Annotated in this window: 48 protein-coding genes and 1 tRNA gene (1 of these 49 cut by a window edge); 18 read left to right on the plus strand and 31 right to left on the minus strand. The window is 71.4% G+C overall.

Annotated features, from left to right (window positions below; translation table 11 throughout):
• Positions 1-191 precede the first annotated feature (191 nt).
• Positions 192-1,226, plus strand: a complete 1,035-nt coding sequence (locus tag AC5020_RS10790) for a BadF/BadG/BcrA/BcrD ATPase family protein (protein ID WP_464988281.1) — start codon at positions 192-194, stop codon at positions 1,224-1,226.
• Between the two features lie 66 nt (positions 1,227-1,292).
• Here the strand turns inward: AC5020_RS10790 and AC5020_RS10795 are convergent, their stop codons facing one another.
• The 3 genes from AC5020_RS10795 to AC5020_RS10805 form a co-directional block, all read right to left on the minus strand.
• Positions 1,293-1,730: a GNAT family N-acetyltransferase gene (locus AC5020_RS10795; protein WP_464988282.1), complete on the minus strand. Its 438-nt coding sequence runs from the start codon at positions 1,728-1,730 to the stop codon at positions 1,293-1,295.
• A 34-nt stretch (positions 1,731-1,764) separates the two neighbouring features.
• The gene (locus AC5020_RS10800) at positions 1,765-2,709 is read right to left on the minus strand and encodes an NADP-dependent oxidoreductase (protein WP_464988283.1); all 945 of its coding nucleotides are present in this window, start codon (positions 2,707-2,709) and stop codon (positions 1,765-1,767) included.
• 162 nt (positions 2,710-2,871) lie between these two features.
• Entirely contained in the window at positions 2,872-4,071 is a 1,200-nt protein-coding gene (locus AC5020_RS10805; RefSeq protein WP_464988284.1) for an ATP-binding protein, read from the minus strand.
• 250 nt (positions 4,072-4,321) lie between these two features.
• On the opposite strand from AC5020_RS10805, the gene larC reads away from it, so the two are divergent.
• Entirely contained in the window at positions 4,322-5,803 is a 1,482-nt protein-coding gene (gene larC, locus AC5020_RS10810) for a nickel pincer cofactor biosynthesis protein LarC (protein WP_464988285.1), read from the plus strand.
• A 41-nt stretch (positions 5,804-5,844) separates the two neighbouring features.
• Complete coding sequence (locus AC5020_RS10815) at positions 5,845-6,303, plus strand: cupin domain-containing protein (RefSeq protein ID WP_464988286.1); 459 nt, start codon at positions 5,845-5,847, stop codon at positions 6,301-6,303.
• Positions 6,304-6,476: 173 nt separating this feature from the next.
• On the opposite strand, the gene AC5020_RS10820 is transcribed toward AC5020_RS10815, so the two are convergent.
• The 7 genes from AC5020_RS10820 to AC5020_RS10850 all read right to left on the minus strand — a co-directional run bounded on the left by AC5020_RS10820 (position 6,477) and on the right by AC5020_RS10850 (position 15,556).
• A complete protein-coding gene (locus tag AC5020_RS10820; RefSeq protein WP_377792358.1) occupies positions 6,477-7,517 on the minus strand; it encodes a hemolysin family protein in 1,041 nt (346 codons plus the stop codon).
• Positions 7,514-8,992 (minus strand): hemolysin family protein, encoded by a 1,479-nt coding sequence (locus AC5020_RS10825; protein ID WP_464988287.1) that lies wholly within the window; start codon positions 8,990-8,992, stop codon positions 7,514-7,516. Before AC5020_RS10825 ends, AC5020_RS10820 begins: the two co-directional genes overlap by 4 nt.
• Positions 8,993-9,201: 209 nt before the next feature.
• Positions 9,202-9,912 (minus strand): alpha/beta hydrolase, encoded by a 711-nt coding sequence (locus AC5020_RS10830; RefSeq protein ID WP_464988288.1) that lies wholly within the window; start codon positions 9,910-9,912, stop codon positions 9,202-9,204.
• Positions 9,913-10,740: 828 nt separating this feature from the next.
• A complete protein-coding gene (locus AC5020_RS10835) occupies positions 10,741-12,198 on the minus strand; it encodes a mechanosensitive ion channel (protein ID WP_464988289.1) in 1,458 nt (485 codons plus the stop codon).
• A 183-nt stretch (positions 12,199-12,381) separates the two neighbouring features.
• Positions 12,382-12,975 carry an MSCRAMM family adhesin gene (locus AC5020_RS10840; protein ID WP_464988290.1) on the minus strand — a complete coding sequence of 198 codons (594 nt, stop codon included), beginning with the start codon at positions 12,973-12,975 and terminating at the stop codon, positions 12,382-12,384.
• 208 nt (positions 12,976-13,183) lie between these two features.
• Positions 13,184-13,738, minus strand: a complete 555-nt coding sequence (locus AC5020_RS10845; RefSeq protein WP_377017842.1) for a type 1 glutamine amidotransferase domain-containing protein — start codon at positions 13,736-13,738, stop codon at positions 13,184-13,186.
• A gap of 297 nt (positions 13,739-14,035) precedes the next feature.
• Entirely contained in the window at positions 14,036-15,556 is a 1,521-nt protein-coding gene (locus AC5020_RS10850) for a protein adenylyltransferase SelO (RefSeq protein ID WP_464988291.1), read from the minus strand.
• Positions 15,557-15,753: 197 nt separating this feature from the next.
• On the opposite strand from AC5020_RS10850, the gene AC5020_RS10855 reads away from it, so the two are divergent.
• The 4 genes from AC5020_RS10855 to fdhA all read left to right on the plus strand — a co-directional run bounded on the left by AC5020_RS10855 (position 15,754) and on the right by fdhA (position 20,417).
• The gene (locus AC5020_RS10855; RefSeq protein ID WP_464988292.1) at positions 15,754-16,953 is read left to right on the plus strand and encodes an ROK family transcriptional regulator; all 1,200 of its coding nucleotides are present in this window, start codon (positions 15,754-15,756) and stop codon (positions 16,951-16,953) included.
• A 4-nt stretch (positions 16,954-16,957) separates the two neighbouring features.
• Positions 16,958-17,857 (plus strand): sugar phosphate isomerase/epimerase family protein, encoded by a 900-nt coding sequence (locus tag AC5020_RS10860; protein WP_464988293.1) that lies wholly within the window; start codon positions 16,958-16,960, stop codon positions 17,855-17,857.
• Positions 17,858-17,910: 53 nt separating this feature from the next.
• Positions 17,911-18,972, plus strand: coding sequence for a Gfo/Idh/MocA family protein (locus tag AC5020_RS10865; protein ID WP_377017851.1), 1,062 nt, complete (start codon positions 17,911-17,913; stop codon positions 18,970-18,972).
• 218 nt (positions 18,973-19,190) lie between these two features.
• The gene (gene fdhA / locus AC5020_RS10870; protein WP_377017853.1) at positions 19,191-20,417 is read left to right on the plus strand and encodes a formaldehyde dehydrogenase, glutathione-independent; all 1,227 of its coding nucleotides are present in this window, start codon (positions 19,191-19,193) and stop codon (positions 20,415-20,417) included.
• A 97-nt stretch (positions 20,418-20,514) separates the two neighbouring features.
• Here the strand turns inward: fdhA and AC5020_RS10875 are convergent, their stop codons facing one another.
• On the minus strand, positions 20,515-20,766 hold the full coding sequence (locus AC5020_RS10875; RefSeq protein WP_464988294.1) for a hypothetical protein: 252 nt from the start codon (positions 20,764-20,766) through the stop codon (positions 20,515-20,517).
• On the opposite strand from AC5020_RS10875, the gene AC5020_RS10880 reads away from it, so the two are divergent.
• Together AC5020_RS10880 and AC5020_RS10885 are read left to right on the plus strand one after the other, a co-directional pair.
• Positions 20,744-22,942 (plus strand): outer membrane protein assembly factor BamB family protein, encoded by a 2,199-nt coding sequence (locus tag AC5020_RS10880; RefSeq protein WP_464988295.1) that lies wholly within the window; start codon positions 20,744-20,746, stop codon positions 22,940-22,942. The two genes, AC5020_RS10875 and AC5020_RS10880, sit on opposite strands and share 23 nt — an antisense overlap.
• A 42-nt stretch (positions 22,943-22,984) precedes the next feature.
• Positions 22,985-23,533 (plus strand): NYN domain-containing protein, encoded by a 549-nt coding sequence (locus AC5020_RS10885; protein WP_377017857.1) that lies wholly within the window; start codon positions 22,985-22,987, stop codon positions 23,531-23,533.
• A gap of 27 nt (positions 23,534-23,560) precedes the next feature.
• Here AC5020_RS10885 and AC5020_RS10890 read toward each other — a convergent pair whose 3' ends face one another.
• Positions 23,561-24,541 (minus strand): aldo/keto reductase, encoded by a 981-nt coding sequence (locus AC5020_RS10890; protein WP_464988296.1) that lies wholly within the window; start codon positions 24,539-24,541, stop codon positions 23,561-23,563.
• A 54-nt stretch (positions 24,542-24,595) separates the two neighbouring features.
• Here AC5020_RS10890 and AC5020_RS10895 point away from each other — a divergent pair, with 54 nt between their 5' ends.
• Entirely contained in the window at positions 24,596-24,985 is a 390-nt protein-coding gene (locus AC5020_RS10895) for a MerR family transcriptional regulator (RefSeq protein WP_464988297.1), read from the plus strand.
• 12 nt (positions 24,986-24,997) lie between these two features.
• Here the strand turns inward: AC5020_RS10895 and AC5020_RS10900 are convergent, their stop codons facing one another.
• The gene (locus AC5020_RS10900; RefSeq protein ID WP_464988298.1) at positions 24,998-25,927 is read right to left on the minus strand and encodes an SDR family NAD(P)-dependent oxidoreductase; all 930 of its coding nucleotides are present in this window, start codon (positions 25,925-25,927) and stop codon (positions 24,998-25,000) included.
• 83 nt (positions 25,928-26,010) lie between these two features.
• Between AC5020_RS10900 and AC5020_RS10905 the strand changes: the two genes are divergently transcribed.
• Positions 26,011-26,568 (plus strand): TetR/AcrR family transcriptional regulator, encoded by a 558-nt coding sequence (locus tag AC5020_RS10905; RefSeq protein ID WP_464988299.1) that lies wholly within the window; start codon positions 26,011-26,013, stop codon positions 26,566-26,568.
• 333 nt (positions 26,569-26,901) lie between these two features.
• Here the strand turns inward: AC5020_RS10905 and AC5020_RS10910 are convergent.
• The 8 genes from AC5020_RS10910 to AC5020_RS10945 form a co-directional block, all read right to left on the minus strand.
• Positions 26,902-26,985 (minus strand) — tRNA-Leu (locus tag AC5020_RS10910).
• Positions 26,986-27,179: 194 nt separating this feature from the next.
• Entirely contained in the window at positions 27,180-28,538 is a 1,359-nt protein-coding gene (locus tag AC5020_RS10915) for an amino acid permease (RefSeq protein ID WP_377018130.1), read from the minus strand.
• Between the two features lie 186 nt (positions 28,539-28,724).
• Complete coding sequence (locus tag AC5020_RS10920; protein ID WP_464988300.1) at positions 28,725-29,009, minus strand: hypothetical protein; 285 nt, start codon at positions 29,007-29,009, stop codon at positions 28,725-28,727.
• Positions 29,010-29,145: 136 nt separating this feature from the next.
• On the minus strand, positions 29,146-29,616 hold the full coding sequence (gene rplI, locus AC5020_RS10925; RefSeq protein ID WP_377017869.1) for a 50S ribosomal protein L9: 471 nt from the start codon (positions 29,614-29,616) through the stop codon (positions 29,146-29,148).
• Positions 29,617-29,633: 17 nt separating this feature from the next.
• A complete protein-coding gene (rpsR, locus tag AC5020_RS10930; RefSeq protein ID WP_377017871.1) occupies positions 29,634-29,870 on the minus strand; it encodes a 30S ribosomal protein S18 in 237 nt (78 codons plus the stop codon).
• A 117-nt stretch (positions 29,871-29,987) separates the two neighbouring features.
• Positions 29,988-30,536, minus strand: coding sequence for a single-stranded DNA-binding protein (locus AC5020_RS10935; protein ID WP_377017873.1), 549 nt, complete (start codon positions 30,534-30,536; stop codon positions 29,988-29,990).
• Positions 30,537-30,592: 56 nt separating this feature from the next.
• Positions 30,593-30,883 carry a 30S ribosomal protein S6 gene (gene rpsF / locus AC5020_RS10940; protein WP_377017875.1) on the minus strand — a complete coding sequence of 97 codons (291 nt, stop codon included), beginning with the start codon at positions 30,881-30,883 and terminating at the stop codon, positions 30,593-30,595.
• Between the two features lie 421 nt (positions 30,884-31,304).
• Complete coding sequence (locus tag AC5020_RS10945; RefSeq protein ID WP_464988301.1) at positions 31,305-32,336, minus strand: aldo/keto reductase; 1,032 nt, start codon at positions 32,334-32,336, stop codon at positions 31,305-31,307.
• Between the two features lie 132 nt (positions 32,337-32,468).
• Between AC5020_RS10945 and AC5020_RS10950 the strand changes: the two genes are divergently transcribed.
• Positions 32,469-33,074, plus strand: a complete 606-nt coding sequence (locus AC5020_RS10950) for a TetR/AcrR family transcriptional regulator (RefSeq protein ID WP_464988302.1) — start codon at positions 32,469-32,471, stop codon at positions 33,072-33,074.
• A 103-nt stretch (positions 33,075-33,177) separates the two neighbouring features.
• On the opposite strand, the gene AC5020_RS10955 is transcribed toward AC5020_RS10950, so the two are convergent.
• The 4 genes from AC5020_RS10955 to AC5020_RS10970 form a co-directional block, all read right to left on the minus strand.
• Complete coding sequence (locus AC5020_RS10955) at positions 33,178-34,005, minus strand: ABC transporter ATP-binding protein (RefSeq protein ID WP_464988303.1); 828 nt, start codon at positions 34,003-34,005, stop codon at positions 33,178-33,180.
• Positions 34,002-34,961 (minus strand): FecCD family ABC transporter permease, encoded by a 960-nt coding sequence (locus AC5020_RS10960; RefSeq protein WP_464988304.1) that lies wholly within the window; start codon positions 34,959-34,961, stop codon positions 34,002-34,004. The genes AC5020_RS10955 and AC5020_RS10960 overlap by 4 nt, the downstream gene beginning before the upstream one ends.
• A gap of 215 nt (positions 34,962-35,176) precedes the next feature.
• The gene (locus tag AC5020_RS10965; protein ID WP_464988305.1) at positions 35,177-36,247 is read right to left on the minus strand and encodes a FecCD family ABC transporter permease; all 1,071 of its coding nucleotides are present in this window, start codon (positions 36,245-36,247) and stop codon (positions 35,177-35,179) included.
• 16 nt (positions 36,248-36,263) lie between these two features.
• Positions 36,264-37,313: an iron-siderophore ABC transporter substrate-binding protein gene (locus tag AC5020_RS10970; RefSeq protein ID WP_464988306.1), complete on the minus strand. Its 1,050-nt coding sequence runs from the start codon at positions 37,311-37,313 to the stop codon at positions 36,264-36,266.
• 199 nt (positions 37,314-37,512) lie between these two features.
• On the opposite strand from AC5020_RS10970, the gene AC5020_RS10975 reads away from it, so the two are divergent.
• Positions 37,513-38,847, plus strand: coding sequence for an APC family permease (locus tag AC5020_RS10975; protein WP_377792372.1), 1,335 nt, complete (start codon positions 37,513-37,515; stop codon positions 38,845-38,847).
• Between the two features lie 161 nt (positions 38,848-39,008).
• Here AC5020_RS10975 and AC5020_RS10980 read toward each other — a convergent pair whose 3' ends face one another.
• The gene (locus AC5020_RS10980) at positions 39,009-41,228 is read right to left on the minus strand and encodes a catalase (protein WP_464988307.1); all 2,220 of its coding nucleotides are present in this window, start codon (positions 41,226-41,228) and stop codon (positions 39,009-39,011) included.
• 233 nt (positions 41,229-41,461) lie between these two features.
• Between AC5020_RS10980 and AC5020_RS10985 the strand changes: the two genes are divergently transcribed.
• Positions 41,462-42,532 (plus strand): hypothetical protein, encoded by a 1,071-nt coding sequence (locus tag AC5020_RS10985; protein WP_464988308.1) that lies wholly within the window; start codon positions 41,462-41,464, stop codon positions 42,530-42,532.
• A 104-nt stretch (positions 42,533-42,636) separates the two neighbouring features.
• On the opposite strand, the gene AC5020_RS10990 is transcribed toward AC5020_RS10985, so the two are convergent.
• Positions 42,637-44,289, minus strand: a complete 1,653-nt coding sequence (locus tag AC5020_RS10990; protein WP_464988309.1) for an FAD-dependent oxidoreductase — start codon at positions 44,287-44,289, stop codon at positions 42,637-42,639.
• Between the two features lie 642 nt (positions 44,290-44,931).
• Here AC5020_RS10990 and AC5020_RS10995 point away from each other — a divergent pair.
• Both AC5020_RS10995 and AC5020_RS11000 read left to right on the plus strand, forming a co-directional pair.
• On the plus strand, positions 44,932-45,894 hold the full coding sequence (locus AC5020_RS10995; protein WP_464988310.1) for a carbohydrate ABC transporter permease: 963 nt from the start codon (positions 44,932-44,934) through the stop codon (positions 45,892-45,894).
• A 3-nt stretch (positions 45,895-45,897) separates the two neighbouring features.
• Positions 45,898-46,890, plus strand: a complete 993-nt coding sequence (locus AC5020_RS11000; protein ID WP_464988311.1) for a carbohydrate ABC transporter permease — start codon at positions 45,898-45,900, stop codon at positions 46,888-46,890.
• Positions 46,891-46,999: 109 nt separating this feature from the next.
• On the opposite strand, the gene AC5020_RS11005 is transcribed toward AC5020_RS11000, so the two are convergent.
• The 4 genes from AC5020_RS11005 to AC5020_RS11020 form a co-directional block, all read right to left on the minus strand.
• The gene (locus AC5020_RS11005) at positions 47,000-48,370 is read right to left on the minus strand and encodes an ABC transporter substrate-binding protein (protein WP_377017901.1); all 1,371 of its coding nucleotides are present in this window, start codon (positions 48,368-48,370) and stop codon (positions 47,000-47,002) included.
• Positions 48,371-48,562: 192 nt separating this feature from the next.
• On the minus strand, positions 48,563-49,306 hold the full coding sequence (locus AC5020_RS11010) for an MBL fold metallo-hydrolase (RefSeq protein ID WP_377792378.1): 744 nt from the start codon (positions 49,304-49,306) through the stop codon (positions 48,563-48,565).
• Between the two features lie 151 nt (positions 49,307-49,457).
• A complete protein-coding gene (locus tag AC5020_RS11015; protein WP_464988312.1) occupies positions 49,458-52,115 on the minus strand; it encodes a transglycosylase domain-containing protein in 2,658 nt (885 codons plus the stop codon).
• A 227-nt stretch (positions 52,116-52,342) separates the two neighbouring features.
• Positions 52,343-53,875, minus strand: coding sequence for a CCA tRNA nucleotidyltransferase (locus tag AC5020_RS11020; protein ID WP_494564429.1), 1,533 nt, complete (start codon positions 53,873-53,875; stop codon positions 52,343-52,345).
• Positions 53,876-53,958: 83 nt separating this feature from the next.
• Here AC5020_RS11020 and AC5020_RS11025 point away from each other — a divergent pair, with 83 nt between their 5' ends.
• Entirely contained in the window at positions 53,959-56,460 is a 2,502-nt protein-coding gene (locus tag AC5020_RS11025; RefSeq protein WP_464988313.1) for a DUF6049 family protein, read from the plus strand.
• Positions 56,460-57,001, plus strand: the start of a protein-coding gene (murJ, locus tag AC5020_RS11030; protein ID WP_464988314.1) for a murein biosynthesis integral membrane protein MurJ. The gene runs 1,201 nt beyond the window's last position; only the first 542 of its 1,743 coding nucleotides appear in the window; it begins with the start codon at positions 56,460-56,462; the stop codon falls past the right edge of the window. The genes AC5020_RS11025 and murJ overlap by 1 nt, the downstream gene beginning before the upstream one ends.

Here is a 57,001-nt window from a genome sequence, read left to right on the forward strand (position 1 = left end):
CACCGCGCCGCAGCCCCCGGAGCGGCCGGGGGGGGCGGGCGCGGCGCGCGCCCCCCCCCCCCCCCCCCCACCCCCTTGTTGCCCGGCAGGTCCTGTTGCCGCCCGACCTCCTCGCCCGAGGGCCCAGCGCGGCGGCACCGGCGCGCGCGATGTCCGTTGGTGCCTGGATACTCACTGATAGCTTCGCCTGCATGACTCAGGCAAGGGCGCAGGGCGGGTTCGTCGTCGGCATCGATGCAGGCGGGACCCATACCCGGGTGGGATGCTTCGCTCCCGACGGGGCCCTGCTCGGCTTCGCGACCGGCAACGGAGGCAGCCCGGCGCACAACGACGACGCTTTCGAGAACGTCCGCGGCACGATCGCGCGTGCCCTCGGTGCAGGAAACCTGGATGCTGCCGACGCCCTCGCACTCGTCGCCGGGATGGCCGGGCTCGACAGGTACGGGACCGACGGGGAGGCACCCAGCTGGCCCGCCCGCTTCGTCGACATCCCCGCCATGACCTGTCCCCGCGTGACCGTCAACGACGCCGTCATCGCGCACCGAGGCGCACTCGGCGGGGAGGCCGGCATCATCGTGGTCGCAGGAACGGGCTCGATCATCCTCGCGATCACTCCCGACGGCGACGAGGTCGACAGCGGCCACTTCGAGCACTACGCCGGCGCGGCCAGACACCTCGTATACGACGCCATCCAGCGCATCCTGGTCGGCGACGGCGAGCCCGACGATGCGCTCGTCGCCGCTGCTCTGAGCCATTTCGGGGTCGCCGACGTCGATGCCCTGCGGGAGAGGTTCGCCGCCCAGTCCCTCTCGAACCGCAACGAGGCGAAGCGTCAACGTGGCTCCTTCGCGCCGGTGGTCACTGCCCTCGCCTCCCGGTCAGCCCTGGCCGACGCGGCGCTGCACGATCTGGCGGCACGCACGGCCCGCGGGATCCGACTACTCTCCCCATCGGTCAATCCCGTCCCGTCGGCACCGCCGCAATCCTCGGGTGGTGCCGCCCGCGCAGCAGTGGCCTGCACCGGATCACTCGCGACCGACAACGCGTTCCGTGAACGACTTAGAGAGGCTCTGGCCTCTGATCCCCATCGCGCAGCCCGAATCGTGCCCTCCCGGCTGGGGCCGCTGGGCGGAGCGGCGATCATGGCCCTGGAGACCGCCGGGGTGGACCCTGACGACGCCGTGGTCGACCGCCTCGCAGCGCTCCCGGAGTGTGCGGCTGCCTGAGCTGCCGTCCGGGCCGGGAGGAAAGGTCTTCGTGCCCTCAACCGTGATGCTGAGCCGACTGTCTATTCAGCGGAACGCCTTCTTGAAATAGGTCGCCGATTCCTCGTAGCCGATGGACCGGTAGAAACCGCCGGCACGCCGTGTCGCGAGGGCGAGATAGGCGATGTCGAACGTGCCCTGCGCCCAGGACTCGGCAGCGGCCATCAGCTCGCGTCCGCAGCCGGATCCGCGGTGCTCTTCACGGACCATCAGCTCCTCGACCCAGCCGATAGCGCCATCCGCGTGGAAGGCCTCATGGACCAGCGCGTGGACATAGCCGATGACGTCCTCGCCGACGCAAGCCACCAGGATCGCCGCGCGGGGATCGGCGATGATCCCGTGTAGGTTCTCGCCGAATCGCTCGCGCGTCGGCCGGTAGGAGGTGGCCAGCGCGGAGGCCAGAGGCCAGATACCGGGTTCGTCGTCGGGCGTCGCCGGCCGGACGAGCACGTTCGAGCTGTTCATGCCGGCGACGCTACCGGAGCGCCGAAAGCCAGTCTTACCGCGCGAAGTCGAGGACCAGCCGACCGCGCACGCCGCCGGCCTCCAGCCGGCGATGGGCCTCGGCCGCCTCGCCGGCGGGCAGGACGTCGGCGACGCGAAGCGTGAGCACGCCCTGTTCTGCCTGATCACGCAGGGTTTCGAGCTTCTCGCGCTCCTCGGCGACCTCGGCCACCATCACGGGATGAACCCGCAGGTCGCGCTCACCGTTGCCTCGATATCCGCGGAAGGTGGCCACGGAGCCGCCGTCCTTGATGGCGGGCAGAACCTGCTCGTTCTGGATCGCCCCGTCGGCGAGACCGTCGACGCCTTCGGGGTAGAGCTCGCGGATCCGCTCGACGACCTCGTCGCCCCGGGGCACGATGGCGTCGGGCCCGAGGGAGCGCACCAGTTCCTCGTCCTTCTCGGCGGCGTCGGCGATGACGGTCAGTCCGTCGGCCTTGGCGAGCTGGACGAGGTAGCCGCCCAGCGCCCCGGCAGCGCCGGTCACGGCCAGCACCCCGCCGGGCGGGAGGTCGAGCAGGTCCAGCGCGTGGCGCGCCGTCATGCCGTTCATGGGCAGGGTGGCGGCTTCGGCGTCGTTCCCCTCGCGCGGCGCGCGGACGACCGAGCCGACGGGCAGGACGATCTCTTCGCGGTAGGCGCCGTACTCGCCGTGGGGCACGACGATGCCGATGACGCGGTCGCCCTCGGCCAGATCGGTCTCGGTGTCCGGGCCGACCTCGACCACGGAACCAGCGATGTCCATGCCGGGGATGATGCCGGCGATGCCCTGGTCGCTGCCGTCGCGGGGCGGCATGCTGCGCTTGCCGGTGTCGGTGGGGTTGACGGTCGCGGCGGTGACGCGGACCCGCACCTGGCCGGGGCCGAGGTCCTCGGCCGGGACGTCGATCTCGTGGAGGACCTCGGGCCCTCCGTGCTCGGCTACTCCGATGGCTCTCATAAGTCCTGGGTATCACGGGTGCGCGAGGTCGCGCACGGGGCGTGAGGGAAGAGATATCCCGCGGCGACGAGACGGCGCAGGCAACGGGCGGGCGTCACGAGTCAGCGGGCCACGGACCGTCTGGTCCTCGAGCCTGCCCCGTCGGTGCACGAACGGCGTGCCTCAGCTTTCGCCGCGGCGCCCGCTCTGGTGCCGCACCGGCCGGGCGACGCGCGCCGGTCCCGCGGCCCGGCTGGACGTGCCGGTCTCGCGCAGCCGCAGCAGTGCCTCGCGCAGATACGGCATCGCATACTCCACCGCCCCGCGCCCGGCGGGCTGGATCAGCTCTTCCCTGATCAGGCGACTGCGGTGGACGTTCTGGTTGTTCACGTTCAAGCCCATCCGCGCCGCGATCTCCGAGACCTGGGACGGCCCCTCGTCCTCGATCATGGCGTAGAGGTATTCGAGTTTGCGGCCGGTGATGTCGCGCAGCGCCGGGCCGTGGACGTTGTAGATCATCGCGTCGATCGTCGGCTCGCGCGCGCCCTCGACGTCCTCGATCTCGATCACGTCGGCCTCGCCGCTGCGCTGCCACGCGTGCGATCCCACCACCTGCATCAGATAGGGGTAGCCCCGTGAGATCTGCCCGGCGCGCACGGCGGCCTCGGGGGTGATGGACTTCGCGGTGTCCGAGACGGTCAGGCGGATGACTTCGGCCGCGGTTCCCTCGTCCACGCTCCCCACTTCGACCTTGTGGGCACGGCGCAGGAATGTGGTGCGCGGGTGGGCCAGCAGTTCGTCGACCCCGGCGCGGATCCCCGCGGCGACGAAGCCGACGGCGTAGCCGCGTCCGATGAGGTCCTGCATGTGCTGGGCGATCTCGTGGAGCTGGTCGCGGTCGGCGGATTGGACCTCATCAATGCTGACCACGAGCCCGCCACCCTCCTCGGTCAGCAGCTCGGCGAGCCGTTCCAGCAGCCGTCCCAGCGGGACGGCCTCGCCGTCGTAGCGGTCGATGAGCTCGCCACCGGCACCGGCGCGCGCCCCGAAGGCGCCGACGGTCGCGGACGTCGGCCGGATCGACTCGGCCTCGGGATCGATCTCCCGCAACAGGTCCACGGTGCCACCTCGCAGCTCATCGACCATGGACGTCGAGGAGGTGTGCAGGACGATGGTCCGCCAGCCGGCGAGGTCGGCGACGTCGTGCATCTGCGTCAGCAGCACCGTCTTGCCGACGCCCCGGGCGCCCGAGATCAGCACGGAGCGCTCGCCCACCGAGCGGCGGCCGGCGAGGGCCTCACCGAAGTCCTCCAGCGGCGAGCCCTGCATCGCCAGTACGCGCGGGGTGAGCCCGAATCCCGGTGTGAACGGATTGCTGTCCATGCGCGACCTCCCGAATCGTCAAGCGCCACGCTAGCCCATGCGGTTTATGCCCGGTTACACAGTCACGGCTGTTATAAATTGTTATACACGAGTGGCCGGCAGCGATCCGCTTGCCAGAGCCGCAGTCCGTCACCCTCCCCGTCGTCGCCCCTGCCGCGGCGCTCATCGAGGTCGTGGGAGCGACCGCCCCGTCCCCACCCACGCCCGCCTCCAGCAGAGCCTGACAAGCGCGCCAGCATACGATCGTCCCATGGAGCCGACACCTTCCCCCACGCCGTCCTCCGCACCGAGAGCGAGCGCTGCCCCCGCCTCGCCCGGGAGCGAGGGACGCCTCGCCTACATCGACGCCACCGCCGGCATCGCCGGCGACATGCTGCTGGGCGCCTTGGTCGATGCGGGTGCGGACCTCGAGGACGTGCAGCGGGTGCTCGACGCCCTGATCCCGGGTTCGGTGCGTCTGGCGAGCCGCTCCGTGGACCGGGGCGGCCAGCGCGCGGTGAAAGTCGACGTCGACGTGCTGGTCGAGAATCCTCCGCACCGCACGTGGGCGTCGATCCGCGCCCTGCTGGAGGGCGCTCGAGCCCGCGAGGACGTTCCGGGGCGCACGATCGATCTGGCCCTGGATGTGTTCGGGCGCCTGGCCGAGGCCGAGGGGAAGACCCACGGGGTCCCGGCCGACGACGTCCACTTCCACGAGGTCGGCGCCCTGGATTCTCTGGCCGACGTGATCGGCGCCTGTGAGGCGTGGCGGCAGCTGGGCATCACCGAGGGCGCAGGCAGCACGATCGCCGTGGGCAGCGGACGCATCCGTGCAGCGCACGGCGATATCCCGGTGCCGGTGCCGGCCGTGGTGCGGCTCGCGGTGGGGTGGCCGACGGTGGCGGGCGAGATGCTGCCGGCGCGGGGGCACTCCCCCGGGAACGGCCACGATCACGGCCATGGGCACGACCACGAGGGGCATTCCGGGGACTCGCCTGCCGCTCCCCCGGTCCCCGAGCACGTCGCCGGCGGCCCCCACGAGCACGGCGGTCGCCGCGTCCCGCCGGGCGTCGCGCCCGGCATCGGCGAGCTGGCCACCCCCACCGGCGTGGCCCTCGTGCGCGGCCTGGCGTCGACCTCCGGGCCCCAGCCGACGCTGATCAGCGAAGCGGTCGGTATCGGGGCGGGCACGAAGGACACTCCCGGACGTCCCAACGTCGTCCGGGTGCTTGTCGGCAGGCCGGCCTCCGAGCTCCCCGCCCCGGCGACCATCGGCCCCGCAGATGCCCACGACACCCCGACGTCGGCGCTCCAGCTCGAGGCCAACGTCGACGACCTCGATCCGCGGCTGTGGCCCGGCGTGATCGACGACCTGCTCGAGCACGGCGCGCTCGACGCCTGGCTGACCCCCGTCGTCATGAAGCGCGGCCGCCCCGGGGTCACCGTCCATGCCCTGGTCAGGGAGGAAAGCGCCGGGAAGACGGCTGAGCTGATGATGGACCGCACCGGCACGCTCGGGGTGCGCAGACACCGGGTCGAGCGCGTGATCCGCACCCGGGAGTTCACCGAGGTGGAGGTGCGCGGGCAGCGCATCGCGGTGAAGGTCGCCCGCGATGCGGACGGCACCGTGACCCGCCGCGAACCGGAGTTCCGGGACGTCGCCGCGGCCGCTCGGGTGCTGGGGATGAGCGAGCGGGCGATGCTCGATCTGGCACGGGAATCCGCGGCCGGCCTGACGGACGGCGATTCGTGACGGATACTGAGGTGGGACCACCGACGCCCCAGGAGGACACCATGGTTGCCCTGACCGACGTGACCACGAAGGCCATCGACGAAGCGAGGGCGGCCGAGAACGGTCGCCACGCCGAGATTCTCATCAATGACGGTCTGCTCCGCCAGACGGTCATCGCCCTGACCAAGGGCACCGTGCTGCCCGAGCACAACTCCCCGCCGGCCGCGTCCATCCAGGTGCTCGGCGGTGCGCTGCGCGTGACCGGGGACGAGCCGGTGGTTCTGGAGAACGGGATGATCGGGGCGCTCGCGCACCAGCGGCACTCGGTCGAAGCGCTCGAGGACTCGGTGTTCCTGCTGACCGCAGTGGTCAGCGTGCCCGGCACCGACAGCTACGGCGGCCCCGGCTCACGCACCGGCGAGGTGCCCAAGGTCGAGGCCGAACCGCCCAGCGACGCGGAGCAGGCCGCGCAGCTGCGTGAGACTGACCAGCAGACCGGCGGCGGCCGCATCGACGGCTGATCCCTGCCCGCCCGGCACGTCCTGCCCCCGCAGGCCGTACGCGCCTGTACGCCGTACCCGCCCGCACGATCGATCCCGCCGACTACTGGCGCGTCAGCGGGTGCCGTTGCCATATAGCGATCGGCACCCGCCATGTCGCCAGTACCCGGCCACGGTCGCCGGCGCCGGCCGTGTCAGGCGGCCACGCGGGAGTCGTCGCGGATCTGGCCGACCAGCTCCTCGAGCATGTCCTCCAGCGTGACGATGCCGATGACCTCGCCGTTCTCGTCGGTCGCCGCTCCCAGGTGCGCCCCGGAATCCTGCATCACGGTCAGGGCCTGGCGCAGCGGCTCGTCGGCTCCGACGAAGGGCAGGGCGCGGATGCGCTCGGCCGGGATCGGGTCCTCGCGGTGCTCGGCCATCGAGTCGAGCAGGTCCTTGATGTGGACGTAGCCGGTCAGGCGCCCGTCGGCGGACTGCACCGGGAACCGGGAGAAGCCCTCCACAGCGGCGGCCTCGGCGGCCGCCGCGGTGACGCCCTCGGGGAGAGTGGAGACCTTCTCCAGGGGGATGACGAGGTTGACGACGCTACGGGCTTCGAAGGTCAGCGCGCCCAGCAGCAGGGCCTCGTCGTTGTCCTCCAGCAGCCCGCCCTGGCGGGATTCACTGACCATCGCCGCCACCTCGTTGCGCGTGAACACGCTGGTCACCTCCTCCTTCGGGGTGACGCCGAGGATGCGCAGCACCACGTTGCCGATGCCGTTGAGCAGCCACAGGAGAGGCCGCAGCACGGTGACGATGCCCATCAGCAGCGGAGCGAGGATCAGCGCCATCCGCTCCGGGCCGGCCAGGGCGATGTTCTTGGGCACCATCTCGCCGAAGACGACGTGGAGGTAGGTGACCAGGGACAGCGCGATCACGAAGGCGATCGGGTGGGTCAGTGCGCCGGGTACGCCGACCGCCTCGAAGGGCACCTCGAGCAGGTGGGCGATGGCCGGTTCGCTGATGGCGCCGAGAGCCAGGGAGCACACGGTGATGCCCATCTGGGCCCCGGCCATCATCAGCGAAACCTGCTCCATCGCGGAGATGGTGATCCTCGCGGCCCGATTGCCGTCGAGGGCCTTGGGTTCGATCACGGAGCGCCGGGCCGAGATCAGGGCGAACTCGGCGCCGACGAAGAAGGCATTCAGCGCCAGCAGCACGAGGGTGAGGGAGATGCCGAGCCAGGTGCTCATCGGGTCACCTCCTGTGTGCGGTGCCGGGCGACCTTCTCGGGCTCATCGTGCTCCGCGGCTCGGTGTTCCAGGGCGCGGGAATCGACAGCCGGGCCATCCTCGCCCGCGCCGTCGTTCGCCTCGTCGTCCTCGCCCTCGTCCTCGGCAGCCGGTTCGACCTTCACGTGGACCGTCTCGATCCTCAGACCGTCGACCTCGGTGACCTGAATCCGCAGTCGCGCCGGGTCCTCGCCGGGGGCGGGATCGGTGTCCACGACGATCTCGTCGCCGACCTCCGCGAGCCTGCCCAGCTCCAGGGTGACCAGGCCGCCGAGGGTGTCGTAGTCCTCGTGCTCGGGCACCGTGACCCCGAGGCGCTCGGTGGCCTCGTCGGGCCGCATCCGCGCATCGAGATCCCATGAGCCGTCGGGCTCGGGAGTGTCGTCCATCTCCTCGTCGTGCTCGTCGCGCACCTCGCCGACGATCTCCTCGACCAGGTCCTCGAGCGTGATCAGCCCGGCGTAGTCGCCGAACTCATCGACGACCACGGCCATCTGCAGCCCGCCGGAGCGCAGGGTGTCCATGAGGTCGTCCAGCGGGACCGTGTCCGGCACGAACGTCGCGTGGCCCATCACCGCGTCGACGCGGGTGGTGGGGCGTTCATCGAAGGGGACGGCCAGGCCGTGGCGGATGTGCGCCACCCCGACCACCTCGTTCTCGTCGGTCAGCACCGGGAAGCGGGAGTGGCCCGTGGTGCGCGCCAGCTCCAGCAGGTCCACGACGGTGTCGTCGATGTCCAGGGCGTCCATGCGCCCGCGCGGGACCATCGCGTCGTGCGCCCGGCGGTCGCCGAAGGCGAGCGTGCGCTGGACCAGGCTGGCGGTCTCCTCGGCGAGAGCGCCCTCGTCGGCCGATCGCTTGACCAGCACCGAGAGCTCCTCAGCGCTGCGGGCGGAGCCGAGCTCCTCCTGGGGTTCGACGCCGAGCGCCCGGACCACGGCGTTCGCGTTGCCGTTGAACAGCCGGATGGGCAGCGAGAAGATCGTGGTGAACAGGCGCTGGAAGCCGACCACCAGCTTCGCGGTGCGCAGCGGCTCGGCGATCGCGAGGTTCTTGGGGACCAGCTCGCCGAAGATCATGGTCATGCCCGTGGCCAGGACCAGGGCCAGTGCGACCGAGACCGAGCGGGCCCCGACCTCGCTGAGCCCGGCGCCCACCAGGGGCGGGCCGACGAGCTGGGCGATCGCGGGTTCGGCGAGGAAGCCGATCCCGAGGTTGGTGACGGTGATGCCGAGCTGGGCGCCGGAGAGCTGCGTGGAGAGGGTCTTCATCCCCCGCAGAACGCCGACGGCGCGCTTGTCGCCGGCTTCGGCGGCTGCTTCGACGTCGTTGCGGTTGGCGGTGATCAGGGAGAACTCGGCGGCGACGAAACCGCCGCAGGCGATGACGAGCAGCAGCCCGGCGCCGAGCGAGAGGAGAGGACCGATCAGGTCCATCGGCGGATCCCCCCGCGGAAAGTCTGTGTGCTCAGGCCCGAAGGCCTTCGACTGTCACTAGGGGCGTCGCTGGCGGCGCTCATGATCTCCTGGTGCTCCTCGGTTCCGCCCCGGCTCTCGGAGTGGAATGAGGGAATGCTACAACCCGCACGGGCGCGGCGGGAGGGATGTGGAGAGCGAGGTTCGACGCGGAGGGGCGGACGTCGCGCTCACCGGTCGTCGGCCGCGGACCGCGTGCGCTCGTCGGCCCGCTGCCGGACGAAGCTCGCGATCGCTCGCAATTCCACCCCATCGACCGCGTGACCGAGCTGAGGGCGATGCACCTCCTCGAGCCGGGTGTGGGCGCTCATGAACTCCCGTACCTGGTCCACGCGCTGCGGATCGAACAAGGGGTCGAGGCCGCCGTGGCCCCACAGCGCGGGCGGGCGCACCTCGGCGAGCGCGGCATCCCCCGCCATGGGCGCGGGGAACGGCGCTCCGGAGAGCTGGACGATCCAGTCCAGCGCCCGGGGATCGCGGCGCAGCAGCTGCAGGGCGAGCATTGCGCCCTGGGAGAAACCGATGGCACCGACGACGGGGGCGCTCTGCGCGGAGATCCAGGTCTCGACGGCGGCGGCCGACGTCTGCAGCGATTCCGGGCGCTGAGGGTCGATGCTCGCATCCAGCCAGGCGTAGCCCTGGACGTAGCGGTGGATGCCGCGCAGGGAGGCGTAGGTGAACTGGGGCGGCAGGGACGGGGCGAGGCCGGCGAGGTCGTGCTCGTGGCTGCCCAGGCCGTGCAGCAGCAGCACGATCGGGAGGTTCTGCTGCTCGGGCCGCGAGGTGCGCGCCGGCTCAGGAGCGGATGACCACACCACGGCGGAGTCGTCGATGGACTCCGAGATCAGCTCGACCGGAAGGTTCTGCGGCGGGGTGCTCATGCATGCAGGCTAATCACTCGCGCGCTGCGGTCGCGCATGAGGACCGGCTCGAGAGTGGCGTCGGACGGAGAAGTGCCCGAGCGGGTGGCACCGGAGGGATGAGTGCCGAGAGGACGGCACAGGTCTCCGGGCAGGGGCAGACCCGCAGGTTGCGCCTGAGCGCTGGTCGGATGGACGAGGTCCGACCCCTGCGGGTCCGGGCAGCTCGGTGGAATTCGCTGCGGGTCCGTCGATCTGATGTCCCGCCGTGGCGGGTCAGGTCGATGGTCGCCTCAGCGGCGAGCCACCTCACATGTCCGATAAGACTTCATTCTTCGGACCACCTCCTTTCCTGTGTCCACTCAACGTACGACCGCCTCCCTCAGGCACGCAACGGATTATTCGCAGCGCGAAGTCCCTGCGCCGCGGCCCGTCCGAGCCGCGCGTTCTCGGAGGCCGAGGCCCGCGCAGTCCGCCACGATCTGCGGAGCTTCGGCACCTCCGTGAGCCCGGGATCCGCGACCTTGTGGGAATGCCGGATGGTTACCAACAGGTTCACGGATGTCGCGCAGGCCCTCGAAGTCTCGCGCCGCGTCGCTTCGCGTCTGCTACGGCATGTCGGTGGTGAGACCGCTGTGCGGCCGGGTGCTCGGGGGCGGGAACGATACGCGATCGTCGTGCTCGGGGCCGGGAACGGCGGGCGGGCACAGTACGTCATCGTCGCGCTCGGGGGCGGTCGGTGGTGTCGGCGGCTCAAGCGGGTCCTGGGCAGCAGAGAGGGGCGCACCCGGATGGATGCGCCCCGTCTCCGTTCAGGTGTGCTCGCCGATCACGCGAGCGGTGGTGGCCTCAGACCTGCGGGCCGGGCTGCGGCGGAACGCTGGTCCCTGCCGGGCCCGTTCCTGCCGGTCCGCCCTGGCCCGGTCCACCCTGGCCCGGTCCGCCCTGACCCGGTCCACCCTGGCCCGGTCCACCCTGGCCCGGTCCCCCCTGGCCCGGCGCGGGGGAGCCGGCACCGGCGGTGGGCGGGTTCTGCTCGAGCTTCTCGAGCTGGCGAGCGGCGGCGTCGCGGCCGCCGAGGCCGAAGGCGAGCACCGCGGCAGCGGCGGCGCCGATCACCAGGGCACCGAAGGCCATCTCGATGATCGAGTCGGCCACGCCCATGGACTGCAGGCCCATGGCGGTGAACAGGATGATGATCGCCCACTTCACGATGGTCGCGGCCGTGCCCGAGAGCAGCTTCGCCACGATCGTGGCGATGAAGAAGCCGGCGGCGATGATCGCGGCCCCGAACAGGACGCTGCCGCCGAGCTCCAGGATCTCGCTGAGCAGGGCGGTGATCTGCGGGAAGCCCAGCACCTGGGCACCCATCACGGCGAAGAACAGCACCACGGCGATCTCGATGATGCGCAGCACCGCCGGGGTCGCGGAGGTGCCGGGCGAGAGGACCTCGTGCTTCTGCAGCCAGCCGTCGATGCCCGATCCTTCGAGGATCGGACGGAACAGGCCCGTCACGAAGCGGGCGATGAGCACGCCGATTCCCACCAGCGCAGCCGCGGCGATGATGTTCGGGATCGCCGTGAAGACGTCGCTGAGCATCTGCGAGGCCGGATCGGAGATCGAGGCGATCCCGAGGATCTGCAGCGCGGCGATCGACACCACGATCATGATCAGGGCGAACACCACCGAGGCGATGATCTCGGGAACGTTGGCGCCCGAGCTGGGCTGCTGTCCCGGCCGGCCCTGCTGCGGCGGCTGGCCCTGCTGCGGCGGCTGACCCGGCTGGCCTGCCTGTGCGGCGGCGCCCTGGGGCGCGCCCTGCGCCCGGGCCGCGGAGCCGTCGGCGGAGGTGATGCCACCGGTCGCCTTCTGGAAGCCCGCCTGGGCGGTGCCCAGCAGCTTGCCGAAGTCCACGGTGCTCAGTGCCGTCACGATCAGCGCGCGCACGATCTTGGCGATCGTCAGGCCGATGATGAAGACGAAGACCGCGCCGATGATGTCGGGGATGAAGCTGAGGCCCTGCTCCAGCATCGCCGTCACCGGCGAGAGGACCTGGGAGAGCTGGAAGATGCCGAGGATGATGATCAGGCCCAGCAGCCACACGATCATCGAGGCGATCGTGCCCAGGGAATTGCCCAGACCCTCGCCGTTGACACCGGGCCTCCGCAGGGCGGGGATCCTCTGGGTCAGTTTCGCGACGCCGGCCTTGGCCAGCATGGCCAAGATCGCGGTGACGACCAGGATGACGAGGGCGGCAAGGATCTTCAGTCCCAGCCCCGCCCAATCGACGGACGATAAGAAATCCACGGTGTCCTCCGGGAATCGGGATGCAGTAGTGCACATCGACCGCGACCGGCGAGCAGGTCACCGGTCCCGAATCGATCGAAGAATCCTCACGGGCTCTTCACAGGTAGCATGGGGCATCCTGAGAGGTTCGTCCATCATCGCAGGTCACGGCGGCCCCTGCGTGTCGTCCTTCACACCGGGCGTTCAGGCTCCCGGGTCGGTGAACTCCTGATCGAACTCGGTGGTGTCGGGGTCTGACGCCACCGTGTCGGCGTCGGAGCCGGCCAGCTGACTGGTCTCGTCGGGCCCGTCGCCGTCGGTGACCATCTCGTCGCCCTCGCGGTTGCCCTGCTCGGCCGCCGCGTACTCCTCGAGCCCGCGGTCCTGGGTGGCGTCGTAGCGGAAGCCGTCCGTGTTGCGCGAATCCCCGCCCTCGGCGGCGACCCGGTCGGTCTCCAGGGCGTCGTCGATGCTGGGCTCGCCGGGCGCCTCGTCGCCCGCCCGGGCGTATTCGTCCTGGCTCGTCTCGACGGTCTCCTCGAGCTCGAGATCCTCGTCCGGGTCCACAGCGATGTTCTCGGCCGTCTCCTGCCCCGGGTCCAGGGCAGCGTCCTCCGCTGCGTCCTGGGCGGGGTCGACGGGGGCATCGTCCTCGGCCGGGTCCGCCGCGGGTTCCAGAGCGGGATCCTGGGTCGGCCCCAGCGCCGGGTCCTGCTCGGGGTCGACGGCGGGGTCGGGGTCCGGGGCGGTGGCCGGATCCTGCGTCGGGTCGGGGGTGAAGTCACCGGTCTGGGTCATGGGATGCCTCCTGGGCTGTCAGGGCTGACGGGGCCACGATGCTGGGCGGAGCGAGCCGGCCGACCTCGACGGAGCGACCCGGCCGGACTCGATGGGGCGACAGGCTACGTCGAGGCCGCCCGGGAGTGCACCCGAGCGGCCTCGGTCAGGCGGAGCGGACGAGCAGACCGCGCGGTCATGCAGACCCGCGGCCTTCGCGGCGCCCGGCTCAGCTGAGCGCGTCGACGATGGCCTTGTTGAACGCGTCCAGGTCATCCGGCGTGCGGGAGGTGATCAGCCGGAAGCCCTTGGACTCATCGACCACGACCTCCTGGTCGCTCCAGTTGCCGCCGGCGTTGACCAGGTCGGTGCGAATGGTCGGGACCGAGGTGACGTCGCGGCCCTCGACCAGGCCGGTGTCCACCAGCAGCCAGGGGGCGTGGCAGATCGCGGCGACGGGCTTGCCGTCGGAGGCGAACGAGCGCACCAGGGACTGGGCGGTCTCGTCGGTGCGCACGGTGTCGCCGTTGATCGTGCCGCCGGGCAGCACGATCGCGTCGAAGTCGGAGGCGTTGACGGAGTCCGTGGTGGCGTCGACGGGGACCTCCGGGCCGAATTCCTTGTCGGCCTTCATGGTGGTCACGGCGCCCTGCTTCGGCGCGGCCACGGTCACCTCGGCGCCGGCCTCCCGCAGAGCGTCCAGCGGGCGCTGGAGCTCATCGGCCTCGGTACCGAAGTTGCTGGTCAGGATAAGGACCTTACGGCCGTTCAGGGCAGTGCTCATGGTGCTGTCCTTCCCTCGTGCTTCCCGAAATGTCGCGGCGGCGAGGGCCCGGCAACCGGCTCCCTGCGGAGTTCTGCCGCGCCGGGTCCGCCTCGGGATCGACCGTAGCAAAATGCCCCTCCAGCGCCCCGACCGATCGGACGAGCGTGAGGCGCCGCCACGACGGGATGCCGCAGCGCTCAGCCTCTCCGTGCTCTCAGCCTCTCCGTGCTCAGCCTCTCCGTGCTCTGAGGTCCCCCGGCCCTGAGGTGGTCTCAGGTACGCCAGCCCTGAACTGCGGCCCCGGAGCCCGCGACCTCAGGTTCCGCAGAAAGTCATGAAATCCGCGCCGCCGTCGCCGGGGCCTTCCAGCTCCTCGAGGCCCGCGCGACGATCGAAGGGCCGACGGACGGCCTCCAGCAGGGTCCGCACCGGGTCGAGGTCACCCAGGTGCGCGGCACGCAGCGCCGAGTCCAGATGCACGTTGCGGGGGATGTAGACGGGGTTGTGCTGTTCCATCGCCGCGCGGGCGGCATCGGCCGCCTCCCCGCTGCCCCGCAGCTCCAGCAGGCGCCGGTGCCAGTCCTCGAAGGGCGCCCGGTCCTGGAACAGCTCCGCCGCGCGGCCGTCGGTGAGTGCGCGGAAGAAGCCGGTGTGGTCCACGTGCTGCTGCTCGAGCAGCGTGAACAGGTCCGCACCGAGGGCACGGACCACATCGGGCGGGGCCGCAGCCGGGATGCCGAGCTTGGCAGCGAGGCCGCGGGCGTAGGCGTCGAGGTAGTGGGGCTCGAACCGCTCGAGCACGGCGGTGGCGGCCTCGACCGCGGCGTTCGGGTTCTCCGGATCGATGAGCGGGACCAGGGTCTCGGCGAAGCGAGAGAGGTTCCACAGGGCGATGCCGGGCTGATTGGCGTAGGCGTACCGGCCGCCCCGGTCGATCGAGCTGAACACGGCGCCGCGGCGATGCTCGTCGAGGAAGGCGCAGGGGCCGTAGTCGATGCCCTCGCCGGACAGCGCCATGTTGTCGGTGTTCATCACGCCGTGGACGAAGCCGGTCAGCATCCATTGCGCGACCAGCTCGGCCTGGGCCCCTGCCACGTGCTCGAGGAGTGCGAGCACCGGGTTCTCGGCGTCGCGGGCGGCAGGGTGGTGGCGATCGATGGTGTGCTCGGCGAGCGCCCGGCGCACGTCGAGGTCGTGGTGCCAGGTGGCGAACTCGAACGTGCCCACGCGCAGATGGCTCGCGGCCACGCGCACCAGCATCGCCCCCGGCTCGGGGGTGACGCCCTGGCGGGGCGCGATGGACTCTCCGGTGGTGAGCACGGCGAGCGCGCGCGTGGTGGGAAGGCCCAGGGCGTGGAGGGATTCGCCGACGACGGCCTCGCGGAGCATCGGGCCGAGCGGGGCCTTGCCGTCCCCGGCGCGCGCGAAGGGCGTGGGTCCGGAGCCCTTGAGATGGAGGTCCCGGCGCCTGCCCGAAGCATCGAGGACGTCGCCGAGCAGCACGGCGCGGCCGTCTCCCAGCTGCGGGTTCGGGGAGCCGAACTGATGACCGGCGTAGGCCTGGGCGGTGGTGAAGGGATGCTCGGGAGCCGGCGCACCGGCGGGCAGGGGCCTTCCGGCCTCATCGAGCTGCCCGGTCAGCAGCCCGATCCCCGCCTCGCCGCGCAGCCAGGCCGGGTCATAGCCGAGGTCTGCGGCGAGGTCCTCGTTCACCCAGGCGATCTCCGGTGACGGCGGCGCCTGCGCCTGCCACGGGACCGACAGGGCGGGCACCGCGGCGGCATAGGCCTGGTGCAGCTGCGGGCCGCGGGGCTGCACGGGCTCCGTGCTCTCCATGCCATCGCCTCCTCCCGGTCGACGTCCCCGGCCACGCTACCGCTCCCACCCCCGGCCTTGACAGGAGGGTGATCGAGCGGCGAGGCTTGCCGAACCATTCTGAAACCCGGTTTCACAAGCCTCGCCGGGCCCTCGTCGCAGCCCCGCCCTCGCCGGCGTCGGACCGCGGACGGGTCGGATCACCGAAGGGACGCCGCATGGCACATGCCGACCGCGCCGCGCTCGCGGTGCGCCAGGCCAATTCGCGCGAGTGCCTGCTCGCCCTGCGCGAGGCCGCCGCCCCGCTCGCGCTGGCCGATATCGCCTCCCGCACGGGCCTGTCCCGCCCCACGGTCGCCAGCGTCCTGCAGGAGCTCGAGGGCGCGGGGTCCGTGCAGCCGGCTGCCCCGGCCGAGCCCGGCCAGCCCGGCCGGCCCGCGCGCCGCTATGCCTTCCGGCCGGCCGCCGCGACCGCCGCCGCGGTCGACATCGGCTCGCACTCGGTCCGCTGCCTGCTGGCAGACGCCTCCGGTCAGATCCTCATGGAGCGCACGGTGGCCGCCGAGGACGGCTCGCGCCTGCCGGCCGCGGTCGAGGCGATCCGTTCTACCGGCCACCGCCCCAGCTCGGTCGCGGTCGCCGTCCCCGGCATCCTCGCCGCCGACGGCCGCCTCGCGCAGAGCCTCGCCCTGCCCGACCTCGTCGGCATCGACGTCGCCGACGAACTCGAACAGCAGCTGGAGTGCCCGGTGGTGGTCGAGAACGACATCAAGCTCGCCGCGTATGCGGAACGGCATCTCGGCCCGCCGGCGGACAGCATCGCCTTCGTCCAGATCGGGCATCGCATCTCGGTGGCGCTGATCGTCGAGGGAGTGATCCTCCAGGGCAGCCATCGGCTGGCCGGCGAGCTCGGGATCCAGCGGGGCATGCGCTGGACCGAGAGCTCCCGCCGCGGCCGGCTGACCTGGTCCACCGGTGAGGACGCACGGCCCCTGTTCGAGCGCGCCGCGGCGGGAGATGCCGCCGCGGAGCAGGAGATCGACGCCTTCTGCGCCGAGATCGCCCCTCGACTGGTGACCGTTCTGCTCTCGATCGACCCCGAGCTGGTCGTCGTCGGCGGCGGCGTCTCCCGTGCCGGGAACACCCTGCTCGACCCCCTCCGCCGCCACATCCACCACCTGCTCATGGCGCCGGAGCAGCCCGACGTGGTCGCCGCGCGCCTGACCACCGACGGCTCCCTGGTGGGAGCGCTCGGGCGGGCCTTCGAGCACGGCTCGACGCGCCTGGTGGGGGTGCCCGACGTGCCGCCCCCGTGGACCCGCTTCCTCGCCCCAGCTCCTGACACAGCTCTCGCCTCTGCTCCCGCCCCTGCCCCTGCCCCTGCCCCTGCCCCTGTCCCTGTCCCGACAGAAGGATGACTCCGTGACCTCTGATCTCACCCTCGGCTTCAGCTCCTACAGCTTCCACGCGAAACTCAGCACCGGGGAGATGACCCTGCCCCAGGTGATCGACTGGGTCGCCGCGAGCGACGGCGAGCACCTGGAGCTGGCCGCGCTCAGCGACGCCGCAGACTCCCCCATCCCGAGCATCGGGTACGACGGGGCCGCCGTGGATCGGATCCGCTCCACCGCGGACGGCGCGGGCGTGACGCTGTCCACCCTGGCGATCGGCGCCGACTTCGTCACCGAGGATCCGGCCGAGCTCGCCACCCGCGTCGCCCGGGTGAAGGCCTACGTCGACCTCGCCGACCGTCTCGGCATCCGCCAGCTGCGCCACGACGTCGCCCCGCACGCCCCGGTTCCGGGCGACGACACGCCCGTCTTCGAGCGGGCTCTCCCCTCGATCGTGGCCGCGAGCAAGGAGATCGCGCAGTACGCCGCGACCAAGGGCATCACCACCAGCCTCGAGAACCACGGCTTCTTCGTGCAGGCCGCCGACCGGGTGCGCCGGATCATCCACGCCGTCGACGAGCCCAACTTCCGCACCACGCTGGATGTGGGCAACTTCGTGTGCGTCGACGAGGCTCCCGAGGTCTCCGTCGCCCAGAACCTGCCCTACGCGATGGTCGTCCACTTCAAGGACTTCTACATCCGCCCGGCCGATGCCGATCCCGGCGAGGGCTGGTTCCGCAGCCGCGGCGGCAAGCACCTGCGCGGAGCCGTCGTCGGCAACGGCGACCTCGACCTGCCCGCCATCGCGCGCGCCATCAAGGACTCCGACTACCGCGGCTACGCCTCGATCGAGTTCGAGGGCTGGGAGGACTGCCTGCTCGGCGCCTCCCGCGGGCTCGCCACTGCCCGTCGGCTGCTCGAGAACGCCTGACCTCCTCCCACCCCGCACCACTCATCGGCCCCGGCCAGAAGGACCACCCCACCATGACGAAGTTCCGCATCGGCGTGATCGGCGCCGGCAGCATCGCTCGCTTCCATCTCGACGCGTACGCCGCGAACCCGGACGTCGAACTGATCGCGATCAGCGACGTGAACCTCGAACGCGCTCGCTCCGTCGCCGACCGCTACGGCGCCCCGCGCGCCTACGCCGACCCCCACGAGCTCCTGGCCGACGCCGAGATCGACGGCGTGAGCATCTGCACCTGGAACAACTCCCACGCCACCTGGGCCATCGCCGCGATCGAGGCCGGCAAGCACGTGCTGGTGGAGAAGCCCATCGCCCGCACCCTCGCCGAGGCACTGGAGATCCAGAAGGCCGTCGAGGCCTCCGACCGGGTGGTGCAGGTGGGCTTCGTGCGTCGCCACTCCCCCAACTGCCAGGTGCTGAAGTCCTTCATCGACGCCGGCGAACTGGGCGAGATCTACTACGCCAAGGCCAGCTGCATCCGCCGCATGGGCAACCCCGGCGGCTGGTTCGCGGACAAGGAGATCGCAGGCGGCGGCCCGCTGCTGGACATCGGCATCCACGTGCTGGACCTGTGCTGGTACCTCATGGGCAGCCCCAAGGCGGTCTCCGTCAGCGGCAACACCTACGACCACCTGGGCAACCGGGCCAACATCACCACGATGCCGCGCTACCAGGTCTCCGACTACGACCCGACGAAGAACAGCGTCGAGGACATGGCCAACGCCGTGATCCGCTTCGAGAACGGCTCCTCGCTGCTGCTGGACTGCTCCTACTCGCTGCACGCCACCAAGGACTCCCTGGACGTGTCCGTCTACGGCGACAAGGGCGGCGCCGATCTGGAGCCGGATCTGCACATCGCCACCGAGATGCACGACTCGGTGGTCAACATCGCCCCGCAGATCTCCTCGGGCACGTTCGAGATGGGCCCGGGCTTCGCCCACGAGATCGCGAACTTCGTCGATGCCGGCCTGGGCCGCGCCGAGAGCGTCGCCCCCGCGTGGCACGGCGTGGAGATCGTGCGGATCCTGGAGGCGATCTACGAGTCCGCGCAGTCCGGCCGGGAGGTCTCGCTGGTCTGAGCCGGATTCCGTCGGGTCCCGGCGCACCTGAAGGAGGGCGCCGAGCGGCAGCTGCCGCTCGGTGCCCTCTCTCGTGGCCCGTGCGACGCCCCGACCTCATGAGCGGGCCTGCGCCCAGCCGTTGACAATGTGACCTGCGACACGGAACCTGAGGAGGTGCGGCTCGTCCCCGACGTGACGGAGCGTCGGGAGGCCGCCCACCGGCAAGGAGGCCGTTCATGTCCACCAATCGCGCTGTCGCCTACCAGGGACCCGGCAAGGTCGAGGTCATCGACACCGAGTACCCCACCTTCGAGCTGAAGGACGGGCCCGGGGTCAACCCCGACAACGTCGGCCGCCAGCTCCCCCATGCGGCGATCCTCAAAGTCGTCACCACCAATATCTGCGGCTCCGATCAGCACATGGTCCGCGGCCGGACCACCGCCCCGGAAGGCCTGGTGCTGGGCCACGAGATCACCGGTGAGGTCGTCGAGACCGGGCCCGGCGTGGAGTTCATCCAGAAGGGCGACCTGGTCTCGGTCCCCTTCAACATCTCCTGCGGGCGCTGCGTGATGTGCAAGACCCAGCGCACCGAGATCTGCCTGAACGTCAATCCCGACCGGCCCGGCAGCGCCTACGGGTATGTCGACATGGGCGGCTGGGTCGGCGGCCAGGCGGAGTACGCACTGGTTCCCTATGCCGACTGGAACCTGCTGAGGTTCCCCGACAAGGACCAGGCGATGGAGAAGATCCTCGACCTGACGATGCTCTCGGACATCTTCCCCACCGGATACCACGGTGCCGTCACCGCCGGCGTCGGCCCGGGTTCGAGCGTGTACATCGCCGGCGCGGGCCCCGTCGGCACCGCAGCGGCCGTCGGTGCCCAGCTGCTCGGGGCGGCGGTCGTGATCGTCGCCGACATGAACGCGGAGCGCCTGGCCAATGCCGCCTCGTTCGGCTGCGAGACCATCGACGTCTCCTCCGAGGATCCGCGCGAGGGGATCGCCCGCATCCTCGGCCGGGAGGAGGTCGATGCGGGAGTGGACGCCGTGGGATTCGAGGCCCGCGGCCACGGCAAGGACGCCGGCGAGGCCCCGGCGACCGTGCTGAACACACTGATGAATGTGACCCGTGCCGGTGGCAGGCTCGGCATCCCGGGACTGTATGTCACGGGCGACCCCGGCGGCGTGGACGAGGCGGCCCAGGAGGGCTCGCTCTCGCTGCGGCTCGGGCTCGGCTGGGCCAAGGCGCTGTCCTTCACCACCGGCCAGTGCCCGGTGATGAAGTACCACCGTCAGCTCATGGAGGCGATCCTGCACGAGAAGGTGACGATCGCCGACGCCGTCAAGGCCACCGCGATCTCACTGGACGACGCCCCCAAGGGGTACGCCGACTTCGACGCGGGCGCGGCCCGGAAGTACGTCATCGATCCGCACGGGGTCACCGGGAAGGTCGAGTCGATCTGAGGAGTCTTGGGAAGAAGGTCGAGCTGACGTGGGCGGATCGGACTGAAGCGTCGAAAGAGGTTCACCCGCAGTCCACTCGGCGGGGCGACCACGCTCGCTAGCCTCTCGCCATGCCCTCCCCCGAGTCGTACGACGCCCCGCTGCCCTCGTCCCCCGCGTCCTCGTCCCCCGCGTCCTCGTCGGCCCCGTCGTCGAGCGGCCGGTCCTCGCTGGCTCCGTCCTCGCTGCCTCGGTCCTCACGCGCCGGCTCCTCGGCCGTCACGGCGAGGCCGCTCGGCCGCCGCACGGTGCTCGGCGCCGCCGCGGTGTCCGCCGGGGCGGCCGGCTTGGCCTCCGCGAGCCTGACCACGGTCCGAGCCGACGCGGCGGGCCCCGCGCTGCCCGCGACCGGGGCGGGGGCGGAGGGACCGGCCGACGGGGAGTCGCAGGTGTTCGCCGCTTTCCTCACCGACGTGCACATCGACTCGATCCCCCAGCAGCAGGAGGAGCACCTGCGCCTCGTGCTCGAGGACATCCGTGCCTCCGGCGCCCCGCTGCTGCTGCACGGGGGCGACCTCACCGAGTTCGGATCGAGCGGCGAGTACGAGACCTACCAGGACCTCCTGGGCCCTGACGCCGCCGAGATCACGCAGCACGTCGCGGGCAACCACGAGCTGCGCTGGGACCCGTCGGCCGGTCAGGAGTACCGCCGGCGGTTCCACGAGGGCTCACGCTCCTTCGATCATCTCGGCGTGCACGGGATCATGCTCGAGGCGGGCGCGCCCCTGCAGGAGGAGGCCCACGTCGATCCCGCCGCCCTGGCGTGGCTGCGCGAGGACCTGCAGGCCGCCGGCACGATGCCCAGCATCCTGGTGATGCACTGGCCGCCGGGGGCCGACGACCACTACGTGCGGGCCGGCGATCAGCTGCTCTCGGTGCTCGCCGAGCACCCGGTGCGCCTGGTCCTGGCCGGGCACGTCCACCGCGAGGCCACGGTCACCGACAACGGGACGGTGCTGATCACCGGCCGTGCCATCAAGAACGAGCCCGTCCACTACCTGCTCACGCTGCGCGGCGGTCCCGAGCCGGAAGCGCGCGAGATGCTCGTCGAGGCGATCACCCAGCCGGCTCCCGGGGCGGAGGGGGATCGCACCGTGGAGGAGATCGCGTCCATCCCGCTCCACCTCGGCACCGCCCGTGAGTCCGACGCCTTCCTGCAGGACGTCTCGGTGCATGTCTCCGGCGACACCGCACAGGTCACCGCGCGCCTCGGAGCCCCACACTCGCTCACCGCGGCGCGAGCACAGCTGCGCGACCAGTCCGTGTACGGCTCGGTCGCCGAAGGCACCTGGAGCGAGCTCGAGCTGCGCGGCCGGCGCGTGCGCGGCGAACTCGACCTCTCGCAGACCCTGCCGGGCCGCTGCACGATGCGGGTGCGCGGTGTGGACGAGGCCGGTGGGCTGTGGGAGGCCTCCGCACCCTTCTCCGTGGAGGGCGGGTCGGTCACCGAGGTGGACGCCCTGGAGCTGGACGGTGCCGTCAGCGGCGCGATCCTGCCGGTGGGCGAGGACTCTGCGCTGGTCGCGACCGGCTCCGGCACCGTCGCTCGTCTGTCTCTGGACCGCTCGCGCCTGAGCACTGACTGGTCTGTCGGCGTCGGCGGGGTCCACCGCGGCATGGCGCTGTCGGCCGACGGGTCCGTCCTGCACGTGCCCAGCGCGGACCATCACCTGTACGCGCTCTCGGTCACCGACGGCACGGAGCTCTGGCGCGCCGACCTGGGCCTCCCCGTGGTCTCCACCCCGCTGGCCACCGCGGTCGACGGCGCTGCGGCGGTGTTCGTCAGCGCCGGTGACCGGCTCGCCCGCCTGGCGGCGGACGGGAGCACGGTGTGGTCGACCGCGATCCCTCAGCAGTCCAGCGGCCGCCCCGCACTGGTCGGTGACCGCCTCGTGCTCGGCGCTGGCGACGGCACTGCCCGCTGCTACAGCGCCCGGACCGGCGCGGAGATCTGGAGCGCGGAGCTGACCACCCGCACCACCCCGTATCAGCGCCTCCTCTACGGCCCGTGGAACTGCACGGTGCTGGCCGTGGACGAGAGCACCGTCGTGCTCGGGACCGTGACCGACCTGTTCGCGCTCGACGCGGCCACGGGCGAGCAGCGGTGGCGCACGGCCGCCGGTGCCATGTACTCGGCCCCGCAGCTGCTGGAGGACGGACGCATCCTCGCCGTCCAGGAACGCAAGGAACCGTTGTTGATCGACGCGGCCGACGGAGCGGCGACGCCGCTGGATCGGGCGCTGCAGATCTCGCTGGACGCCGATCCGATCCCGGGCCCGTCGGCGGGCACGTGGCTGCAGGTCAGCTTCAGCGCCGTGCTCTCGCTCCTGGACACCGCGGCCGGTACGGTGACGCCGCTGCGCCAGGTGGGCCCCGACCGGGTCCTGGCCGCCCCCGCACTGCTGGAGGGCCATGGAGTCGTGCTGGTCGGGGACCAGGCAGGCGTCGTGCGGGCGCTCGATGTCCTCGACGTCTCGGCCGTGTGAGCGGCGCGCCCTGAGGCGCCGCCGAGCGCGTAGGGTCACCGTATGAGCGAACGCAGCACCTATCTCCTCGTGGACGGCGAGAACATCGATGCGACCCTCGGTGTCTCCGTCCTGGGGCGTCGCCCCCAGCCCGAGGAGCGGCCGCGGTGGAACAAGCTGCTCCACCACGCCGAGGTCACCTGGGACCAGCCCGCCAAGGGCCTGTTCTTCCTCGCCGTCGGCGACAGCCTGCCCTCGGGGTTCGTCCAGGCGCTGATCGCGCTGGGATACAAGGCGGTTCCGCTGCGCGGGGACGGCAAGGTCGTCGACATCGCGATCCAGCGCACCGCCGAGGCGCTCCAGGACCGTCCGGCCGACGTCATGCTGGTCAGCCACGACAACGACTTCACCCCGCAGATGGAGAACCTGGCCGCGACGCCGGATCGCCGCACGGCGATCATCGGTTTCGGCGAGTTCATGGCCACCGGCCTGCGGGAGATCCCCGGCATCGAGTTCCACGACCTCGAGTACGACGTCGGCGCGTTCACCAGCCGCCTGCCCCGCGTGCGGATCATCGACATCGACGAGTTCGATCCGCTCGAGTTCATCTGAGCCCGGGCCCGGCACCACCGGGTGCTCTCAGCCGGCTCCGTCCAGTCGAGCGAACTGGTCCGTGGACAGGGGCAGGCCGACGCCCTCCAGCGCCGCCTCGAGCTGTTCCAGCCGACTGCCGCCCAGGATCGGCCGGATGCCGCGGTGGACGAGCCAGGCCAGCACGACCTGCCCACGGCTGGCTCCTGCGTCGGCGGCCACCTCGTCCAGCGCGGCGAGGCGCCGTGCGCTGCCGAGATGCTCGTAGGCCTCCGGGATCGGTTTCGCCGGATTGTCGTATGCCCCGCCGAGCAGCGTGGTGTACCCCCAGACCTCCATCCGGTGCTCGGCGGCGATGTCCATCTGCTCCTCCCCGAGCACACCGAAGGGGTGGATGTTCCCCTCCGGCAGGAGACCCGGGCGGGGTCGGAGATAGCTCGCGTGCAGCTGCAGCGCGTCGACAGGTTTCATGCCCTGGGCGAGCGCTCGCGCCCGGGCACGCTCGACCCGCCAGGCGGGGTGGTTGGAGGCGCCGACGCGACGGACCGACCCGTCGGCCATCAGCTCGCCGAGCGCGTCGACGCTCTCCTCGAGGGGGACGGAGCGGTCCTCCTGGTGCAGCCACAGCAGGTCGACGTGGTCGACCCCGAGACGCTCGAGGCTGCCGGCGAACGCGTCATGGATCGCGCGTCGGCTCAGCCCGGCACGGTGCCGCGGCCAGGAGCCTGCCCACAGCGGTTCGGCGCCGACCTTGGTCGACAGGCGCACGCGTTCGCGCACGCCGGGTCGCGCGGCCAGCCAGCGGCCGAGAACGTGCTCGCTCGCGCCGCCGCGTCCGTCCGGCGAGTCCCAGAAGGCGTAGCAGTCCGCCGTGTCGATCCATTCGCCGCCCTGCTCGACGAACCGGTCCAGCAGGGCGAAGGATTCCTCGTCGCCCACTCGGGTGCCGAAGGCCATGGCTCCGAGGACCAGCGGGGAGACGGGGCGAGCGGAGGGGGTGGGGTGCATGTGATCGGTTGCAGGGTTCATGGCAGGACCACACACCCTGGAGCGCGCTCCGGGTCAAGGGCTACTGTGTGCGGCATGAGGACGTACTCCACGGCGGAGGCCGCCGAGCGCAGCGGGTTCTCGATCGACACACTGCGCTATTACGAGCGCGAGGGCATCCTCCCTCCCGTCGCGCGCACCCCGGCAGGGCATCGCGCCTACGACGACGGGGATCTCGCCACGCTGGATTTCCTGCACTGCCTGCGCGACTCCGGGATGCCGATCGAGAGGCTACGCCGTTACGGGGAGCTGTGCCGCGACCCCGCCACCTTTCCCGAGCGGATCGCGCTGCTGCGTGAGCACCAGGCATCGCTCGCGGAGCAGGCCCTGCAGCTTGAGCGGTGGCGCACCCGTCTCGAGGAGAAGCTGCAGTGGTACGAGGAGCAGCCGCAGAGCCACGTCAGCAGCGACGCCGGGAGCGCCTGACGAGTTCGGACCTCAGACGGGCACGCTCACTCCCGCCAGCTGCTCGAGCTGCTCCCAGATCGCATCGGCGAGCTGCGGATCGGGGGCAGCGGTGTGAGCCGCCGGGGTCCCCAGCACCGGGAGGCCGCGAAAGCTCCCCGCAGGCCCGTAGTACTGCCCGCCCGCCGCCTCCGGGTCGGCCAGCGCGCGCACTCCCGACCAGGCCGCCGTGTCCTTCCCCTGTGCCCAGGGGGTGAGCGGGTTGCGCTGGTAGCTCACCGAGGAGTCCCGGATCCCCGCGCGCTCTGGTGTCTTGGCATCGACGCCCACCCCGGGCTTGGTGACGATCGAGGCCACGGGCAGCTCCGCGGCCCGAAGTCGCCGGTCCAGCTCGAAGGCGAACACCTCGGTGAGTGTCTTGGCCTTGGTGTAGGCCGCGATGCCCACCCGCGGCGCGGTGCGCGGTGCCGAGACATCCATGGGGAACCTCGTGACGAAACCGGTCGAGGCGTGCACGATGCGCGGGAAGCGATCGGCCGAGGCTCCCTGCCGCACCAGCGCAGGCAGCAGACCCGCGACCAGGGCGAGGTTCGCGACCGTGTGCGCGCCGGTCATCAGCGGCAGCCCGTCCTGCGTCGTGGCGCCGACGGAGAGCTGCATCGGCCCTCCGTTGAGGAAGATCCCGTCCAGGCGCGGCAGCGACGCGAGCTGCTCGGCCCCCTCGGCCACGGATGCCAGGGACGTGAGATCGACGGCGATGGGGTGCGTCGCCGCGTGCGGAGCCCGGGCGCGGATCGCCGCCGCGGCCACGTCGAGCTTGGCGCGCGACCGGGAGGCTAATACGACCTCGGCGCCCGCCGCCGCGAGCTGCTCGGCGGCGAAGTAGCCGATGCCGCCGGTCGCCCCGGTGATGGCGTAGGTGCGACCGCTGAGGTCCGGAAGGTGTGTGGGGTACCAGGGCATGGGAGCTCCTCGATTCGGATAGTTGATCCGCTTCAGCGTACCCCACAAACGGATGGGCTATCCGCATCGCGTAGGATGCCTGCATGCCTGCACTGCGATCGGATGCCGCGAGGTCACGCGCCAAGATTCTGGAAGCCGCCCGCGGCTGCCCCCTCGACGATCTGCGCCTGAACGAGGTCGCGCGAGCCGCGGGAGTCGGGGTGGGGACGGTCTACCGGCACTTCCCCACCGTGACGGCACTCATCGAGGCGCTCTCGTTCGATGCCCTGGAGCAGACCGTGGACCTGGCCCGTACAGCAGCCGAGGAGCCCGACGCCGGCCGGGGATTCGTACGGTTCCTCCGCGGCGCGGTGCGGACGCAGCTTGAACACGAGGGGCTCCAGCAGATGTGGTTCGCGGACGACGTCTCCGCGGAGGCGCGAGCACTGCGCGCGGAGCTCTTCGACCGTGCCGGCGCGCTGCTCGACGCCGCCGTCGCCGCCGGTGCGGTCCGCCCCGACCTCTCGATCGGCCAGGTCCAGCGGCTGGTCTGCGGCGTGGAACATGCCGTCCGACTCGGGAACGGCCAGGACCAGGATCTCCTGCTCGACATCATGCTCTCCGGACTGGCACCCCCACGGAACGATCGCCCCGCGCCGTGAGCACCCTGAGGCCCGCGAGACTCGCCAGATCCGTGGGAGCCGTGAGGTGCGGTGAGGCCCGCGCGCTCCATGAGGCCCGTGAGGCCCGCGAGATCCGCGAGATCCGTGAGCCTGTTGGAATCGCGCGCGCTAAGCAACAGGGTCGCGGATCCAGCGATAGGGGCGGGACACTATGCGGGTGGGGACCGTCCGCCGGTGGGGCGTCTGCGGATGGGGCCCGTCCACGTGTGGGAGCAGTACATGTGGGGCCGCCCGCGGATGGCCCGCGGGTGCGGCTGCCCCCGGACGCGAAAATCCCCGGCCCACCTGGGTGAACCGGGGAAATTCCTGCGGTGCGCGAGGGGGGACTTGAACCCCCACGCTCTTCCGAGCACACGGACCTGAACCGTGCGCGTCTACCAATTCCGCCACTCGCGCGTGCCTTCGGCACCGGGGATCACTCACCGAGACCGAAGATTGCTCTAGGTTACCCCTCGGGTGCCGCCCCGCTCAAAACGACACGGCGCACAGTAACGAACGCCACGCCGCCGGATCGGACGAGGCACGTGCGACGCGCAGGCCCAGGGAGGCCGACCGAGGCCATCCCGGCCCCGGTCATCCGAAGTGGGACCTCAGCGCATCCGCTCCGCCTCGTCGAAGGCGGCCTCCACGTCGTCCGGGTCGATCCGGCGCCGCGCGATGGCGAAGTAGAGGATGGTCGCCACCAGCACCGCCGGGACGCCGACCAGAGCCGCCACCTGCATGCTGGGCCGCACCGCGACCGTGGCGAACACGGCGCCGAGGCCGATCAGTCCCACCACCGCGGTCGCCGTCCCGCCCGGCATGCGGAACGTCGCCCCGGTGGCCCCCGTGCGGCGGAAGGAGATGTAGCTGGCCAGGATCAGTGACCACACCATCAGCACGGCGAAGACGACCAGGCTCATCATGTAGCCGAACACTCCGCCCACACCGCTGAAGGCGAGGGCCGCGGCGGCGATGATGCCGAGCGAGCTGCACGCGATGCCGACGACGGGCACCCGGCTGCGAGTGATCGCCGCGGCGAACCGGGGCGCGAGCCCGTCGGAGGCCAGGGAGTGCAGCATGCGGGAGCCGGCATAGAGGTTCGCGTTGGCCGCCGATAGTGCGGCGATCAGCACCAGCAGGTTGGTGATGTGGGCGGCGCCGGGGATGCCGATGCGGTCGAAGACCATCACGAACGGGGAGGTGGCGACGTCCTCACCGGTGCCGGCGGCCTGCTGCCAGGGCACGAGCGCGACCACGATGCCGATGCAGAGCACGTAGAAGAACGCCAGGCGCACGATGGTGGTGCGGGCGGCGGTGCGGATCGAGCGGGCCGGATCCTTGGCTTCGGCGGCGGTGATGGACAGCAGCTCGATGCCCCCGAAGGAGAACATCACGACCGAGAGGGCGACCCACACGGCGGCCCAGCCCATCGGGGCGAAGCCGCCGTCGGCCGTGAGCTCGCTGAGCCCCGGGGCCGGCGCGCTCGGCATGCCCACGAACACCAGGATCAGGCCGACCAGGATGAACACCACCACGGCGATGACCTTGATCGAGGACAGGAAGAACTCGACCGTCCCGAACGAGCCGACGCTGGCGAGGTTGATCGCGATGATCACCGCGGCGAACAGCAGGATGCCCGCCCAGACGGGGATCGCCGGGACCCAGTACGCGAGGTAGGCGGCACAGGCGACGAGCTCGGCGCCGGTGACCGAGACCGTGACGATCCAGTACAGCCAGCGGGAGAGGTACCCCCAGAACGGGGAGAGGTAGCGCGCCGCGAGCGTGCCGAAGCCGCCGCGCACGGGATGGAGAGAGGCCATCTCCCCCATGGCCAGCGCGATGGTCGCGGCGATCAGGGAACCGATCGCGAAAGAGATGATCACCGCCGGTCCGGCGATGCCGATCGCCTCGCCGGACCCGAGGAAGAGCCCGGTGCCCAGGGCCGAGCCCATGGCGATCATGGCCATCTGGCCGTGGCCGAGGGAACGGGCGAGGTGGCCGTCGGTGGAGGAGGCCGGCGAGGCGCCGTCGGTCGCGGGGCCGGGAGAGGAAGCTGGAGAGGTCACCGCACGAGGGTAGCCAGAATCCGGGGTGTCTGCGTGCTCACCGGGCGCGCGGCGTGCTCGAGGCCGCCGGGGCGTCCCCGAGGACGATCAGGAAGTGCGGCCGCGATAGGCGTCTATGGCGTCCTTGGCCTCCGTCAGCCCGGCGCCGGTCTGCTCGCGGTACACCTTGATGGCCTGGATGGTCTTCCCCTCCGCCACGAGCCGGCGGCACTGCTCGGGGATGCTCGGCCCGGCGGTCTCGCGCAGGTGCAGCCGCTCCGTCTCGCTGAGCCCCGCACGTTCAGCCAGATGGCCGACGAGCCCGTCGAGCTCGCGGACCCGTCGCTCGAGCGACTCGATCCGTGCCTGCTGCTGCTTCGCGCGTCCGAACATGGGACGAATCTATCGCGGTCGCACGACAGGGATCGCACGACGGGGCCTGCCCGCACAGCGCCCGGAGACGAAGACGCCCCGCACCAGAGCGGTGCGGGGCATCCTCAGTGGTCGACGCGGACGTCGAGCGGGTCGTTCAGGCCTTGGCAGACGCCTTGGCGGCGACGACCTGGATGACGAGGTTCGCGAAGATCTCGTCGTGCAGGCGCACCGTGGCCTTGTGCTCGCCGAGCGAGCGGATCGGGGTCGGGAACTCGACGGTGCGACGGTCGATGTCCTTGTCGAAGGTCTCCTTGACGGCCTCGGCGACCTCCTTGGAGGAGACGGCGCCGAACAGGCGGCCGTTCTCGCCGGCGCGCTCGGCGACGACCAGGGGCTTGGACTCGAGGCTGGCCTTGAGAGCCTGGGCCTCCTCCAGGGTCGCGATCGCGCGCTTGCCGCGGGCGGCACGGATCTGGTCGAGCTGACGCTGACCGCCCTTGGTCCACGGGGTCGCGAGACCGCGGGGCAGGAGGAAGTTACGGGCGTAGCCGTCCCGGACATCGACGATGTCCCCGGCGGCTCCGAGGCCCGTGACCTCGTTGGTGAGGATGAGCTTGGTGGTCATGTTCGTCCCTTCCTCGCTCAGCGGCCGGAGGTCGAGTACGGCAGGATCGCGATCTCGCGGGCGTTCTTCACGGCCTTCGCGATCTTGCGCTGCTCCTGGACGGAGACGCCGGTCACCCGACGGGCGCGGATCTTTCCGCGGTCGGAGATGAACTTGCGCAGCAGCGCGGCGTCCTTGTAGTCGACGGTCTCGAGACCGGCGGTCTTCAGGGGGTTCTGCTTCTTCTTCGGCTTGCGAAGAACAGGCTTGGCCATCGTGGTGCTCCTTCTTTCCTGAGGGGAGCCCGGGCATCGACCCGGGATGGAATGGATTCGGTGTGAACGCTGGTCGGCACGAGCCGCAGCACCGGGGTGCCGCGCCCGTCGTCCCGATCAGAAGGGCGGGTCGTCGTACCCGCCCTGGTTGCCGCCGGCCCACGGGTCGGCGTCGGGGGCGCCCTGCGGCGCATTGCTGTAACCGCCCTGGCCACCCTGGCCGCCGTAGCCGCCGCCCTGCGGGGCACCGCCCTGGGGGGCGCCACCGCCGAAGCCGCCGCGGCCACCACCGCCGCCTCCGCGCTGGACCTTGTTGGCCTTGGCGGTGGCGTAGCGCAGCGAGGGGCCGATCTCGTCGACGTCCAGCTCGATGCTCGTGCGGTTGTTGCCCTCACGGTCGGTGAAGGAGCGCTGCTTGAGGCGACCCTGCGCGATGACGCGGGTGCCCTTCTCCAGCGACTCCGCGACGTTCTCCGCGGCGTCGCGCCAGATGGAGCAGCGCAGGAACAGAGCCTCGCCGTCCTTCCACTCATTCGCCTGACGGTCGAAGGTGCGGGGGGTGGACGCGATGGTGAACGACGCGACCGCGATGCCGGACTGCGTGAAACGCAGCTCGGGATCAGCGGTGAGGTTGCCGATCACCGTGATGACGGTGTCATTCGCCATGGGTGCTCCTCTGCTCCGGGGTCGGTAAGGGTGGTGCGGGGATCAGTGAGCGCAGATCACTTGCCGTCGAGGCGCATCAGCTTGGTGCGCACGACGGACTCGTTGAGGCCGAGGCGGCGATCGAGCTCCTGAGCGGTCTCGGAGCTGGCCGTGAACGACAGGACGATGTAGATGCCCTCGGACTTCTTGTCGATCTCGTAGGCGAACTTGCGCTTGCCCCAGACGTCGACGTTGTCGATGGTGCCGCCCTCGGTCGGGATGACCTGGACGAGCTTCTCGAAGGTTGCGCTGACGGTCCGCTCATCGATGGACGGGTCGAGGATCACGACCATTTCGTACTTACGCATGTTCTGGTACCCACCTCCTGTGGTCTCTGCGGCCACGGTCTCTCCGTGGCAGGAGGGTTCATGCCGCCCGGAAAGGACATCGGCGATGCACTTCACGGACCGGCACAGACTACCCGCACGCGGGGGTGCGGGCCAGGGATGCTGTGGACGTGCGCGGGGGATCACAGGGCGGGCACGCCGCTGTCCGGGAGCCGGCAGGGGGTTGGCGCGGCGTTGGCAGGGGTTGGCTGGGGGCTGCCAGGTCGGCGGTCCACCGTCGGCAGGCCGCTGGCTGGCCTCGACACGCCCACCATTCCACCGATACGTGGCGACAGTGACACGTATCGGTGGAACGGCCGGGGCCGCGCCGGGATGTCCCCGCTACCAGGGTCCAGCGCGGCGTCCCGGGCAGGCACCGAGAGCCGAGGCCGGAGGGCCGAGCTCAGGCGGCCGAGCGCTGTCCCACCGGGCGGCGGCGCCGCTCGACCTCGGCGAGGGCCGGGGGCACGTAGGCCTGGTCGAGCACGCCGATGTCGGTGCCGGGCGGGACGATCTCGTCGATCCGGTCCAGGACGTCGTCGCTCAGCACGGTGTCCAGGCCCTCCAGGAGATCGTCGAGATGGGCCATGGTCCGCGCTCCCACCAGTGCGCTGGTCACGCCCGGGTGCGAGATCGCGAAGGCCATCGCCAGGTGCGGCATCGAGAGCCCTGCCTCGGCCGCCAGCGGGGCGAGCTGCTCGACCACGTCCAGACGCGCCTCGTCGGTGAACGCCCTGGGCAGGAACTTCGCGCGGATCACGTCGGCGTCCTGGCCACGTCGCACCCTGCCGGTGAGCATCCCCTGCCCGAGCGGCCCCCAGGTCAGCACACCCATGCCGCACTCCTGCGCCACCGGCAGCACCTCGCGCTCGATGCCGCGGTTGAGGATTGAGTACGGCGGCTGCTCCGTGCGGGGCCGCTCGAGCCCGCGCCGCTCGGCCGTCCAGTGCGCCTGCACCAGGTCCGAGGCAGGCATGGTCGAGGTGCCGAAGGCGCGGATCTTGCCGGCCCGCACCAGGTCGGTCAGCGCCGAGAGGGTCTCCTCGATGTCGGTGGCGGGGTCGGGACGCTGGAGCTGGTAGACGTCGATGTAGTCGGTCTGCAGGCGGCGCAGGGAGTTCTCGACCGCCCGGGTGATCCAGCGCCGGGAGCCGCCCTGCCGGTTCGGCACGCCGGCCGCGGCCCGGTCGGGGAGGCCGAACTTGGTGGTCAGGACGACGTCGTCGCGTCGGCCCTGGAGCGCCCGGCCGACGACCTCCTCCGAGTCCGCGTAGGCGTCGGCGGTGTCGATGAGGTTGATGCCGGCGTCCAGCGCCTTGTGGATGATGCGGGCGGACTCCTCGGCGTCGTTGCCCATCTGGGTGGCGAACATGAGGGCTCCCAGCCCGTAGGGGCTGACCTGGATGCCTGTCCTGCCGAGAGTGCGGTACTGCATGGTGTCCTCCGAGTGGTGAGGGGTGCGGGTGGCAGGCTCCGGGACGTAGACTGCGCGAAGCGGAAGCCCATTCCGGAACAATACGGAACGCCTTTCCACCTAGCAAGGGGAGGGGCCCCACGGGAGGACCAGATGTCGCGATCGACCACGCCCGCCGCGGGAGCGCCGGACGGTGCCGGGCCGCCTCGGCGTCAGCGCTCGGATGCGAAGCGCAGCGCCGCGGCGCTGCTCGATGCCGCCAAGACGGCGTTCGCCCAGAGCGGGGTCGATGTGCCGGCCAAGCAGATCACCGACCTCGCCGGGGTGGGAGTGGGAACCCTCTACCGGCACTATCCGCGCCGGTCGGACCTCATCGTCGCCGTGCTCCAGCATGAGATCGACGTGTGCGTCACCGCGGCCGACGAGCTCAGCAGCGGCGCCGGACCACGCGCTGCGCTGGTGGCCTGGATCGGTCGTTTCACGGAGTTCGTCGGCACCAAACAGGGGCTGGCCTCAGCGCTGCACTCCGGCGATCCGGCCTACGAGGGACTGCCCGACCAGCTGCTGGAACAGCTGGTCCCGGCGCTCCAGGGCCTGCTGGACCGGGCGGCCGCGGCCGGCGAGGCGCGGGATGACGTCAGCGCCCGCGAGGTGCTGACGGCGATCGCGCTGCTGTCCCAGCCGGTGCCCGGTGGTGAGGACGGCTTCTCCGAGCGGATGATCGCGATCTTCCTGGACGGGCTCTCGGTGACGGGCTGAGCCCCTTCCTCCCACGAGATCGGCGCCGACGCGCGCATCGATTCCACGGATACGTGGCCCCGGCGACACGGAACGGTGGCATGGCCGCGACCGCCCCGGCATGTCACCGCTGCGAGGGGTCCGTCTCGCGGCGGCGCGGGATCACCATCGGGCTCCCGCTCTGGGGGTCGAGCGTGACCTCCGCGCGGAGGGAGAACACCTCCCGGACCAGGTCGGCCCGCAGCACCTGCGCGGGCGGGCCGGTGGCCACGATCCGGCCGGCATCCATCACCACGAGGTGGTCGGCGTAGCGCGCGGCCTGGTTCAGGTCGTGCAGGACGCCGACGACGGTGCGGCCCTGCTCCCGCATGTCCTGGCACAGGTGCAGCACGTCGATCTGATGGGAGATGTCCAGGAACGACGTGGGCTCGTCCAGCAGCACGTACTCGGTGTCCTGGGCGAGGATCATCGCGATCCATGCGCGCTGACGCTGGCCGCCCGAGAGCCCGGCGACCGGATGCTCGGCGATGTCCTTGACCCCGGTGGCGGCCATCGCGGCCGCCACCGCCTCCTCGTCCCCGGGCACCCGCTGCCGCAACGGCGAGTGATACGGGTGCCGTCCGCGTGCGACCAGCGCCCGGACCGTGATGCCGTCGGGGACGACGGGGTCCTGCGGGAGCAGGCCGATGCGCCGGGCGACTGCTCTCGAGCGCCACTGCCCGAGCGGCCGGTCATCGAGCCGGACCGTGCCGGCGCGCGGGCGCAGGGTGCGGGCGAGGGCCTTCAGCATCGTCGACTTCCCGCAGCCGTTGGGGCCGATCACCGCCGTGAACACGCCTCGCGGCACCTCGAAGTCGAGCTGCTCGAGGACGGGCTTCGCGCCGTAGGCGATGGTGGCGGCCTCCAGGCGCAGCGAGGATGCGCCATGGGGATCGGTGCGTCCGGCGCTCATGCGTCGGCCCTCCTCCAGGTGGTGATCAGCAGGTAGCCGAGGTAGATCCCGCCCACACCGGCGGTGATGACGCCGACCGGCAGGTTCTCGACGGGGCCGACGTGCTGGACGGTGAAGTCGGCCAGGACGATGATGAGCGCCCCGACCAGCGCGGAGAGGATGAGGTGCGGCCCGGGGGCGCCGGCCAGCCGGCGGGCGATGTGCGGGGCGGCGAGGGCGACGAAGGCGATCGGTCCCGCGACGGCGACGGCCGCGGCGGCCAGCAGAGCCGCCAGGACGATCGCCCAGGTCCGGGTGCGGTGCGCGGAGCCGCCGAGGGCGTCGGCCAGCTGGTCGCCGAGGTCCATCATCCGCAGGTCGTGCGAGAGGACGGCGACCGGCGGGATCAGCACCAGCAGAGCCACGGCGATGAACAGGGCCTGGTCGAGGCTGCGGGAGTTCAGGGTTCCCACCAGGTACCCGGCGAGCTGGGAGGACGCATCGCGCAGCGCCACGGCGACCACGTACTGGGTCACGGCGAGCGCCATCGCGTTGACGCCGATGCCGGTGATGATCACCCGCGCCGGAGAGGTGAAGCCCAGCCCCGTGGAGACGTACACCAGGGTGATGGCGACCCCGGCGCCGAGGACCGCGCCGACGGGGGCGGGCACGAGACCGGGTGCCAGCAGCGTGCCCAGCGCCACGCCGGCCCCGGCGCCGCTGCCCAGCCCGATCACGTCGGGGCTGCCCAGCGGATTGCGGGTGACGGTCTGGAACAGGGCTCCGGCGAGCCCGAACGCGAGGCCCGCGCCGATGCCGACCAGCAGGCGGGGCCCGCGCAGGCGCTCCAGGACGAACATGGCCTTGGTGCCGGCCTCGCCCCGGGCGGCCGCGAACAGATCCGGCGCGGTCACGCCGAGCGGTCCCCAGGCCAGCGTCGCCAAGCCTCCGACCAGGATCCCGCTGACCAGCAGCACCCCCACCGCCACGGCTCGGGGCAGCGGCGCGCGGCGCGCGGGTGGGCGAGGCGTCGGGGCATGGCCCGCCGGTTCATGGCCCGACGGTTCATGATCTGTCGGGACCTGCCCTGTCGGAGCATGGCCCCTCGTGCCCTGGCCTGCAGGCGCACCGCCGACCAGCGCATGGCTCGTCGGGGCGCTGGGAGTCGTCGCGGACGTCGTCGGGCCTTCCATCAGGCGTTCACCGTCCCACGGCGCACGGCCAGCAGCAGGAACGGGGCGCCGGCGAAGGCGGTGACCACGCCGACCATCAGCTCGGGATGGGCGAGGCTGCGCGCGAGGACGTCGGACCCCAGCAGCAGCGCCCCGCCGAGGACGAGGCACAGGGGCAGCTGCCACCGGTGCTCGCTGCCCACCATGGCGCGCACGAGATGGGGAACGGCGAGGCCGACGAAGGCGATCGGTCCGACCGCGGCGGTCGCGGCCGCCGCCAGCAGGGTGGAGGCCAGCAGGGCACCGGCGCGCAGCAGGCTCACGGGGGTGCCCAGGGCGGTGGCGACGTCGTCCCCGAGGGCCAGGGTGTTCAGTCCGGGCACGACCATGATCGCGAGCGCCAGGCCGATCACCAGCGCCGGCGCGACTGCGGCGAGCGTGTCGTACGAGGCCCCGGCCAGAGACCCGACCACCCAGTACCGGTAGGAGTCGAACACGGCGGGGCGCGTGAGGATCATGGCCTGGATGTACGCGTACAGCACCGCGGAGATCACCGCGCCGGCGAGGATCAGCGGCACCACCGAGTGAGTGCCGGCCGGGCGGCCCAGCAGGTGGACCACGGCCACGGCGAGCAGGGCGCCGGGCAGCGCGACCCACACCATGGCGGTGCCGCCGGAGAACCCGAGGAACGCGGTGGCGGTGACCACGGCGGCCGAGGCACCCGAGGTGACCCCGAGCAGACCGGGCTCGCCGAGGGGATTGCGGGTGACGCCCTGGATGAGCATGCCCGAGGCGGCGAGAGCCGCACCCATCACGGCGCCGAGCACGGTTCGGGGTTCGCGGGCCGCGACTACCTCCCGCATGTAGTCGCTGCCCTGCCCGCGCAGCACCGCCCACACCGCCTCGAGATCAGTCTCCCGCGTCCCGAGGAACAGGCTCGCCACCGCGGCGAGCGCGAGCAGGACGGTGGCCAGCCCGAGGGCGAGCCACGGCGATATGCGCCTCCGCGCGGTCCGATCGGCCGACGGGAGGCTCGCCCCGTCGCCGGGGTCGTCGGCCCGGGGTCGGCGGGTCGCAAGTGTCCGGCTCACGTGGATGCGGCCCGGCTCAGGCCGAGGCGACCTTGGCGATCGCCTCGTCGATCATCGGGATGTACCGCTCGAGCGCCCAGGGCACCGTCAGCGGCGTGATGATCGAGGAGCCGGTGACGAAGGACTGGTCGGTGGGGGCCACGATCGCGCCGCTGGCGACCGCGGGGATTGAGGCGTAGAGCTCCTGCGCCTCCGTCTCCTTGCGGTTGGCCTCGTCGGAGTAGAAGGTGAAGATGAGGTCGGACCCGGCGAGCTTGTCCGCGTTCTCGAGCCCGATCATGGCGGAGTCCGTGCCGGGCACATCCCATTCGTCGAGCTCCTGGTTGACCGGGTCGACGGTGAGGCCGAGACCGCGGACCATGGCGACACGCTGCTCGTTCTCGTAGAACACCCCGAGGGTGCCGGGACCGTCGTTGTAGATGAAGGAGAAGGTGTAGTCCGCGTAGCCGGGCTGGGCGGACTCCTCGAAGGTCGCCGTGATCTCGTCGATCAGGCCCGCGGCGGCCTCGTCCTCACCGAGGGCCTTGCCGATGGTGGTGATCTGCTCCTCCCAGGTGATCACCCAGGGCTGCTCCGCGTAGGCGACGGTGGGGGCGATGTCGGTGAGCACGTCGAACTGCTCCTGGGTGAGCCCGGACCACGGCGCCAGGATCACGTCGGGGCTGAGCTCGAGGATCGCCTCGACGTCGAGCTCGGTGGCGCCGGTGAACTGGGTCGGCAGCTCGCCGCCGGCGTCGGTGACGGCTTCGTGGATCCACGGCAGGTATCCGGTCTCGTCCGCTCCCCACGGGTACTCCTCGACGCCGACGGGGATGATGCCCAGGGCGATCGCGGTCTCGGCGGAGCCCTGGCCGAGCGTCACGATGCGCTCGGGCTTGGCGGTGATCTCCGCGGTTCCCAGGGCGTGCTCGATCGTGACGGGGCTGAAGTCGCCGGCGCCGCCGCCGTCGGAGCCGTTCGAGCCGGATTCCTGCCCGCCGCCGCTGCATGCGGCCAGGGCCAGGGGCGCGGCGAGCGCTCCGGCGATCCACGAACGACGGGTCGGGCGGGCGGGGACGGGGCTCATGGCTCTCCTGCGTACGAGGACGGGACGGGCCACCGGGGACCTCCCAGCGACTTAGGCAAGCCTAGCCTCACGTAATTGACGGGGAAACAGGCGTCCACGAGCGATTCAGTGATCTGGACAACAGCGATCCCCGGCGCCCCGGCACCGTGCACGACCGAGCGGTCCGGGCATCTGCGCCGGTCATAGCTATCTTTGCGGGATGACCAGCACCGAGAGCAGCTCCAGCACCACAGCCGCCGACCGCACCAGCCTGCGTCGCGCGGTGACCACCACGGGGCTGTTCCTGTTCATCCTCGGAGACGTGCTCGGCGCCGGTGTCTACGTGCTGGCCGGAGAGGTGGCCGCCCTGGCCGGCGGAGCGGTCTGGGTCCCGCTGGTCGTCGCACTCCTGATGGCTCTGCTGACCGCCGGCTCGTATGCGGAGCTGGCCACGAAGTATCCGCAGGCCGGCGGTTCCTCCCACTACGCGACCCGGGCGTTCGGTCCGTTCGCCGGCTTCCTGGTGGGCTTCTGCATGCTGGCCGCCGGCGTCGTCTCCGTCGGGGCCCTCTCCCTGGGCTTCGCCGGGGACTATCTCGCGGAGTTCGTCTCCCTGCCGACCTTCCTCGTGGTGATCGTGTTCCTGGCCCTGCTCGCGCTGCTGAACGCCCGCGGCATCTCCGAGTCGCTCGGCGCGAACCGGGTGGCGACGATCATCGAGGTCAGTGGGCTGCTGGCAGTGATCGTGCTGGGCGCGATCGTCGTGGGCCGCGGGGACGGCGACCTGGGGCGGCTCACCGAGCTGGGCACCCCGGAGAACGGGCCGGTCGCCGCGGTGCTGGCCGGCAGCATCCTCGCCTTCTACTCCTACGTCGGCTTCGAGACCAGCGTGAACATCGCCGAGGAGACCAAGGACCCCGCCCGCTCCTACCCGCGCGCACTGTTCGGCGCGCTGATCGTCGCCGGCCTCATTTACGCCCTGGTGGGCGCCGCGGCCGCGGCCGTGGTCCCCACCGCCGAGCTCGCCGACTCCAGCGCTCCGCTGCTGCAGGTGGTCTCCGCCGCCGGCATCATCCCGCCCGTCGTGTTCAGCGTGGTCGCCCTGGTCGCCGTCGCCAACGGCGCGCTGCTGACCGGGATCATGTCCTCCCGCCTGGCCTACGGGATGGCGCGGGACGGACTGCTGCCGCGGCCCCTGACCCGCGTCCTGCCCCGCCGGCGGACTCCCTGGGTCGCGATCATCGCCACCACCGCACTCTCGCTGCTCCTGGCGCTGACCGGCACCATCGACGTGCTCGCCAGCACCATGGTGCTGCTGCTCCTGGTGGTGTTCGTCGCCGTGAACGCCGCGGTGCTGGTGCTGCGCCGTGACCGGGTCGACCAGCGCCATTTCCGCGTGCCGGCGGTGCTGCCCATCGCCGGCCTGCTCTCGTGCGTGCTGCTGATGACGCAGGTCGAGGCCGCCGTGTGGAAGCTCGGGCTGCCGATCCTGGCGGTCGGGGCGCTGCTCGCACTGTTCGCGGCCTGGCGGCGCCGCCGCACGACCACGGCCTGAGCGGCACGACCCGGGAGTCAACTGATCACCACCGGCGCTCGTGAGCTGACCACCGGTGGGCGGTCGTTCGAGGGTGGCCTGCATGTGACGGGCCACCCTCGAATGACGTCCCGTCTCTGGTCAGAGCCCTGGCAGAGAGGGCCCGCCCTGGTGATCGGGACTCAGACGCCGGCGGGGAACCGCTCCCACACGCGGTGGTTCTCCAGCAGCCGCTGGACCTCGCCGAACACGGTGGTGGCGTCCTCACCGGTGACCAGACCCGGCGCGCCCGGCGTGCAGCGGGCCTCGAGCGCCTCACGGCCGCGGCCCCAGGCGCCGATGGCCTTGGCGTGCCGCCAGCACTCGTCGATCAGCAGGCCCACGCGAGGCTCCACCTCGGTCGCCGGCGCCCCGGCCTTCGGGTCCACCGACGGCTGCGAATCCGGGGCGCTGAGCGGATTGCCGGCCAGCAGCAGGGCGTCGAACTCCACCGAGCGCGCGGTGGCGAAGGTCCTGCCGACGGGCACGCCGGCGACCTCGCCGCCGCGCGGCGCGATCACCACGGGCGTCATGGAGGCACCGACGATCGTCTCGTGCAGGTCGAGCAAGCTGTCGTCGGCGTCGGCGGGGTCCACGACGATGCCGATCATGCGGCCCTCGGTGGGCCACTGCCCGCCCAGCTGCGACAGCGCTGAGCTGGCGGTGACCTCGCCGTCGGCCGGGGAGGCGGGAGCGGGCTCGGTCGGCTCCGGGGCCGGCAGGCCGAGCGCCGCCGCGACCCGTGCGCACAGTTCGCTGTCGATGTTCGCCAGGCACTGCAGCTGCCGCTCGCGGATCGTCGGTTCGTAGCACTTGCCGAGCTCGAAGGAGTAGGCGTCGACGATGTGGTCCTGCTCGACGGGGCTCATGCTGCGCCAGAACAGGCGGGCCTGGCTGAAGTGGTCCTCGAAGGATGCCGACAGCTCGCGCTCCTTGACCCCTTCCGGGATCCGCACGGGCGCGTCGTCCAGCGCCCCCTCGGCGTGACCGGCCATGAACGGACAGCCGCCGTCCAGGGAGTTCGGCTGGTACGGGGCCACTCCGGCGTGATCGCCCTGCTGCCCGTAGCCGTCCCGCAGCATGTCGTTGACCGGGGCGTGGGCGCGGTTGATCGGGAGCTGCGTGAAGTTCGGCCCGCCCAGGCGCGTCAGCTGCGTGTCGACGTACGAGAACAGGCGCACCTGCAGCAGCGGATCGTCGGTGACGTCGATGCCGGGCACCAGGTGGCCGGGATGGAAGGCGACCTGCTCGGTCTCGGCGAAGTAGTTGCTGGGGTTGCGGTTCAGGGTGAGGCGTCCGATGGGCTGGACGGGGGCGAGCTCCTCGGGCACGATCTTCGTCGGATCGAGCAGGTCGATGCCCTCGAAGGTCTGCTCCTCGGTGTCCGGGAACACCTGTATGCCCAGCTCCCACTGCGGGTGCGCTCCGGATTCGATGGCGTCGGCCAGGTCCCGACGGTGGAAGTCCGGATCGGCGCCGCCGAGCAGCTGGGCCTCCTCCCAGGTCAGCGAATGCACCCCCAGCTTCGGCTTCCAGTGGAACTTCACCAGCGACGTCGCGCCTTCGGCGTTGGTGAGGCGGAAGGTGTGGATGCCGAACCCCTCCATCATCCGGTACGAGCGCGGGATGCCGCGGTCACCCATGAACCAGATCGTGTGGTGCTGCGCCTCGGTGTGCAGGGAGACGAAGTCCCAGAAGGTGTCGTGAGCGCTCTGGGCCTGCGGGATCTCCCGGTCCGGGTGCGGTTTGACCGCGTGGACGACGTCGGGGAACTTGATGCCGTCCTGGATGAAGAACACCGGGATGTTGTTGGCCACCAGGTCGAACGTGCCCTCGTCGGTGTAGAACTTGGTGGCGAAGCCGCGGGTGTCGCGCGCGGTGTCCATCGAACCGCGAGAGCCGACCACGGTCGAGAAGCGCGTGAACACCTCCGTGACCTTCCCCTTGGCGAGGAATCCGGCACGGGTGACGGACTCGGCGGTGCCATAGCCCTCGAACACGCCGTGGGCGGCCGCGCCTCGGGCGTGGACCACGCGCTCGGGGATGCGCTCGTGGTCGAAGTGGGTGATCTTCTCGCGCAGATGATGGTCCTGCAGCAGCACGGGTCCGCGCCGGCCCGCCTTGAGCGAGTGGTCGGTGTCCCGCAGCCTCGCGCCCTGCGACGTGGTCAGGAACTCGCCCTGCTGCGCCCTCGTGGCGGGGTCCGGGCCCGGCTCGGCCCCGGTGGCGGTGCGGGGCTCGACGCCGCGCTGGTCAGGCTTCGGGGGAAGCGGCTCGACCGGTTCCGTGGGCTCCTCGAACGACGGCGGGCGGCTCCTGGGGCGGCCGGGCGGCGGGGTCGGGCTGTTCTTCGTGGGTGCCATGACATGCTCCTTCCACACGGCGGATTTCCGCACGACGGACCGGGACGTGGTGACGCCGCTCACAGTACGGCCGGGACCGGCGGCCGGGAACCCGGGGCTCCCGTGACCACCCGCCCCGCGAATGGACCGACCGGTTCGTCCGGTGATGCCGCGCAGGGCCTCCCGTACCGTGGAGCCTTAACCTGGGGCGTGCCTGCCGGGACCCCACCACCCCAGCGACCAGGGAGGGCCGCATGAACGACCCACGGGATGGACAGGACGAGGGGATCAACGTCCTGATCCTTGCCGACCCCGGCCTGTGCGCCCGCCGGGCGGAGGCCGCCCGCGAGCTGTTCGAGGAGGAGCTGACCCAGGTCTACGGGAACGCGACGGTGACGGTGCAGACCCAGTTCCTGGGCATCAGCGACCACAACACGATCGATATGGGCTCCGTCGATGCCGTGCGCGAGGACTTCGAACCGATCGACGTGGCCCTGATGCTCACCGAGATGCCGCGCCGCTCGGAGGGCCGCCCGCTGATCGCCGAGCTTCATCCGGAGAAGTCCGCGGCCACGCTGTCCTACCCCACGATCGGGCTGTTCGCCCCTCGCCAGCGCCTGGTCAACGCCTTCATGGCCTGCGTGCTGCGCCTGACGGCCGGCGGCACCGAGGAGGACCGGGACCGCGTCGCAGCGAGTTGGAACCAGTGGTCCGAGCCCTCGGAAGGTCCTCCTCGGCTGCGCTCGCGAGCTGTCACCGGAGCCGTCCGCACGGTCACGGGCATGGTGGCCACGAACGCGCCCTGGCGCGCCTTCCCGAAGCTCTCCAGCGCGCTGGCCGCCGCCTCGGCAGCCGGCGCCTTCGGCATCTTCTACAACTCCATCTGGACGATGTCCGCGGCCCTGTCGCCCGTGCGACTGCTCCTGATCGGTCTGCTCGCGATCATCCTGATGACGGGATGGCTGATCTTCCGCAACAGCCTGTGGGAGCGGCCCTCGACCAAGGACCGCACCATGGTCCTGCTCTACTACAACCTCTCCACTGTGCTGACGATCTTCCTCTGCGTGCTCGGCCTGTACCTGTCGCTGGTCGTGCTGATCCTGTGCGCGGGCCTGGTGATCATCAGCCCGGACTTCATGGCGACGATCCTCCAGGAACCGGCGAAGTTCGCCCGCTACGTCGACATCGCCTGGCTCAGCGCCGCGATGGGCGTCGTCGCCGGCGGCCTGGGCTCCGGCTTCGACGACGAGACCGATCTGGAGCAGCTCACGCACAGTCGCCGCGAGCAGCTGCGTCGCCTCTCCCGCGAGGACGAGGAGCACTGACCGGTCCCGACGGAACTGCTCAGGATTCGTGGTCCGGGACGAGACCGAGGACTGCCGACAGCTCAGGTGTCGGAGCCCGGGATTCACGTGTCGGAGCCCGGGATTCAGGTGTCGGAGTCCGGAACCCGTTCCAGATCCTTCACCGCCGGCCCTTCCAGCAGCCCGCCGTCGGGGGCGAAACGCGAGCCGTGCAGGGGGCAGTCCCAGGTCTGCTCCGCGTCGTTCCAGCGCAGCACGCCGCCCATATGGGTGCAGACGCCGGAGACTGCGCAGGTCCGTCCCTCCACGGTGGAGACCCCCACCGGCCTGCCGCGCCACCGGCCGACGACACCCCGCCCCTCGGGCGGCGTCGCGGCCGCCCCGGTGACGTCCGCCTCGGTCGCGTCCGCCCCGTGCACGTCGGCCTCGGTCACGTCGGCCCCGGGGTCGTCCGCCCCAGGCACGTCCGTGGGCTCGACGGCTCGGGCCGGTGCTGCCGGCTGCAACGGGCCCGACGGGCCCGTCGGGAGCTGAGTCAGCTCCGCGCCGACCCAGCCCTGCACGAGCTCCTTGCCCACCTGCGCGCCCATCGAGGCCTCGGCGGCCAGGGCGCCGAGCCCGCCGCCCGCGGACCGCAGGACCTCGAACCACACGGGGGTGCGCCCCTCGATGGCCCCGGTCATGGCCAGAGCCGCCGCGGCGGCATTGGTCATTCCCCACTTGGCGTACCCGGTGGCGGCCAGGATGGTGCCGTCGCTGCCGGGCAGGGCACCGATCAGCGGCAGACCGCTCGCGGATTCGTAGTCCTGCGCCGCCCAGGTGTGGGTGCGCTGCGCCCCGGGGACCAGGCGGAGCGCCCACTCGTCCAGCTCGGCGATCCGGGCCGCGTGGGAGTCGGTGCGGCCGGTGACGTGCCCGTTGCCGCCCACCAGCAGCAGTTCCTCGCCGCCGTGGGGCGCCGACCGGATGCTGCGGGTGGGGCCGTCCACGGAGATGTACATGCCCGACGGCACCTGCCTGTGCTCGGGGACCCGGTAGGCCAGGGCGTACGAGCGCTGGGGGACCATCCGCAGCGAGTGGCCGCCGCGGTCCAGGACCGGACTGCCGGTGGCCAGCACGAGACGGTCGGCGCGGAGCTCCCCGCCGGTGGTGCTCAGCCTCAGCGGTCCCCGGCGGGAGGCGCCGGTCAGCCGTACCCCCTCGACGATGACCCCGCCGAGCCCGCGCAGCTCCCGCGCGAGAGCGGTGAGCACATCCATCGCGTCGAACTGCGCCTGGTCCGCGAGGGCGACCGCGCCGGCCATCGGCAGCGCCAGCTCGCTGGTCTCCTGCCATTGCAGATCCAGGCCGAGCTCCTGCGCGGTCTCCAGCTCCTCGCGCAGCTGCGCCGTGCCGGCATCGGTGCTCGCGTAGCTGTAGGCGGTGCGGCGCTGGAGGGGCACGTCGTGCTGCGCGCACAGCTCCAGGAGCCAGTTCTGCCCGTCCCGATTCGCTGCCAGGTACGCCGCGGCGGCCTCCAGCGAGGTCCGTCGGCGGATCCGGGACAGTCGGGTGCTCTGCAGCAGGGAGACCTTTCCGGTGGTGTTGCCGGTGGCGACCGCCCCGACCGTGCGGGCCTCCAGCACGATCACCCGCCGCCCGGTGCGGGCGAGGGCCACCGCCGTGGCGAGCCCGGTCAGCCCAGCGCCCGCGACGGCCACGTCGTACGAGATCCCGGCCGGCATGGCCGAGACGGGGACGCGCGAGGGGTCGTGGGTGTCCAGCCAGAGTGAGGTCATGGCGTCTGCTCTCCATCGGTCGCTGATGGGTCGGGATCGGGGCGGGTCCGGGCTGATCGGGGCGGATAGGAGGCTGATCGGAGCGCCCGACGGCGGAACCGACCCGCTGGGCCCACTGTAGGGAGTGAGTGCGTGGCGCGGCCCGACACAGCGGGGATGGACCGACTGGTCGCGCCCCGCCGCGGGCATCACTGTCCTGCCCCGTACGGCGCCCCCGCAGGGGCAGCCCACGAGGCGGCCGGCCCGCGCGGTTCGTCGCTCCCGGGCGCCCGGAGAGTACGGAGAAGTCGTCGGCTGATCAGGGAGAACGGTGCTCTTCTCGGACGGACCGGCCGGAGTGGGCGTCGGGCAGCGACCGGCGGATCCCGACGTCTCGTCGGTCATCGCAGGCCCCCTACCACCGCGGATACCGGGCCTGCGCGAGCCGTCTCTCCGGGGCGGCGGGCCGTTCGCCGACTTGTCGCACTGCAGAAGCACTTCTACTGTCAGCCGAGAAGCGCTGCCGGGCCGAGCCTCTCCGACTCCGTGCCTCGACCTCAGTGCCTCGGCGCGGGCGAAGCGGGAGGTCACAGCGCTGCCGGAGATCATCTCGCCGGCGCCGCCGCCGGGTCCGTGGGAACGACTTCTTCGAGAGGACGTGACATGACGACAGCCGACCGCACCGCAGTGCCGGTCCCGGCTCCTGCCGCCTCCGGCCCGCCGCGACGCAGACGCCGCCGCTTCACCCGGGAGGCCCTGGCCGGCTACGCGTTCATCTCCCCGTGGATCATCGGGTTCCTCATCTTCACCGTGATCTCGATGAGCTACAGCGCGTTCCTCTCGATGACCGACTACGACCTGGCCACCAACGAGGCTCCGTGGGTGGGAGGCGCCAACTACGCCCAGCTCATCGACGACCCCAAGGTGCTGCAGTCACTGGGCAACACCTTAACCTTCGCGCTGATGTCGGTGCCGCTGGAGACGGCGTTCGCGCTCATGCTGGCGCTGCTGCTGATGTCGATCCCTCGCGGGCAGGGCTTCTTCCGGGTCCTGTACTACCTGCCGAAGATGACTCCTGCCGTCGCGACGGCGGCGGTGTTCCTGCTGCTGCTGAACGGCAACCGCGGAGCCGTCAACCAGTTCCTGGCGATCTTCAACATCCCCGGGCCTCAGTGGCTGATCGATCCCGACTGGATCATCCCCTCGATCGTGCTGATGTCCGCCTGGGCGGTGGCCGGGTCGATGATCATCTACATGGCGGCGCTGCAGGGGGTCCCGACGGATCTCTACGAGGCGGCGGCGCTGGATGGCGCAGGGCCTGTCCGCCGGTTCTGGAAGATCACGATCCCGCTGATCTCACCGACCACGTTCTTCCTCGTCGTCACGAACACCATCACCTCGCTGCAGGTGTTCGACCAGGCGTATCTGCTGTTCTATCGCGACACCAGCAGCTCGGCGCCGTCGGCCTCCCTCTTCTACGGCATCCACCTCTATCAGCAGGCGTTCCAGCAGTTCAACTTCGGGCTCGCCGCCGCCATGGCCTGGGTGCTGTTCGTGATCATCATGATCATCACCCTGATCCAGATCCGGGTCTCCAAGCGCCTCGTCCACTACCAGGGGGAGTAACCGATGACCACCGCGAAGTCCGTCACCGCCGCTCCGATCCCCGGGACCGACGCGGCGCCGGCGCCCGTTCGGGGCCGCGCACGTCCCCGCGCGCCCCGTCCCGAGGTCGCACTGGAGGGGGCCGTCACCGGTCATGCCGACGGTCCGCGCCGTGTGCTGCGCCGCGTGGTCGTCTTCCTGCGCTGGGTGCTGACCCTCGCCATCGGGGCCCTGTTCCTCTACCCGCTGCTGTGGCTGCTCTCGGCCAGCCTGAAGCCTCGCGGGGAGGTCTTCGACAACCGGCTGATCCCCCACACCTGGTCCCCGGAGAACTACACCGAGGTGTGGTCGCAGCTGCCTCTGGCCAGCTGGTTCATGAACTCCGTGTTCATCGCCGTGGCCGGGGCGACGCTGATGACGGTCTCCAGCTCGATGGTCGCCTTCGGCTTCGCCTACTTCCGGTTCCCCGGTCGCAACGTGCTGTTCGGCCTGGTCCTGGCAACGATGATGCTTCCCGGTGCCGTAACCCTGGTGCCCAACTATCTGATCTGGAAGCACCTCGGGTTCCTGGGCACCTCGGTACCGCTGTGGGGCGGCGCGCTGTTCGGATCGGCGTTCTACATCTTCCTGATGCGCCAGTTCTACCGAGGGATCTCCCGCGAGCTGTTCGAGGCGGCCAGGGTCGATGGCTGCACCTTCTTCGGGCTCTTCCGGCGCATCGCCTTCCCGCTCGCCCTGCCCTCGGCGGTGATCGTGTGGCTGTTCGAGTTCCAGGCCTCGTGGAACAACTTCCAGGGGGCGCTGATCTATCTCAACTTCGGCTCCCCGGAGGACTACACCGTCCCGCTGGGCATCAACTACGCCATGACCCTCTTCTCGCCCACCGCCGGGGGCCACGGCGACTACCAGTACGTCATGGTCGCCTCCGTGGTGGTGACCCTGCCGATGCTGATCCTGTTCGCCGTCGGCCAGCGGTACTTCGTGGGCGGCCTGGCCGGGGTCGGCGTCAAGGGCTGACCCAGGGCTGAGCGGCGGCGGCCCCGCCCGGCCTGGGCGGGCCCGGCCTCGAACGACACCGCCGAGCGGCGCCGCCGAGCGGTGCCGCGAACGGCGGCCGCTCACCGGCTCAGGAGTTGTTCTCGTACTCCTGCTGGGCGGTCGACTGGGCGTCGGCGAGCGCCTGCTCGACGTCCTTCTCCCCGGTCATCGCGGCGGAGACGGCGTCGTTCAGGGCCTGCTGGATCTGCTGGCCCGCCGGGGACGGACCGGTCGAGCGGGGCTCGGCGAGCACGTCGTAGTAGACGCCGATGGCCTGGTCGAAGTCGGCATCACCGGACTCGGCCACGAACTGCTCGCGGATCTGCTGATCGGCCTCCGGAGACCCCGTGAACACACCGGTGTTGATGCCGCCGGCCTCCTCGACCGCGGCCTCACGGGCCTCACCGGCCTTGAGCCAGGCGTCCGTCGAGGTGACCGCGAGGGCCCAGGCCAGGGCCGCATCCGGGTTGGCGGCGCCGGTGGGCACCGCGAAGGCGGAACCTCCGGCGAAGGCGATGGTGGTGCCGTCGGTGCCCAGGATCGGCACGGCGTGCAGCTCGACCGCGTCGGCGAAATCGGTGAGGACGTTGAGGTACCACTGGGCCCAGGACTGGGAGACCACCTGGTCGCTCACGTACTGGTTCTGCTCGCCGAACACGTCCATGGAGTTCTTCAGCGAGGTGACCTCCTCGTATCCTCCCTGGAGGTCGAGGATCTCCTTGATCCAGGTGAGGGCCTCGATGTTCTCGGCGCTGTCGAGGGTGGGGGCGCCGTCCTCGCCGATGCTGCCGCCGCCGAACACCTGCAGCCACATCTCGGTGGAGCCGGGGATGTCGCCGTCGAACCCGAGGGTCACAGGGGCAGAGCCCTCGAGGGCGGTGGCCTTCTCCACGGTCTTGAGGAACGCGTCGGGGTCCGAGGTGTCGAAGTCCTCGGGAGAGACGCCGGCGGCCTCGGCCGCGCGCGCGTTGACCAGGATCGCGCTGGGCTGGAAGAACTGCGGGATCGCGTACCTGGCGTCCTGGTAGGTGACGTCGTGGACGGCGGGCTCGTAGTACTGCTGCACGGGATCCACGCTGTGCGCCTCGAAGCCCTGGTCGAGAGGCAGGATGAGTCCCTGGGCGGCGAAGGTCGCCACCACCGCCCGGTCGAGCTGGATGAGGTCGGGCACCTGCCCGGATGCTGCCTGCGCGGTGAACTTCTGGGGGTCGAAGTTCGTGGTGTCCATGTCGATCTGGAGATCGGGGAGCTGCTCGGCCGCGTAGTCGGCGCGGGACTGGCCGACCTCGTCCGAGGGGTTGAAGCCCATCGTGGACAGGGCACCGGTCGCCTCGGTCGAGAACTCGTGGTCCTGCTCGCCGCCGCCCCCGCCGGACGTCTCGCCGCCGCCGCTGCACGCGGCGAGCCCGAGAACGCCGGTGGCCGCGCCCGCCTGGAGTACTCCTCGTCTGGTCAGCATGGTGCTCTCCTCCCGGGCGCGCGGTGCGCGCCTCTCGCGACGACGGGGCATCGCCCCTGGTCGGAGAATAGAGCCGCGCTCATCCAGCGGCAATGAACCCGTCCGAACGGTCCGGAGGGGCCCACCGGCCTGCTCGGGCCGGCCGGTCGCATCGCCGCGTCGGCCCCGTGTCGGACCGGTCCCGTCCTCCCGTTACGCGGGCCCGACCCGCCGGGCGTGCTCGACGGCGGAGCGGACCCCGCGGTCCCAGACGTCCCCGTGGCCGGGCAGGACCGTGCGCGCGCCCGTGGCCTCCAGGGCGGCCAGCGACTCGAGTGCCTGGGCGCTGTCGGCCGTAGCGGCCCCGGCGACGATGCGCGGGCCCGTGCTTGCGGTGTACGGGTCCAGCGTGACCAGCGCATCGCCGGTGAGGACCACGTCGCGGTCGGGAAGGTGGAGGGCGACGTGCCCGTCCGTGTGCCCCGGGGTCGCGATCACTCGAGGGCGACCCGGCGCGTGGAGGGTGGTGTCCGGAGCCAGGGGCAGGGTGTCGCTGACCCCGCGCACCAGGGCGGCACCCGCCAGCATCATCGAGACCAGCATGGGCACGGCGCGGGGGTGTCGGAGCGGGTACACGGCGCTGGGGTTCTCGTGCGCGTAGCGGTAGGGATGCGCGGCCAGCTCCGCATCCCGGGCGTGGGCGTAGATCGGCAGGCCGAGGCGCTGCACGAGCCGGCGAGCGGTGCCGACGTGGTCGAAGTGAGCGTGGGTGAGGACCAGCGCCCGGAGATCCTCGGGACGGTGCCCGAGGGTGCGGATAGCGGATCCCAGCTCGCGCCAGACACCGGGGAGCCCGGCGTCGACGAGGGTCAGGCCGTTCCCGCCCTCGATGAGATAGCAGTTGACGTGAGCGCGACGAATCAGGTGGACGCCGGTCGCCACATCAGGAACAAACATCACGACTCCCTTGCCGAGGGGACCGGGTGAGCGTTGCCGAGTGTACGAGCGGCTCGGCGCGGAGGTCACGGGCCGAGTGGTAGGGAGAGCCGGTGCCACGGCGCCCGTGGGATCCGGCGGCGACCGTCGGCCACCGGACGTGTCGGCCCGCTCAGCCCCCGCCGCCGTCGCTGGGGCCGGCGCCCTGCTGCTGCTCCTGCTCGTTCTGCTCATTGCGGCCGGCGTCGTTCCCCTGGCCCTGATCAGCCTGGTCGCCCTCACCGGCCGGGTCCTCGCCCTGCTCCGGGGTCGGTTCCTCGGACGGCTCCTCACTCGGCTCGGCGGGCTCCTCCGACGGCTCCTCGGAGGGTTCCTCCGACGGCTCGTCGGCGGGCTCCTCGGGCTCCGCCGGCGGCTGCTCACTCGGCTGCGGCTCCGGCGTGCTGCGGGAGCGCTCCTCGTTGTCCAGCTGGACCTCCTCGGGGAAGTCGAGCTTCTCCTGCCCCTCCAGCGAGCTCGACATGATGTCGCCCCAGATCGCGGTGGGGAACGTGCCGCCGGTGATGTTCCGCTCGCCGCCGAACGCCGTCAGCTGCTCCTCGGAGGTCCCGTCCTCGGACGGCTGGAACATGCCCACCGAGGTGACCAGCTGCGGGGTGAAGCCGACGAACCACGCCGAGCGGAAGCTCTCCGAGGTGCCCGTCTTCCCGGCCACAGGGCGACCATCCATGATCCCTTGCAGGTCACGGGCGGAGCCTTCCGTCGGCGGGCCCTGCAGGGCGACGGTCGCGTTCGTGGCGACCTCCTCGTCGATCACCCGCTTCTCCTCGCTCTGATGCTCATAGCGCGAGGACCCGTCGGGCCGGGTGACGGACTGGACGATGTAGGACTCCCGGAGGACGCCGCCGGAGGCGATCGTCCCGTAGACCTCGGCCATCTCCGTGACCGTCGGCGACGCCGAGCCGAGCACGTTGGAGGCCTCGGCACCCAGGCCCGGCGTCTCCTCCGGCAGCCCGAGGGCGACCGCGGTGTCCCGGGTGCGCTCGGGACCCACCTCGATGTTCGCCTCCGCGTAGGCGGTGTTGATCGAGTGCGTCGTGGCCTCGGCCAGCGAGACCCGCCCGTAGGAGTTGTCGCCGAAGTTCTTGACCGTCCAGCCGGGGAACTCCTTCGGGGAGTTGCCGTCCCAGCGGGAGTCCAGCGGGTAGCCGTCCTCGAGCGCCGAGATCAGGGTGAAGGTCTTGAAGATCGATCCGGCCTGCATGCGGGACTGGGTGGCGTCGTTGACGGACTGGGAGACGAAGTCCGGCCCCCCGTACATGCCGCGGATCGCTCCCGAGGAGGGATCCATCGTCACCGTGCCGACGCGGTTCTGCTCGGGGCGGTCCTCCGGCAGGTTCTCGATCGCCTGGACGGTGTTGTTCTGGATCGAGGGATCGATGGTGGAGACGATCTTGTACCCGCCGGTGTTGATCTCCTCCTCGGTGAAGCCCTGCTCGATCAGCTCGTTGCGGACCTGGGCCAGCAGATACCCGTTGGTGCCGCCCAGGGTGTTCTCGCTCTTGGGCTCGATGGTCTCGGGGAACTGCATCGCGTCGGCCTCGGAGGCCGTCATCTGGCCGGTGTTGACCTGCCGGGAGATGACCCGGTTCCACAGCCTCTGGGCGTCCTCGGGATTCTTGGCGGGATCGTAGGTGGAGGGGCCCGGGATCACCGCGACCAGCAGTGCGGCCTCCTCCTCGGTGAGCTCCGAGGCGTCCTTGCCGTAGTACGCCTGCGAGGCCTCCTGGATGCCGTAGGCGCCTCGCCCGAAGTAGATCGTGTTGAGGTATCTGGAGAGGATCTCGTCCTTGCTCAGCTCCTGGTCGATCTTCAGCGCCATCACCATCTCCTTCACCTTGCCGGCGTAGGAGGTGGTGGTGCCGGTGTAGTACCGCTCCACGTACTGCTGGGTGATGGTCGAACCGCCCTGCCGGGCGCCGCCGGAGAGATTGTTGACCATGGCGCGCACGATGCCGCGCGGGGAGACGCCGCGGTTCTCGTAGAAGCTGGAGTCCTCGCTGGCCACGACGGCGTCCTTGACGTTCTGCGGGATCTCCTCGGCATCGAGCTCGGTGCGGTTGACCTCGCTGAACTCGCCCATCTCGGTCTCGCCGTCGGCGAAGTAGACGCGGGTGGTCTGGGACAGCGCGAAGTCGGAGGGCTCCGGCACCTCGGTGTCGTTGTACAGCCACACGGCGAAGCCGAGGCCTGCGAGCACCATCAGCGCCATCGCGCCCACGATCATGCGCAGCGAGGGGATCCAGCGCCACGGGTTCCGCGCACCGGCCCGCGGGTAGTTCAGGAAGTTGGCCGGGACCGGCTTGCGGGGGCCTCTTCCGCCCCGGCCGCCACCGCCCGTACCGCGCGCTCCGGCTCCAGCTCCGGCCGCGGCGGCACTCGTGGCCGCGCCGCGACGAGCGGTCCGGGGTGCGGTGCCCGCGCTCTTGGACGGACGGGCGTGCCGGGCGGCGACCGAGGTGCGACCGCCCTCGCCGGCACCCGAGGCACCGCCGGCCCGGGAGCCGCTGCCTGCGCCCCTGGGGCTGCCGCCTGCGGCGCCGGCGCTCGCGCCGGCCGCTACGGCCCCTGTCCCGGCGGCGCGGCCACCCGTGGCGGACGAGCTGCGGCCGGTGCGGCTGGTGCCCTTGGGCGCGGGAGTCTTCGGCGCCGGCTTCGCCGGGGTCGCGCGACGGACTCCAGCGGCACGACGGGCACCACCGCTCGTCGGCTTCTTCGATCGGTTCGATCGGTCCGACGAGCCACGGGACGAGCGTCGGGATTCGCTCATGGCTGCTCCTGGTCCTTCGGGGACACGTCCTTCGGGGGCACGGACGCGTGCACGTGCCACCGGGGCACGCAGCTCCCCAGTATGCGCACGCCGCTGCGTCCGACGGAACGGCCCGGCGTCGAAGCACACAGACTATCCACGTCTCGTGCGGCGCCGCTCACACCCAGCCTGCGCGCCTGCACACGTCCCTCACGAGGAGGCCGCCCGGGACGCCGGTCCCGAGGGCGTCACTCCTCGCCGCGGGCGGCCCACCATGCCTTCAGCTCCTCGATGGCACGCTCCTCGCCGAGGGGGCCGTGCTCCATGCGCAGATCCAGCAGATGCTTGTAGGCCTCGCCGACCGCCGGGCCGGGGCTCATCCCGAGGATCTCCATGATCCGGTTGCCGTCCAGGTCGGGCCGGATCCTCCCGATCTCCTCCTGCTCGGCGAGGTGATCGATCCTCGCCTCGAGCTCGTCGTAGGCCAGCGCCAGCTGGCGCGCCTTGCGCCGGTTGCGGGTGGTGACATCGGCCCGGGTGAGGCGGTGGAGGTGCTGAAGGAGATCACCGGCGTCGGTGACGTAGCGCCGCACCGCCGAGTCGGTCCAGGGCGCGTCGGCGTACCCGTGGAAGCGCAGGTGCAGCTCCACCAGCCGGGCCACCTTCTTGGTGGTGTCCTTGTCGAACGTCAGCGCGCGCATCCGCTTCGCGGTCATCTTCGCGCCCACCGTCTCGTGGAACCGGAAGGTGACCGCACCGCCAGGTTCGAACCGGCGGGTGGCGGGCTTGCCCACGTCGTGCATCAGCGCGGCCATGCGCAACACCAGGTCGGGTGCCTCGCAGGGCCCGCCGGAGCCTCGGGGGCTCTCGAGATCGATCGCCTGGTCCAGCACCGTCAGCGAGTGCTCGTAGACGTCCTTGTGATGGTGGTGCTCATCGATCTCCAGCCGCAGCCCGGGCAGCTCGGGGAGGACATGGTCGGCCAGACCCAGCTCCACCATCAGCTCGAGGCCACCGCGGGGATGCGCACCGAGCATCAGCTTGACCAGCTCCTCGCGCACGCGTTCGGCCGAGACGATGGACAGACGCTCCGCGAGCGCCTCGATCGCGTCGGCCGTGGAGTCCTCGATGCGGAATCCGAGCTGGGAGACGAAGCGGACCGCGCGCAGCATGCGCAGCGGGTCGTCGGTGAAGGACTGCTCGGGGCCGACGGGGGTGCGCAGCACCGTGCGGGCGAGGTCGCCGAGCCCGTCGAAGGGATCGACCAGCTCCAGCGAGGGGATGCGCACCGCCATCGCGTTGACCGTGAAGTCGCGGCGGGAGAGGTCCCCGGCCAGGGTGTCCCCGAAGGCGACCTGCGGCTTGCGGCTGGCCGGGTCGTAGGACTCGGTGCGGTAGGTGGTGATCTCCACCTTCACGCCCCCGCGGGCACCGCCCAGGGTGCCGAACTCCCGGCCCATGTCCCACACCGCACCGTCATGGGTCCAGCCGCGCAGGATCGCCTCGGTCTCCTCGGGCCGCGCGGAGGTCGTGAAGTCCAGATCGGCACTGGAGCGACCCAGCACCGCGTCCCGCACCGGCCCGCCGACCAGGGCGAGCTCGAAGCCGGCCGCCTCGAACCGGCGGCCGAGGTCGTGGATCTCCTCGGGCAGCGCCCGGAACATCGACGCGGACCGGGTGCGCGCGATGTCGAGCCGCTCAGCGGTCTCAGCGGCATCGCCATCGGCGGGGTCGGTCGGCTCGACGGGGTCGACGGGGTTGGTCACTGCTCGTCCTGTCATGGGGTCGGGAAGCGGGTCGACGCGATGTAGAGGTCTCGTGCACCCGCAGCCCCTCTACGGTAGCGGCCGCTTACAGTGTCACCATGCCGTCGTCCCCGCCACTCGTGCGCCCGATTCTCGCGGCGCTGCTGGCGGTCCTGCTGCTCACGTCATCAGCGCTGGTGAGCGGACCGGCGACGCTGCTTCCGGCGGCCGATGCCGCTGGTCCCGCGGGTACCGGTCCCTCTCCCGAGGCGCCACCGGACCCTCCCGGGGACTCGCCGGTGAGCATGGATCTCGTCTCCCTGGATCCCACGTCGCTCGCTCCGGGCGGGATGGTCCAGGCGGAGGTCGAGGTGACGAACACCTCGTCGCAGCCGCTGAGCGACGTCGAGCTCGAGCTGCGCACCCGCACCTCCCGGGTCACCGACCGCGCGATGGTGGCCGACTGGCAGGCCGACTCCTCACCGGATACCACCGGCCCCGCGCTGACGACCTCGCCGGAGGTGCCCCAGCTGGACCCGGGCGAGTCCGCGACCCTGTCCATCGAGGCCACCGCCGAGGAGCTCGCCTACTCCGAGGAGCCCTACTTCTGGGGCACGCGCCGCATCTCGCTGACCGTCGTCGCCGACGAGGAGCCGCTGGCGGCGATCCGCTCCTTCGTCGTGTGGCGGCCCGCCGGCACCGAGGACTCCATCACCCAGTCCGTGCTGCTGCCGGTGGCCGCCCTCGACGCCTCCGCCCCGGTCACCGCTCCTGAGGCGCATGCGCAGTCGGCGGAGTCCGGCCGCCTGGCCTCGCTGGAGCAGCTCGCGCTGCGCGAGGACGTCGACTGGTGGCTGGACCCGGCACTGCTGGATCCGCCGCAGCTGCCCGTCGAGTCCGAGGAGGGCACACCCGCCCCCGACGACGCAGAGGACGAGGAGGAGGCCCCGCAGTCGCCACGGGAGTACGAGGCCCCGGCGCCCGCTTCCGAGATGGCCGACGCGCTGGGCCAGGGCGTGGGCGACCGCACCGTGCTGGGCATGCCCTACGCGCGCGCCGACCTGGTCAGCCTGCGCGAGGCGGGAGCCGACGGCGTGCGCAGTGCCGCCGAGGAGAGCGCCCGCAGCACGTGGGAGGAGGCGGACATCGCGCCCCGCGCCTCGGCGATGCGCCTGGAGGGGCCGAACACCGACGCCGCCGGCCTGCAGCGCCTGGCCGACGCGGGCGCCACCACCGCGATCATGCCGTCGACCTCGCTGCGCGCGGATGCCGGCTCGAGCGTGACACCAAGCTCCGTCGGCGTCGTCGAATCCACCGCCGAAGGGGGCGCCGGTTCCGGATCGGAGCTGCCCGTGCTCGCTCCGGATCCCGTGCTGTCCTCCGAATTCTCCCAGCTCACCGGCGACTCCGATACGGAGCAGACGCGCCAGCGCCTGCTCGCCGAGACGGCCACCATCGCCTCCGAGTACACCGACGCCCCTCGCCACCTCCTGATCGCTCCGGATCCCGAGGCATCGCTGGATGCCGCGGCCGCCGAAAGCGCCCTGGACGCGCTGGCCGCGGCGCCCTGGGTGGAGCCCGGACGCACCGGCGACCTACTCGATGCTGCCGACCATCGCTCCTGGACGACCGACCCCCAGAGCGAATCGGGGGAGCTGCTGGCCCTGGGCCGGCTCAGCATGCGCGACGTCCGGCCCTCGGGCCCCGGGCAGAACGGCCGCTGGGGCCACCTGGACGAGGCCGAGTCCCCCCAGCTCCTGGACCCCGACGCGCTGGCGGACCTGGAGGGCACCTGGAATCGGCTGGATGCCCTCGGTGCCGCCATGGAGGACGACACCCCGCTGGAGGCGCCCCGACTCGAGGTACTGGCGGGCACGTCGGTGCGATGGCGCGGCTCACCCGAGGTGCCTGCCGAGCGCGCCCAGGACGCCGCCGCAGTCTCCGATGAGCTGCAGGAGAAGATCCAGGTGGTTCCCGCCTCGGGGTACAACCTGATCTCCGATTCCGTCGGTGTGCCCATCACCATCACCAATCAGCTCGACACCCCCATCAGGGTCCGCACGGCCGTCTCCTCGGACCGTCCGCTGGTGCGCATCGGTGAGGCGCCCGTCGTGGAGGTCCCCGCCCAGGGACAGGTCGACGCCACCGTCCCCGTCGAGGCGATCGCCAACGGCACCGTCACCCTGACCACCGTGCTGACCGCCGAGGACGGCCAGCGGTTGACCGAACCGGTCGATGTCCCGCTGACGGTGAACCCGGCGTGGGAGAACTGGACCACGTTGCTGCTGGTGATCGCCATGGGGGTGCTGATGGTCGTCGGCGTGGCCCGGGCCCGGCGCACCGGCTCCGCCACCCGGGCTCCCGCCGTGCACGGCCCCGAGGATCCCGTCGAGCTCTCCCGCACCGGCCGCTCCATGCTCGACACGACGGCGACCGAGGCGGTGGTTGCCGAGGACGACGAGGCCGAGCAGCACAGCGAGGACGAGGAGCGGGACCCGCCCGGGGACTCCGGCCCCCCGGGCGCCGCCGGCGAGTCCCGCCGGGGGCGCCGGAGCGGGCCCGCCACCCATCGCCGTCCCATGAACGACCACGAGCACCACCACGGAGAGGAGGAGACCTGATGAGCACGTCCCTCCGCGTCCAGCATGTCCCGCGCCACCGCCGAGTCGGGGCCGTCCCCTCCAGCAGCACGAAGCTGCTGCAGGCCAGTGTGCTGATGGCCTCCGGCTCGGTGGTCTCGCGCATGCTCGGCTTCGTGCGGAACTTCCTGTTCGGCACCATCTTCACCGGCTCCATGTCTGCCGTCGCCAACGCCTTCAGCGCCGCGAACGTCCTGCCCAACACCATCTGGCTGCTCGTCGGCGGCGGCACCCTGAACGCGATCCTGGTGCCGGCGATCGTGCGCGCCGTCAAGCGTCCCGATCGCGGCAGCGACTACATCTCCCGGCTGATGACGCTGGTGGCCGCCGTCGCCCTGGGGATCACGGCCATCTGCACCCTGCTGGTGCCGCTGCTGCTGACCGTCACCAGCGGCGTGCTGCCCCCGGCGACGTTCGCGCTCGCGGTGCAGCTGGGCTACTGGATGATGCCGCAGATCTTCTTCTCGGCGCTGTACGTCATGTGCGGCCAGCTGCTGAATGCGCACGACTCCTTCGGTCCGTA

Source organism: Brachybacterium sp. SYSU DS0246 (genome assembly GCF_059391765.1).

Excerpts from the sequence above, each read along its gene's own strand:
- AC5020_RS10790 (WP_464988281.1), top strand. The coding sequence starts at position 192 with ATGACTCAGGCAAGGGCGCAGGGCGGGTTCGTCGTCGGCATCGATGCA.
- AC5020_RS10795 (WP_464988282.1), bottom strand. The coding sequence starts at position 1,730 with ATGAACAGCTCGAACGTGCTCGTCCGGCCGGCGACGCCCGACGACGAA.
- AC5020_RS10800 (WP_464988283.1), bottom strand. The coding sequence starts at position 2,709 with ATGAGAGCCATCGGAGTAGCCGAGCACGGAGGGCCCGAGGTCCTCCAC.
- AC5020_RS10805 (WP_464988284.1), bottom strand. The coding sequence starts at position 4,071 with ATGGACAGCAATCCGTTCACACCGGGATTCGGGCTCACCCCGCGCGTA.
- larC (WP_464988285.1), top strand. The coding sequence starts at position 4,322 with ATGGAGCCGACACCTTCCCCCACGCCGTCCTCCGCACCGAGAGCGAGC.
- AC5020_RS10815 (WP_464988286.1), top strand. The coding sequence starts at position 5,845 with ATGGTTGCCCTGACCGACGTGACCACGAAGGCCATCGACGAAGCGAGG.
- AC5020_RS10820 (WP_377792358.1), bottom strand. The coding sequence starts at position 7,517 with ATGAGCACCTGGCTCGGCATCTCCCTCACCCTCGTGCTGCTGGCGCTG.
- AC5020_RS10825 (WP_464988287.1), bottom strand. The coding sequence starts at position 8,992 with ATGGACCTGATCGGTCCTCTCCTCTCGCTCGGCGCCGGGCTGCTGCTC.
- AC5020_RS10830 (WP_464988288.1), bottom strand. The coding sequence starts at position 9,912 with ATGAGCACCCCGCCGCAGAACCTTCCGGTCGAGCTGATCTCGGAGTCC.
- AC5020_RS10840 (WP_464988290.1), bottom strand. The coding sequence starts at position 12,975 with ATGACCCAGACCGGTGACTTCACCCCCGACCCGACGCAGGATCCGGCC.
- AC5020_RS10845 (WP_377017842.1), bottom strand. The coding sequence starts at position 13,738 with ATGAGCACTGCCCTGAACGGCCGTAAGGTCCTTATCCTGACCAGCAAC.
- AC5020_RS10850 (WP_464988291.1), bottom strand. The coding sequence starts at position 15,556 with ATGGAGAGCACGGAGCCCGTGCAGCCCCGCGGCCCGCAGCTGCACCAG.
- AC5020_RS10855 (WP_464988292.1), top strand. The coding sequence starts at position 15,754 with ATGGCACATGCCGACCGCGCCGCGCTCGCGGTGCGCCAGGCCAATTCG.
- AC5020_RS10865 (WP_377017851.1), top strand. The coding sequence starts at position 17,911 with ATGACGAAGTTCCGCATCGGCGTGATCGGCGCCGGCAGCATCGCTCGC.
- fdhA (WP_377017853.1), top strand. The coding sequence starts at position 19,191 with ATGTCCACCAATCGCGCTGTCGCCTACCAGGGACCCGGCAAGGTCGAG.
- AC5020_RS10885 (WP_377017857.1), top strand. The coding sequence starts at position 22,985 with ATGAGCGAACGCAGCACCTATCTCCTCGTGGACGGCGAGAACATCGAT.
- AC5020_RS10890 (WP_464988296.1), bottom strand. The coding sequence starts at position 24,541 with ATGAACCCTGCAACCGATCACATGCACCCCACCCCCTCCGCTCGCCCC.
- AC5020_RS10895 (WP_464988297.1), top strand. The coding sequence starts at position 24,596 with ATGAGGACGTACTCCACGGCGGAGGCCGCCGAGCGCAGCGGGTTCTCG.
- AC5020_RS10900 (WP_464988298.1), bottom strand. The coding sequence starts at position 25,927 with ATGCCCTGGTACCCCACACACCTTCCGGACCTCAGCGGTCGCACCTAC.
- AC5020_RS10905 (WP_464988299.1), top strand. The coding sequence starts at position 26,011 with ATGCCTGCACTGCGATCGGATGCCGCGAGGTCACGCGCCAAGATTCTG.
- AC5020_RS10915 (WP_377018130.1), bottom strand. The coding sequence starts at position 28,538 with ATGGCCATGATCGCCATGGGCTCGGCCCTGGGCACCGGGCTCTTCCTC.
- AC5020_RS10920 (WP_464988300.1), bottom strand. The coding sequence starts at position 29,009 with ATGTTCGGACGCGCGAAGCAGCAGCAGGCACGGATCGAGTCGCTCGAG.
- rplI (WP_377017869.1), bottom strand. The coding sequence starts at position 29,616 with ATGACCACCAAGCTCATCCTCACCAACGAGGTCACGGGCCTCGGAGCC.
- rpsR (WP_377017871.1), bottom strand. The coding sequence starts at position 29,870 with ATGGCCAAGCCTGTTCTTCGCAAGCCGAAGAAGAAGCAGAACCCCCTG.
- AC5020_RS10935 (WP_377017873.1), bottom strand. The coding sequence starts at position 30,536 with ATGGCGAATGACACCGTCATCACGGTGATCGGCAACCTCACCGCTGAT.
- rpsF (WP_377017875.1), bottom strand. The coding sequence starts at position 30,883 with ATGCGTAAGTACGAAATGGTCGTGATCCTCGACCCGTCCATCGATGAG.
- AC5020_RS10945 (WP_464988301.1), bottom strand. The coding sequence starts at position 32,336 with ATGCAGTACCGCACTCTCGGCAGGACAGGCATCCAGGTCAGCCCCTAC.
- AC5020_RS10950 (WP_464988302.1), top strand. The coding sequence starts at position 32,469 with ATGTCGCGATCGACCACGCCCGCCGCGGGAGCGCCGGACGGTGCCGGG.
- AC5020_RS10955 (WP_464988303.1), bottom strand. The coding sequence starts at position 34,005 with ATGAGCGCCGGACGCACCGATCCCCATGGCGCATCCTCGCTGCGCCTG.
- AC5020_RS10970 (WP_464988306.1), bottom strand. The coding sequence starts at position 37,313 with ATGAGCCCCGTCCCCGCCCGCCCGACCCGTCGTTCGTGGATCGCCGGA.
- AC5020_RS10975 (WP_377792372.1), top strand. The coding sequence starts at position 37,513 with ATGACCAGCACCGAGAGCAGCTCCAGCACCACAGCCGCCGACCGCACC.
- AC5020_RS10980 (WP_464988307.1), bottom strand. The coding sequence starts at position 41,228 with ATGGCACCCACGAAGAACAGCCCGACCCCGCCGCCCGGCCGCCCCAGG.
- AC5020_RS10985 (WP_464988308.1), top strand. The coding sequence starts at position 41,462 with ATGAACGACCCACGGGATGGACAGGACGAGGGGATCAACGTCCTGATC.
- AC5020_RS10990 (WP_464988309.1), bottom strand. The coding sequence starts at position 44,289 with ATGACCTCACTCTGGCTGGACACCCACGACCCCTCGCGCGTCCCCGTC.
- AC5020_RS10995 (WP_464988310.1), top strand. The coding sequence starts at position 44,932 with ATGACGACAGCCGACCGCACCGCAGTGCCGGTCCCGGCTCCTGCCGCC.
- AC5020_RS11000 (WP_464988311.1), top strand. The coding sequence starts at position 45,898 with ATGACCACCGCGAAGTCCGTCACCGCCGCTCCGATCCCCGGGACCGAC.
- AC5020_RS11005 (WP_377017901.1), bottom strand. The coding sequence starts at position 48,370 with ATGCTGACCAGACGAGGAGTACTCCAGGCGGGCGCGGCCACCGGCGTT.
- AC5020_RS11010 (WP_377792378.1), bottom strand. The coding sequence starts at position 49,306 with ATGTTTGTTCCTGATGTGGCGACCGGCGTCCACCTGATTCGTCGCGCT.
- AC5020_RS11015 (WP_464988312.1), bottom strand. The coding sequence starts at position 52,115 with ATGAGCGAATCCCGACGCTCGTCCCGTGGCTCGTCGGACCGATCGAAC.
- AC5020_RS11020 (WP_494564429.1), bottom strand. The coding sequence starts at position 53,875 with ATGACAGGACGAGCAGTGACCAACCCCGTCGACCCCGTCGAGCCGACC.
- AC5020_RS11025 (WP_464988313.1), top strand. The coding sequence starts at position 53,959 with ATGCCGTCGTCCCCGCCACTCGTGCGCCCGATTCTCGCGGCGCTGCTG.